Here is a 55,432-nt window from a genome sequence, read left to right on the forward strand (position 1 = left end):
CGCGCCACGTCACCGGCGAAAGGAGCGTGACCGTCTTGCCTTTCCCCTCACTATCCCGCGGCATGCCGAGCATGCGTTGGGCCGAGCGCATCTCCACAGTGCTGCTGGTCGGTACGATCCATGACGGTAGCGAGACGATCGCCTGCCCGGTGCTCAATCTGTCCGAATTCGGCTTGATGGTGCGGATCGACTTTGCCACCGAGGTGGGCGCGCGTGTCGCGGTGGAGATGCGCGGCATGCCGTTGGCCGCGGCGACGGTGCGTTGGGTGCGCGGCACCAGGGCGGGCATCGAATTCGATCATCCGCAGAATCTCAATGCGGTATTCTGCCTGATGGGCGACGACAGTTTCCTCGCGCGGGCGCCACGCTACCCGGTGGCGCTCAGAGCCGTGCTGCTGATCGACGGTCGCGCCGTGGCGGTGGATATTGGCAATATCTCCGCCCGCGGTGTGCGTCTCGCCGCCGATATCGCGCTCGAACTCGGCCAAACCGGGCAGATCATCGTGCCTGGACGCGAAATTGCTTTGTCCGGTGCGATTCGCTGGGTCGAAAAGGGCGAATACGGCTTCCATTTCGCCCGCCCCCTGCCGCTCGGCTTGTTGCAGGCGGCGCCGGGCGCGGGGTGATCCGCGTCACGCCGTCGTTCAGCCTGGCGTGACGATATGCTGGCGGCTTTCCATCAGTGGCTGGATGCGCGTGCCGAACGCCTCCACGCCGGCGACGAAATCGTCGAACGTCAGCAGAACGCCGCCGGTATTGGGCACGGCGGCCATCTCGTCGAGCATCCGCGCGACGCTCGCATAGCTGCCGACCAGCGTGCCCATGTTGATGTTCACCGCGCCCTCGGGGGCGGCGAGCTGGCGGACATTGGTGTCCTTATTGTGCTTGTCCGCCGCGCCCTGATCGGCGAGCCAGGCGATCGCCTCGAGATCGACGCCGTCATTGTAGGATCGCCATTTGGCCATCGCTTCCGCGTCGGTTTCGGCGGCGATGATCATCACCAATACGAAGATCGAAACGTCGCGGCCGGTCTTGGCGGTGGCCAGCGCCAGCTTGTCATTATTGGGTGAAAAGGCGGTTGGCGTGTTCACGCCCTTGCCCAGGCAAAAGGCATAGTCCGCCCATTTGGCGGAGAAAGCGAGGCCCTCCTCGGACGAACCGGCGCAGATGATCTTCATGTCGCCCGCGGGTTGTGGACGCACGCGGCAATCGTCCATCTGGTAATAGTCGCCCTTGAAGTCGCTTGCGCCCGTGGCCCACACGTCGCGCAGGATATGGGCATATTCGTCGAGCATCTTGTAGCGGTTGCGGAAATGCTCGTCGCCGGGCCACAAACCCATCTGGCTATATTCCGGGCGCTGCCAGCCGGTGATCAGGTTCAAGCCGAACCTGCCATGGCTGATCGAATCGATCGTGTTGCACATCCGTGCGGCGAACGCCGGCGGGATGATCAGCGTGGGGCAGGTGGCGTAGATCTTGATCCGCTCGGTCACCGCGGCGAGGCCGGCCATCAGCGTGAAGCTCTCCAGGCCATATTCCCAGAACTCGGTCTTGCCGCCAAAGCCGCGCAGCTTGACCATCGACAGCAGAAAATCGAGCCCGTGCTTTTCTGCCGAGAGCGCGATCTGCTTGTTCAGGTCGAAGCTCGGCAGATATTGCGGTGCGGTCTCGCTGATCAGCCAGCCATTGTTGTTGATGGGAACGAAGACGCCGACCTGCATGATTAGCTCCTGAGGAAATCGAGGACGAGGCGGTTGAAGGTGTCGGGATCGGTGACGTTGCAGGCGTGGCCGCCCCAGTCGAGCGTCACCGCCGTGGCTGCCGCCGTGGCCACGTTCAACGCGCTCTGCACCGGCACGAGCATGTCGTCGCGCGTGGCGATGACCAGCCAGGATGCGGTGTCGGCAAGATCGAGCGCCGCGGGGCGATAGGCGCGCACGGCGGCGATCCGCTTCTCGATCGTCGCAACACCGGGAAAGTCGGCGCGCTGATGCGCGGCCTCGGCGACCAGCTCGGCATCGTGCGTCGCGATCCAGTCGGGCGGGAACAGGAACAGCGGCTGCGCGCGCAGATAGGCCGTCGGGCCGCTGTCGCGCAGCAGATCGAGCCGGACATCGAAGCAGCGCCGCGTATGCGGGCTGAGCGTGCGCCAGCCATTGACCACCACCAGCCGATCGATCCTCGCCGTGGTCAGCGCGGTTTCGATGCCGATCATGCCGCCCAGCGCATGACCGACAAGGCTCATGGTCTCGATGCCCAGCGCATCCATCAGCGTCAGAAGATCGGCGGCCATATCCTCGACGGAGGTCATCGCCGGCAGCGCGCGGTCGCTGCGCCCGGTACCGCGATGGTCATAGGCGATGACGCGGAAATGCTCGGCCAGCGCCGGAATGTTGGGCTGCCAATAGTTCGCCGAGCCGCCGAGCCCGGAGGACAGGATCAGCGGCGGGCCGCTGCCATGCTCCTCATAATATAGCCCGGCGGCCTCAGCCAAGATGGGCGACCGAGGCGATCTCGACCAGGCAATCGGGCTTCACCAGATCGGCCCGGATACAATAGCGCGCCGGCTTCGCGCCGGGGAAATATTCGGCATAGACCCCGTTGAACGCGGCATAATCGCCGAGATCCTTGAGGAAGATATGGTTCATCGCCACGTCGGCGAGGGTGGCGCCGGCCGCTTCCAACGTGATCTTGATGACGTCGAGCACATGGCGCGTCTGCGCCGCGGCATCACCGACATGGAGCACCGCGCCGCCCTCGCCGAGCGCAAGGACGCCCGAGACGTACACAGTGTTGCCGGCCTTGGCGCCGGCTGAATATGGCGCGATCGGGGTGGGGAATTGCGGCGGGTTGATCGGCGTGAAGGGCATGTTCGTTCCTTAGGTCCTTGTCGTCACCCCAGGGTGTATTCGGCGTTTAGCCCGTGGGACTGGTAATCATTCGAGTTCGCCTGCTTTCGCAGGAGCACGGCGGCTCATTCCCTCGGCCCGAACGCGGCGCGGAAATCGGCCACGGTCGAGACCCAGCCGAAGAACTTCTCGATATTGTAGACCGTCGCTTGCTGCATCGCCGGCGGCCCGAGATGATGCGTCGCATCCTCCAGCATCACGCCGAAATATTCGAGGTGGAAGCCATCGCGCAGCGTGCTTTCGACGCAGACGTTGCTGGCAATGCCGACGAACACCAGGTTGCGGATGCCGCGTGCGCGCAACACGCTGTCAAGCTGCGAATTGAAGAAAGCGGAGTAGCGCGTCTTGTGCACGCGCAGATCGCCCGGCTGCGGGGCGAGCGCCGTGACGATGTCGTAATCCCAGCCGCCGCGGGCGAGCAACTGGCCGTGCAGTTCGGCCCGCGCGCGCATTGTCTTCAGTGCGTTGGACTTGTGCCAATTGGGCGAGCCGGGCCCGCCGGCCTCATGATAGTCAGGATCCCAGCCGTTCTGCAGATACACGATTGGCATCCCGGCGCTGCGGGCGGTGTCCAGCACCATGCCGATGCGCGCGATCGCCGCGGCCGCGCCGGCGATGTCGAACCCCGCAAGATCGACATAGCCGCCGGGGCTAGCATAGGCATTCTGCATGTCGATGACGATTATCGCGGTATGTTCTGGTGCCAGGCGCAATGCTTCGGGGCGCGCGGGTAGCGTCACGGCGGATCGGCTGGCGTCGGCGCCCGGCGTGGTTACGGTCGGCATGCTGGACATGGGGGGAGTGTGCGAGGGATAGGGCATTGCCGCAAGCGCGAAAGCGTCAGCTCTGGAACGCCCAGCGCAGCGTCTTGGCCAGGCCGAACGTGCCCGCCGCGACCAAAGGCCGCCCCAGGCCCGACGCCGGCAGCCCATGCATCTCGCGCGCCCAGCGGGGCAGCAGGTCGACGGCCGCCTGAAAGGCCACCGCCTGGATCGGTTGCGCCGCCAGCTTCGGCGCGCGTTGCGATAGCACGATCTGCGCGACCTCGCGGCTGCGCGCATCGGCGACTAGTTCGGGGCGCATCGCCTGGATCAGCGCCAGCGCCTCGGTCTTGCTGCGCGGCACGGGGTCGGCGCCGAGTTTCTCGCCGATCAACGCCACTTCGGCAAAATAGCGATCCTGATCGGCCAGCGACATCGCCGGATTGCCATAGGCCAACCAAGCATCGAGGAAGCTGGTCATCTCCGTCACATGCACCCAGGCGAGCAAGCGGGGATCGTCCGCCGTATAGGCCGTACCATCGGGCAGCGTGCCGAGCACATGATGGTGGATTTTGCGGATGCGCGCGATCAGCGCCTCGGCATCATCGCGCGACCCATAAGTGGTGACGGCGATGAACCGCGCCGTGCGCCGCAGGCGGCCGAGCATGTCGTTCCTGAAATCGCTATGATCCCACACGCCGGCCAGCACGGCGGGGTGGAGCATCTGCAGGAGCAGCGACGCGACCCCGCCGACCATCATGGTGGTGACGTCGCCATGCACCGCCCAGGCCGCGGAACCGGGCCCGAACAGGCCGTCGGTGCGGCGTTGCACCGGCTGCTGCCCCCGTTTCTGATCGTTGAACACTGCGCGTACCTGGCCGACGATGCGGCGCTTGACGTGCGCGACGGGGGACAGATCGGCGATCGCCATCAGCGCACGCCCGTGCGGCGTTCGAGTCCGACCTTCTTCTCGAGCCAGCGCGCCGCCTGTTCTGGCGTGGCCTTGTCGTCATCGCGATCGACCATGTAATTCGCCTCCCGCATCGCCGCGACGGGGATGCGGGCGATCAAAGGCCTCAACGCATCGCGGAGCTTTTGGTCGCGTGATGCGCGGCGCGAGACGAGCACTATCGCATCGTAGCTCGGAATCGCGCGGCGCGGATCGCTCAGCACGGTGAGCTTTTGCGCGGCGATGCGCCCATCGGACGAAAAAGCCGAGATCACGTCGCCCTGTTTGCTGTCTAGCGCGCGGTACATGAAGGTCGGGGCATAAGCGTGCGCCGATTTAAATTTTAACGGATAGGCGCGTTTGACGGCCGCCCATTCCGGGCGCTCGAGGAATTCGAGATCGGCGGCGAAGTCCAGCGCGGGCGCTGCGGCGACGAGATCGTCGAGCGAGACGATGCCGCGCCTGGCCGCATCGTCGCCGCGCATAGCAAAGGCATAGGCGTTTTCGAAGCCTAAGGAGCCAAGCAGGGTGACGCCGAACTTTTGCTGCGACCACGCGCCGATCTGCCGCAGCATGGCTGCGCGATCGGGCACGTCGCTGCGGCGCATCTCATTGGCCCAGACGGTGCCGGAATAATCGACATAGACGTCGATATCATTGCTCTTCAGCGCGCCGAACACGACGGCCGAGCCTAGCCCCTCGCGGTAGCGCACGCGATAGCCCGCGCGCTCCAATTTGTGGCCGATTAGCCGTGCGAGGATGAACTGTTCGGAGAAACCCTTGGCGCCGATCGTGAGCACCTTGTCGTCGCCGGCGCGTGGCCAGAGCGGCGCGAGCGCGACGCCGACGCCGAGCGCCAGCACCGCCGCGGCGATCCAGATCTGCGCCCGGCGGCGGTGGCGGATGCCGTGTTCGATCACGCCGAGCAGCGCATCGACTGCCAATGCCAGCCCGGCAGCGCTCAGGCAGCCGGCCAGCACCAATGCCCAGTTCTGCGTCTGCAGCCCGGCAAAGATCATGTCGCCCAAGCTCGGCTGGCCAACCGTCGTGGAGAGCGTTGCCGCGCCGATCGTCCACACGGCGGCGGTGCGGATGCCGGCCATCAGCACCGGCGCAACGAGCGGCGCCTCGACCAGACGAAGCTTCTGCCCGGGCGTCATGCCGACGCCGTCGGCGGCCTCGATCACGGCGGGGTCGAGCCCGTTCAGGCCGGTAATGCCGTTGCGCAGGATCGGCAGCAGCGCGTAGAGCGTCAGCGCGAGCAAGGATGGCAGGAAGCCGAGCGCGGGAATGCCGCCGCCGAGCAGCGCCGACAGCGACAGCAGCAACGGATAGAATAAGGCCAGCAACGCCAGGCTCGGAATGGTCTGGACCAGGCTGGCGAACCCCAGGCTGACGCGGGCGACGCTCGGGTGCCGCGCCGACCACACGGCGAGCGGCAGGCTGATCACCAGCCCGAGCAGCAGCGCCGAAGCCGCGACGAGCAGGTGCGCGGCCAGCAGATCGGGCACGCGGCCCATCGCCTCGATGAACGCGCTCACGCTTCGCGCTCCAGCGCCTGCAGGCGGCGCGCCTGTTCGCGCGGCACCGCAACCAGCGCATCCGCCGCGGCACCGCCCGCGCCGGCCAGCAGCGCGCGCGGCGTGGCGTCGGCAACGATGCGGCCGCGCTCCATCACCAGCACGCGATCGGCGAGCAGCAACGCCTCGGCCATGTCGTGCGTCACCATGATCGTGGTCAGCCCGAGCCGATCGTGCAGCTCCCGCACGCGCGCGCCCAATTGGTCGCGCGTCACCGGATCGAGCGCGCCGAACGGTTCGTCCATCAGCATCAGCCCCGGCGCCGTGGCGAGCGCGCGCGCCACGCCGACTCGCTGGCGTTGCCCACCGGACAAGGCGTCGGGCCGGCGGGCGGCAAAATCGGTCGGGAGATCGACCAGCTCGAGCAGTTCGGCGACCCGCCCGTCCACGCGCAGGCCGGCGATACGCAGCCCGATGGCGATATTCTCCGCCACCGTCATATGCGCAAACAGGCCGATATTCTGGAACACGTAACCGATCCGGCGGCGCAGGGCGTACGGCTCGGCCGCTGTCACGTCCTCGCCGCCGATGGCGATGCGGCCCGCGCTGGGCTCGACCAGCCGGTTGACCATCTTGAGCAAGGTCGATTTGCCCGATCCCGACGCGCCGACCAAGGCAACGAAGCTGCCGCCGGCGACCTCGACCGACACGGTATCGACGGCGGTGGCCGGGCCGTAGTGTTTGGCCACACTGGCAAAGGTGATCGGCGGGCCGGGCGATTGGCGTTGCATGGCGCCGGTTGTGCGGGAGCGGGTGAAGAGGGTCAAACGGAAGTCGCCACGATTCCTTCAGCGCTTCCCCGGCGAAGGCCGGGGCCCAGTTGCGGAACACGGATTTAGTGCGGTGCACTACGTTACATCTGCCATCGCGACTGGGCCCCGGCCTCCGCCGGGGAAGCGGAGTGGGGGGCGGCGGAAGCGCTACTGACTTGTTCCGCGGGCCGACGTGCCGCAAAGCAAGGACGAGAGACTGTGCTTCGCTGTGGATACCGGAACAAGTCCCGCATGACGGAGAGTAGAATGGCGACCACCTTTCCCAAAGCGATCTTCATCACCGGCGGCGGCTCCGGTATCGGCCGCGCTACGGCGCAACTATTCGCCGCGCGCGGCTGGCGGGTCGGCTTGGCCGACGTCAACGCCGCCGGCCTGGCCGAGACCGCGGCCTTGTTGCCCGCCGATCTGGTCAGCACATATGTGATGGACGTGCGTGACCGCGACGCCTGGGGGACGACGCTGGACGCGTTTACGGCCACCAGCGGCGGGCGCCTGGACGTGCTGTTCAACAATGCCGGGATCGGTACTGGCGGGCCGCTGGCCGAAAGCGATTTCGCCGAGCTCGATCGGGTCGTGGCGATCAACCTGATGGGCGCGCTGAACGGCGCGCGGATCGGCTACGCCTATCTCGCCCGCACGCCGGGATCGTGCCTGCTCAATACCGCCTCGGCATCGGCCATCTATGGCTCGGCCGGGCTGGTGCCATATTCGATGACCAAGTTCGCGGTGCGCGCGATGAGCGAGGGGCTGGACGGCGAATGGTCGCGCGCGGGCGTCGATCGCGGCGGCATCAAGGTGCGCGCCATCGTGCCGAGCTTTATCGATACGCCGCTGCTGGCCAGCGCGGTCGGCGGATCGAACCGCTCGATCCGCGACGCGGTGACCGGCGCGGGGCTGGAACTGACTGCGGTTGAAGCAGTGGCGGAAGCGGCCTGGGCGGCGGTGCATGGCGATCGACTGCACACCTTTGTCGGCAAGACCGCCAAGCGCATGGCGTTCGCCGCCCGCTGGATGCCGGGCAAGCTGCGCAAGACGATGCGCAGCGGGCTGCGCTAGGCGTCGAGCAGCGCGTCGATCGCTTGGGCCATATCGACGTCGCGGTGCGACAGGCCGCCGGCGTCATGCGTGGTGAGCAGGATGTCGACGCGGTTCCACACGTTCGACCATTCGGGATGATGATCGGCCTTTTCCGCGAGCAAGGCGACGCGCGTCATGAAGGCGAAGGCCTGGCTGAAATCGGCCAAGGTCAGCGTGCGGGTGATCGCGTCGCGCGCCTCGTCATAATCCCATTCGTCGAGCGCATCCAAGGCTTCGGCGCGCTCGGCGTCGCTCAGTTGCTCGATCGCCACGTCTCTCTCCCGCTGGCGCAACTTGCGCCCAATGCGTAAGGCTTAGCCGATGGCCGCTTTGGATCAACCCGTCCGCGATGTTCCGCCCGACACGGCGGCGATCGAGGAGATTGCGCTGGCGACGCTGGAAGGCCTCCCGGCCGAATTTCGCGCGCATCTCGGCGACGTCGTGTTGATCGTCGAGGATCTGGCCGATGACGAGACGCTGGCGGCGCTCGACATCGATCATCCGCTCGATCTGACCGGCCTGTATCATGGCCGCCCGCTGGGCGATAAATCCTCCAGCGATTCCGGCGCGCCGCCCGACCGCATCCATCTTTATCGCCGCGCCATCCTCGACGAATGGATCGAGACCGGGGTCGGGCTGCGGGCGCTCGTCTCGCATGTCATGATCCACGAGATCGGACATCATTTCGGCCTGTCGGACGACGACATGCACACGCTGGAGGCGGCGGTCGCTTGAGCGCGGCGCTGGCGTTGGAGGGCGTGACCTGCGCGCGCGGCGGACGGATCTTGTTCGCCGGCTTGTCCCTGGCGCTGGCGGCGGGGGAGGCGGCGTTGGTGGTCGGCCCGAACGGTGTGGGCAAGTCGAGCTTGGTGCGCGTTGCCGCCGGCTTGTTGCGGCCGGCCGCGGGCACGGTAGCGGTGGCAGGCGCGCGTGCGTTCCTGACCGAGGCGAGCGCGATGGACGCGGAATTGCCGCTGGTTGACGCGCTGGGCTTCTGGGCGCGCATCGACCGCCGGCGCGATGCCGTGACGGCGGCGCTCGCCGCGTTCGAACTGACCGCCCTGGCCGGCGTGCCGGTGCGGCTGCTGTCTACCGGGCAACGGAAACGCGCCGGCCTCGCCCGCGTGGTGGCCAGCGGGGCAGAGGTGTGGCTGCTCGACGAACCGACCAACGGGCTTGATGCGGCGGCGGTAACCATGCTCGAAGCGGCGATCGCGCAGCACCGCAGTGGCGGGGGTATCGCGCTCGTTGCTACACATCTGCCGCTGGCGCTGCCCGGCGCGCAGCGTATCGACCTGGCCGGCACGGCATGAGCGTGATCACTGCCCTGATCGTACGCGATGTGCGCCGCGCCTGGGCCGGCGGCGGCGTGACGTTGGTCGTCGCTTTCTTCCTGCTCGTCGCGATCCTGTTCCCGTTCGCCATCGGGCCCGATGCGCGGCTGCTGGCGCGGGTCGGCGGCGGGGTGATCTGGGCCGCGGCCTTGCTTGCGGCCCTGCTGCCGGTCGAGCGGCTGGTCGCGCCCGATCTGGAGGCGGGAATGCTCGACCAACTGGCCGTGCGCGGGGTGAACATGGCGACGGTGGCGGCGGCCAAGATCGTCGCGCACTGGCTGAGCTTCGGCCCGCCGCTGATGCTGGCCGCGATCGCCGCCGCGGGATTGCTGGATCTGTCTGCCGACACGTTGCTCGCGGTGGAACTCGGCCTGCTCATCGGCACGCCCGGCCTGGCCGCGCTGACGGTGACGACATCGGCGCTGGTCGCCGGGCTGCGCGGCGCTGGCGCGGTCGCCGGGCTGGTCATGCTGCCGCTCGCCATACCGTTGCTGATCTTCGGCGCGGGCTCGATCGACGGCGGCAGCGGCGCAGTCAAGCTGCTCGGCGCGGTCAGTCTGTTGCTGCTGGCGGGCGCGCCGTTCGTGGCGGGCGCGGCAATGCGCGCCGGCCTGGACTGAAGGGGAGCGGAAATTCTTGGTCGGGGCGACAGGATTCGAACCTGCGACCCCCACACCCCCAGTGTGATGCGCTACCAGGCTGCGCTACGCCCCGACCGAGGGCGGGCGTGTATGCCCGCTGGCCACAGGATGCAAGCGCCGCGATTGCGGCACGGCTTGTCCGTCATCCGTTTGTTGCACCCCTGCCACGTTGATGATAGCGCGCGGCGCTTATAGCGTGGGCCATCCCCGCGCGCCTCCATTCAGGTAGCCGCATGTTGATTCCCCAAGCCTTCGCCCAGACCACCGGCGCCGCGGCGAGCTCCAGCCCGCTCGGCATGTTCGCCAGCATCGCGCCGTTGCTGCTCGTGTTCGTGGTGTTTTACTTCCTGATGATCCGCCCGCAGCAGCGCCGCATGAAGGCCATGCAGGCGGCGGTCAATGCGGTGAAGAAGGGTGATTCGGTGGTTACCGCCGGCGGCATCCTGGGCAAGGTGACCAAGGTCGAGGACACCATCGTGGAAATCGAGATCGCCGCCAACACGCGCGTCCGCGTGGTCAAGGCGACGCTGACCGACGTGACCGGCGTCGGCACGGCCAAGCCCGCGAACGACTGACCCCGCAATGCTCGATTTCCCGCGCTGGAAAGTGCTTTCGATCCTCGGTTTCCTGGCGGCGTTGATGCTGCTGGCGGTGCCGAGCTTCCTGCCCGAATCCACCACCGCCAAATGGGGCAGATTCCCCCATCCACGCATCAACCTCGGCCTCGATCTCGCCGGCGGCTCGTATCTGCTGCTCGAGGCCGACACCAAGGACGTCGCCCAGACGCGGCTCGATGCAATGCGCGACCGCGTCGTCACTGAGTTGCGCCGCGGTTCGCCGCGGATCGAGACCGGTGACGTGTCCGAGCGCGACGGCAAGCTGAGCTTCATGCTGCGCGATTCGAGCCAGGTCGATGCGGCGCGCGAGAAACTGCTCGAGATCGCCGGCAGCGGCGTCGGCATGACCGGGCAGCGCGAATGGGACATCCAGGTCGTCGACGGCTCGCGCTTCGTCATGACGCCGAGCGAGGCCGGCCTAAAGGCGGCGATCAAGACCGCGGTCGACGATGCCACCGAAGTCGTCCGCACGCGTATCGATCAGCTTGGCACGCGCGAGCCGACCATCGTCCGCCAGGGCGATACGCGGATCGTCGTGCAGGTGCCCGGCTTGCAGAATCCGCAGGCGCTGAAGGATCTGCTCGGCAAGACCGCCAAGCTCGAATTCAAGCTCGTCGACATCGCCGCCGATCCCGTTGCGGTGGCCAAGGGCCAGGCCCCGATCGGTAGCCAGATCCTGCAATATCAGGAGGGCGGCGCGCCGATCGCGGTCAAGCGTTCGGCAATCATTTCGGGCGATCAGCTGACCGATGCGCGCCAGGGTTTCTCGCCGGACGGCAACGAGCCGCAGGTGGTGATCACCTTCAACAGCGAAGGCGGCCGCCGCTTCGCCCGCGTGACGCAGGAAAATGTCGGCAAGCCGTTCGCCATCATCCTCGACAACAAGGTGATTTCCGCGCCGAATATCAACGAGGCGATCCTCGGCGGCACGGCGAGCATTTCCGGCAGCTTCACGGTCGATACGGCCAACCAGCTGGCCATCGCCTTGCGCTCGGGCAAATTGCCCGTGCCGCTCAAGGTGATCGAGGAATCGACCGTCGGGCCGGATCTCGGCGCGGATTCGATCCGCGCGGGCATTCTTGCCTCGGTCATCGCGGTGACCGCGGTGATCATCTTCATGTTCCTCACCTATGGCCGCTTCGGTTTCTACGCGAACCTTGCCGTGGTCATCAACGTGATCGTCATCGTCGGCGTGCTGGCCTTGCTCAACGGCACGTTGACGCTACCCGGCATCGCCGGCTTCGTGTTGACCATCGGCACCGCGGTCGACGCCAACGTGCTGATCAACGAGCGTATTCGCGAGGAACGCCGGCGCGGTCGCAACGTGGTCCAAGCGGTCGAGCTGGGGTACAAGGAAGCCAGCCGGACGATCTTCGAGGCCAATGTGACGCACGCCATTTCCGGCGTGATCATGCTCGTATTGGGTTCCGGCCCGGTCAAGGGCTTCGCGGTCGTGCTGCTGATCGGCATCGCCACCTCGGTGTTCACCGCCGTGGTGTTCACCCGCATGATGATCGCGTTGTGGCTGCGCAAGAACCGGCCGACGGATATCAACATATGATCCCTCCCCCGTCATCCCAGCGAAAGCTGGGATCTCTGCGTGGCGCGTGCCGCGCCCGCCCCATCAAGATGCCAGCCTTGGCTGGCATGACGAGGTCGTAAGATGCGCCTGCTGAAAATCGTCCCCGACAATACCAACCTGCCGTTCGTCAGCTTACGCAAATGGGCGTTCGCGCTGACCATGGCGTTGAGTCTTGCCTCGGTCGGGCTGGTCTGGGCCAAAGGTCTCAATTTCGGCGTCGATTTCGTCGGCGGCCTGATGATCGAGGAAAAGTTCGTCACCGCGCCCAATGTCGATCAATTGCGCCAGACGATCGATCGCCTCGGCGTCGGCGACGCTCAGCTGCAGCCGTTCGGTGACGGCAAGACCATGACGATCCGCCTGCCGGTGGTCGAAAGCGCCGACGAAGGCGCGACCAATGCCGTCGTGCGCAAGGTCGAGGCCGCCGTCGGCCAAGCCTTTCCGGGCGCGACCTTCTCGCGTTACTCGACCGTCTCGGGCAAGGTTTCGGACGAGTTGATCCGCAACGGCATCCTGGCCGTCGTGCTCGCGGTGCTCGGCATCGGCCTGTTCGCCGTGGTGCGGTTCGAATGGCAGTTCGGCGTCTCCACCGTCGTCGCCATCGTCCACGATCTGCTCATGACGCTTGGCTTCTTCGCGCTGACGCAGTTCGAGTTCGACCTCAATATCGTGGCGGCCGTGCTCACCATCATCGGTTATTCGATCAACGACAAGATCGTCATCGATGATCGCATTCGCGAGAATATGCGGCGCTATCGCAAGATGGACATGGCCGGGATTGTCGACCTTTCGGTTAACGAGACGTTGCCGCGCACGGTGATGACCTCGCTGACCATCCTGCTCGCGCTGTTCGCGTTGCTGTTCCTCGGCGGCCATGTGCTGCGCGGCTTCACTGCGGCGATGATCCTCGGCATCTTCGTCGGCACCTATTCATCGATCTACGTGTCGTCCTCGCTGCTCATCACGCTCGGCCTGCGCGCCAATCCAGATGCGCCGGACAAGCCGGAACGCGGCACGAGCGGTGCGGAGCGGGTTGGGCCGAAGGGCTGATTCGCGCATGAAAATGGACAAGCCGAAGACCGATGGCCCGATCATCGCCGGCTTCTCCGCCGGCGGGTTCAAGGTCGATGACGGCGTCTATCGCGCGCTGCTGATCACCCCGCAGCGCGCCGACGGCTGGGTGCCGCCGCCGCTGGCTGACCTTGGCGAGACGGATCTCGCGCCCATACTCACGCTCGATCCGCCGCCCGAATTCGTGTTGCTTGGTACCGGCCCCTCGCTGGTACGCCCCGCGCCGAAGCTGATTCGCGCGATCGAGGCCTTGGGCTTCGGCGTCGAGGCGATGGACAGCCGCGCCGCGGCGCGCGCCTGGGCGGTGTTGCGCGGCGAAGGCCGCTGGATCGCCGCCGCGCTCTATCCGCTCGATTAACCGGCTCGACGCCGGCGATTTCCACGATACACTTTCCCCAAGACCATAAGAGTCGGGGGGAGAATTCATGAACATGCTCGTCACTGCGCTGGCCATGCTGGTCGCGGCGCCCGCCGCGGCGCAAACCGGTCCCGCGCCGACGCCGGATTATACGCAGGATGCGACCTGGCTGTGCCGCCCGGGCCGCAGCGATGCCTGTACCTCGAATCAGGACGTCACAGTGATCCGCGCCGACGGCAAGCGTAAGATCGAGAAACTGCGCGCGGACGCGCAGATCCCGTTCGACTGTTTCTACGTCTATCCCACCGTGTCGATGGATGCGACGCCGAACAGCGACATGGTCGCAGGCCCGCAGGAAATCGCCGTCGCCACATCGCAGGCGGCGCGCTTCCGCCAGCATTGCCGCGTGTTCGCCCCGCTCTATCGCCAGGTGACGCTCACCGCGTTGCGCAGCGCGATGACCGGCGCGCCGCTGCAGGCGGATCGCGAACTGGCCTATGCCGACGTCAAGGCCGCCTGGAATGCCTATCTGGCGCGCGACAATGGCGCCCGTGGCGTCGTGCTGATCGGGCATAGCCAGGGATCGGGCGTGCTCAAGCGGCTGATCGCCGAGGAGATCGAGGGTAAGCCGGTGCAGCGCCGGCTGATCTCGGCCATGTTGCTCGGCACCAATATCGCGGTGCCCGCGGGGCAAGATGTCGGCGGCGACTTCAAGCGCCTGCCCGTGTGCCGCAAGGAGGGACAATATGGCTGCATCGTCAGCTACGTCTCGTTCCGCGCCGATTCGCCGCCGCCCGCCAATAGCCGCTTCGGCAAGGTGCCGACTGCGGGTCAGGTCGCCGCTTGCACCAATCCCGCGGCACTGGCCGGCGGTAAGGCGGTCACCGATGCGATCCTCGGCGCGAACGGCGCTGGCACTGGCTCCGCTGCGATGGGCCCATGGAGTAAGGATGGCGCGCCGGTCAGCACGCCATTCGTGAAAGTGCCGGGATTGATCTCGGCGGAATGCGTGTCGCAGGGCGGGTTCGACTATCTCGCCATCACGGTGAATGCCGATCCGGCCGATCCGCGCACCGATACGATCGTCGGCGATGTCGCGATCGGGCCGGCGATCCTCAAGGATTGGGGACTGCACCTAATCGACATGCCGGTGGAGATGGGCAATCTCGTCGAACTGGCCGATCGCCAGGCGACCGAATGGCGCGGCGCTACGTGGCGGAAGAAGCGCTGACCAGACCGGACAAGTGATCGTATAAAGCGGCGGTGTTGGCCTCCCAGGTGAAGCCCATCGCCGCCTGCCGCGTCTCCGCCTGAGTCGGCGGATCGGCGAGCAGGCTGCCAATGGCGCTGGCGAACGACGCGGCATCGCGCGCGGCGAGGCGCCCTGCGGCGGGCGTCGTCACTACCTCGCGAGCGCCGCCGACATCGGTGATGACGATCGGCGTGCCGCAGGCCAGGGCCTCGATCCAGGCATTGGCCAGCCCTTCCGATGCCGAGGCGAGCGCCATCACGTCGGCCGCGGCGAGCAAGGCGGCGACCTCGGCATGGGGCAGCGCGCCGAGCAGGCGCACACGCTCGCTAATGCCAAGCGCCGCGGCCGCGCTGGCCAAGGCCGCGCGTTCCCGTCCCTCGCCGACGATCAGCAACGATGCGCCGGGCAGGGCCGCCACCGCGCGCAGCACGATATCATGACCCTTGAGCGGGATCAGCGCGCCGAGCGCGACGATCAGCGGTCCGTCGATGCCCAGCGCCGCCTTGCCCGCCGCGCGATCAACCACGGCGAAGCGGGCGAGATCGACGCCGGTGTGATGTACCCGGATACGCGCTTCCGGCAGGCCCAGCGCGATCATGTCCGCCCGCATCGCCGCGCTCACCGCGAGCATCCCGCCGGCCTGCCGGCCCGCCGCCAGGATCTGTGCGGCGGTGGCCGGCGCCTTGCCCCAGTGATGCACGTCGGAGCCGCGCGCCTTGATCGATACCGGCACGCCGAAATGCCGCCCGAGCGCGACCGCCGCCGGTCCATCGGGGAAGAAGAATTCCGCGTCGATCACGTCGAACGCGAAATCGCGGCGGAGCGCGGTCAGCAACGGTTTTAGGCGTCGCACCAGCGCGCCAGCGTGGAACCGGCCTTTAGTCCCGGGAAGGGTGGTGAAGCGCGGGCGCCAGGTCTGGACGCCGTGCCATGTCTCATGTTCGGGCAGGCCGGCGAGTGTCTGGTAGCGCGACACGCGCGATAGCGGCCAGGGCGGCATGCCGAGCGGGGCGACAACCTGCAGCGCGACATCCGGGTGCGCGGCAAGGCGCAGCGTCTGACGCTCGACGAAGCCGCCGAAATTGGGGCGGCTGGCGTCTGGGAAGAGCGTGGCGAGAGTGAGGACACGGAGCATTTGTGGGATGCTAGCGGTGGAAGGTTAAAGTGCTGTCGATGAGGCCCCCCTCCCTGGAAGGGAGGGGAGTGGGATCAGATCCGCACATTCCCCGGATAGGCGAACAGCAAATCGCTTCCCGTTGCCGCACTGACGTGCGTGGTGCCGGTAAACTGCAGACACTCGCCCGCTTTCCACGCGACGCCATCCGCCGCGCCCTCGCCGGTAACGGGCACGAACCAGCCCGGAACGCCGTCCGGCAGCGTCACCACGCGCTCGCCCGCGGGCCAGCGTTCGAGCACGAATTTTGGTCCCTCGACCAGGATGATGCGATCGTCCGCCACGCGGCCCGGCGCGGAGGGCGCGACGAACGGCACCGGATCGGCCACCGCGACGCCATCGTCGAGATGCAGTTCGCGGTCGCTGCCATAATCGTACAACCGGTAGGTGGTGTCCGAATTCTGCTGGATCTCGATCACCGTTATCCCCGCGCCGATCGCGTGGACCGTGCCGCTGGCGGAGTAAAAGAAATCGCCAGCCTTGACCGGCTTCCAGTCAAGCAGATGCTCGATCGAACCATCTTCCGATGCCGCGCGTAGCGCATCCTTGGTCATCGGCTCCAGCGTGCCGATCGCGATCGTCGCGCCCGGTTCGGCCGCCAGCACCACCCAGCACTCGTCCTTGCCGCGCGGTAGTCCCCGCGCGTGCGCCTGCTCGTCATTGGGATGGACCTGCACCGAGAGTTTTTCCGAGGTGAACAGATATTTGATCAGCAGATCGGGCTTGCCGGCATCCGGCGTCTGGAACCACACTTCGCCGATCTTCTCGGCCCCTGGTGCGGGATCGGCAAAACCGGGCCATAACGTATGCCGGCCCCACGGTTTTTCGACCCGGCGCGTGGTCAGCAGGCTAGCGGTCATTCGTTTCGCTCCTCGAGAGGTTCGTTGCGGCTGTGTAACGCACCATAACCGTCCAGGCTCCACCGCATCGTGTCGCCGCGTGCCCGCCACCGAAAAACATTGTGAGCGCGGGCCTTGCTGCGTTATGGCAGCTGCCATGCGTATAACCCTGTCCCGCCCGATCGCTCTTGCGACCATCGCCGCGCTCGCCGCGACCACCGCCGGTTGCGCGCGCAACACCGCGAAGAACGACGTTCCCTATATCGCGCGCGACGTGGGCACGCTGTATTCCGCGGCCAAGCGGCGGCTCGATCAGCACCGCTACAAGGAAGCGGCTGCCTTGTTCGACGAGGTCGAGCGCCAGCATCCCTATTCGATCTGGGCGCGTCGTTCGCAGTTGATGAGCGCCTTCGCCAATTATCTGGGCAAGGATTATACCAGCTCGATCCAGTCGGCGCAGCGCTTCCTCCAGGTCCATCCGGGTAACCGCGACGCGGCTTATGCTTATTATCTGATTGCGCTCGGCTATTACGAGCAGATCAGCGACGTGACGCGCGATCAGAAGATCACCCAGCAGTCGCTGGACGCGCTGGGCGAGCTGACCCGCCGTTATCCCAACACGCGCTACGCTGCCGATGCGCGGCTCAAGATCGATCTGGTGCGCGATCACCTCGCCGGCAAGGAGATGGAGATCGGCCGCTGGTACGAGACGCGCGGCCAGTGGCTCGCGGCGACGATGCGCTTCCGCAAGGTGGTCGACGATTATCAGACCACGACTCACGCACCCGAAGCGCTGATGCGGCTGACCGAGACCTATCTCGCGCTTGGCGTGCCGGAAGAAGCGAAGAAGGCGGCCGCGGTGCTGGGCGCCAATTATCCCGGCAGCGACTGGTATGAAAGGTCGTACAAACTTGTGAACGAACATCCGGGTACCGCCATGGCGATGATCCCCCCCGGCCAGCCGATCGTGCCGGTGACCGCGCCTGTGGCGGCCGACAAGAAGGCGCTGCCGGGCAGCGATGCGGTTGCACCTAAAGACGAGGGCCGCGCCGCGCCGACATCGAGCAGCCCCAACGGCGGCTGATCCGCTGCACCGCGCAAAGAACAATTCCGGAACGCGGGTTTATGCGCTAGGGGCGTGTCGATCATGCTGACCCAGCTTTCCATTCGGGACGTCGTCCTGATCGAGGCGCTCGACCTCGATTTCGGGACCGGGCTCGGTGTGCTGACCGGTGAGACCGGGGCGGGCAAGTCGATCCTGCTCGATGCGTTGGGCCTTACGCTCGGCGCGCGCGGCGATAGCGCGCTAGTCCGGCATGGCACCAGCCAGGCGGTGGTCACCGCAAGCTTCGATGCGCCGGTCGACGGTGGGGCGCTTGCCGGCCTGCTGGGCGACAACGGGCTCGACATGGAGCCGGGCGAGCCGCTGATCATCCGCCGCATCGTCAAGGCCGATGGCGGCAGCCGCGCCTTCGTCAACGATCAGCCGGCCTCGGCGGGCCTGCTGCGGGAGCTCGGCACGCATCTCGTCGAGATCCACGGCCAACACGATGATCGTGGGTTGCTCAACCCGCGCGGGCATCGCGCGCTGCTTGATAGTTTCGCGCGCATCGATCCTTCTCCCGCTGGCGCCGCCCATCGCGCCTGGCGCACGGCCGAGACGGCGTTGGCCGAAGCGCGGGAGGAACTCGACACGCAAGCGCGCGACCAGGAATGGCTCGAACACGCCGTAGCCGAATTGCGCGCGTTCGGGCCGGAGGAAGGCGAGGAGGAAACGCTCGCCACGCGCCGTGCGGGAATGCAGCGCGGCGAGAAGATCGCCGACGATCTGCAGGCGATCGCCGATTTGCTTGACGGATCGGACGGCGGGCTGGCCAAATTACGCCAGGCGGCGCGTATTCTCGAGCGCGTCGGGCAGGACCACGAAGCGTTGGGCGAAGCGCTGGAAGCGATCGACCGGGCGATCATCGAAGGCGCTGAAGCGCAGGAAAAGGTCGACGAAGCCGCCGCCGCCTTGGCGTTCGATCCCGCCCAGCTCGAATCGGACGAGACGCGATTGTTCGATCTCCGCGCGCTGGCGCGGAAACATCGCGTTCAGCCCGACGAACTTGCCGCGCTGGCGCAGGAACTATCCGACAAGCTGGAGCGGATCGAAAGCGGTGGGGCGGGGATTGCCGCACTCGAACGCACGCTGGCGGCGGCTGCCAAGGCGTACGAAACCGAGGCCGATCGATTGACCAAGCAGCGCAGCGCAGCGGCGGCGCGGCTCGACGCTGCGGTAAAGAGCGAACTCGCGCCGCTCAAGCTCGATGCCGCGCGCTTCCGCACCGCAATTGCCCCGCTGGCGCGCGACGCCTGGGGCCCGGCGGGCAAAGACCGCGTCGAATTCGAAATTTCGACCAATCCCGGCGCGCCGTTCGCGCCGCTGACCAAGATCGCCTCGGGTGGCGAACTCTCGCGCTTCATTCTCGCGCTAAAGGTGGCGCTGGCGGAGGAGGGCGGGGCGGCGACGATGATCTTCGACGAGATCGATCGCGGCGTCGGCGGCGCGGTGGCCAGCGCGATCGGCGAACGGCTCGCACGGCTGGCCAGCCGCACGCAGCTGTTGGTGGTCACGCACAGCCCGCAGGTCGCGGCGCGGGGCGGGCGGCATCTGTTGATCGCCAAAAGTCATGACGGCACCGTCACCCGCACCGGCGTCCGCGCATTGGACGAGGCGGAGCGGCGCGAGGAAATCGCTCGCATGCTGTCCGGCGCGACCGTGACGGACGAGGCCAGGGCGCAGGCGGAGCGGTTGCTGGAAACGGCGTGATGGCCCGGCCGCAAGGGCCCGATTCAAATGATGCGACATTCTCCAAAACATCTGTTATACGCCGGTCACCGCGCGACATTGCCCACAAGCGTCGTACGGCTGAGAGACTTCACGCGCTCCCGCTTGTCAAAGCCCCGGAGCCCTGTTGTCGGCCCCACGATATCCTGCTCGCAGGTAACGGATTACGAGCGATGCTCAGGCGGAAACGTCGTGCACCGTACGCAATCGGGTTGTTTTTCGTACCGTCGTCAGCCTCGGCTGACGATACGACCGCTATCCAAGGCGCCGGCCGAAGCCGGACGGTGCTTTCGGCTTTTCTTCCCGGCTTCATTCTACCCAAGGAAATACCTATGCCGATCGGCACCGTAAAATTTTTCAACGCGGACAAGGGCTATGGCTTCATCGCGCCTGAAGGCGGCGGGAACGACGCCTTTGTGCACATCAGCGCTGTTGAAGCAGCTGGCATGCGCACGCTCGATAAGGAGCAGCGCGTCTCCTACGAGCTGGAGCAGGACCGCCGCGGCAAGATGTCGGCTGTGAACCTCGCTTCTGCGTGATTGATGTCGGCGGGCACCGGAGCGATCCGGTGCCCGCCACTCTTTCAGGTTAGAACACGAGGAGATTTGTCACGAATACCACCGCAATGTTCTATCGCGATCGCGCACGTCAGGCCGAGGCCGACGCCGATTCCGCGACCCTCGACAACGTCCGCGATCGCTGGTCGCGTGCCGCCAAGGCCTGGGACGAGATGGCCACGCGCGCTGAAAAAACAGCCGATCGCCGCGCCGTCAACGAGGAAGCCAAGGCGATGATCGCCGAGGATGACGATTAGACCGTCACGATCGCTTCGGGCGGCTTGATCGCCGCCCTATCCCTCAGCTAGCCATCATCGCATGACCGCTAGCGCCAAACTGCCCGACACCGACGAAGCCGCCGCCACCGAGCTGGCTGCCCTCGCCGCCGAGATTGCGCGGCACAACGCCCTTTATCACACCGAGGACGCGCCGGAGATTTCCGACGCTGCCTATGACGCGCTGACCCGCCGCAATGCCGCGCTGGAAGCGGCCTTCCCGCATCTTGTCCGCGCCGATTCGCCGAGCAGCTCGGTCGGTGCCGCGCCCGCAGGACATCTAGCCAAGGCTACGCATGCGCGGCCGATGATGAGCCTCGACAATGCGTTCAGCGACGACGAGATCGTCGAGTTCGTCGCCCGCGTCCGCCGCTTCCTCCGGCTGACGGAGGACGAACCCGTCGCCCTCACGGCCGAACCCAAGATCGATGGTCTGTCCTGCTCGCTGCGCTATGAACGTAGTGCACTGGTCCAGGCACTGACCCGCGGCGATGGCCAGATCGGTGAGGATGTCACCGCCAATGTTCGCACGATTGCTGACATTCCGCAGACGCTGCCGGACACCGCGCCCGATATTTTCGAGATTCGCGGCGAGGTCTATATGGCCAAGGCCGACTTCGCCCAACTCAACGCTCGCTTGCTGTCTGACGCTGAAGGCACCGGCAAGGAGGCGCGCCAGTTCGCCAACCCGCGCAACGCCGCCGCCGGATCGCTACGCCAGAAGGATGCGGCGGTCACCGCCGCGCGTCCGTTGCGCTTCCTGATGCACGGCTGGGGCGAGGCCAGCACCGTACCGGGCGAAACGCAGGAACAGCTCGTCGCCACGGTGCGCGGCTGGGGCGTGCCCGTGGCCGACGCTTTCACGCGCGTCGAGACGGCCGAGCAGGCGTTGGCCGTCTATCGCGCGATCGAAGCGGGCCGCGCCGACATGCCGTTCGATATCGACGGCGTCGTCTACAAGGTCGATCGACTCGACTGGCAGGCGCGACTCGGCGCGGTCGCGCGCGCCCCGCGCTGGGCCATCGCGCATAAATTCCCCGCCCAACGTGCGCAGACCACGCTCCGCGCGATCGACATCCAGGTTGGCCGCACCGGCGCACTGACCCCGGTCGCTCGGCTCGAACCGGTGACCGTCGGCGGTGTCGTCGTGACAAACGCAACATTGCACAATGCCGACGAGATCGAGCGTCTCGGTGTCCGTCCTGGCGACCGCGTGCTTGTCCAGCGCGCCGGCGACGTCATCCCGCAAATCGTCGAGAATCTCACGCCGGCCGAACCGCGCGATGCCTGGGCCTTTCCGGATCTGTGCCCGGAGTGCCACTCCGCAGCCGAGCGCGAGGAAGGCGAAGTGGTCTATCGCTGCACCGGCGGGTTGATCTGCCCGGCGCAGCGGGTCGAACGGCTGATCCACTTCGTCTCGCGCCACGCCTTCGATATCGAGGGTCTGGGCGCAACGCTGATCGAGGCGTTCTTTACCGACGGGCTGATCGCGTCCCCCGCCGACATTTTCCGCCTGACCGAGGATCAACTCGCCGCGCGCAAGAAGGACGGACAAGTGTGGTCGTCCAACCTGATCAAGGCGATCGACAAGAAGCGCACGATTGCGCTCGATCGTTTCCTCTTTTCGCTGGGCATCCGCCATGTCGGCGAGATCACCGCGCGGGATCTGGCGCGCCGCTATCGTTCGGCCAAGGCGTTGGGCAGCGTGCTGCGTCGCGCCGTCTTCCTGCACAACAGCACGCTTCCCGCGATCGGCGAGCCCGAGCGCAAGTTCGTGCTGCGGCGTGACAAATTGCTCGTCGCGGCGATCGAGACTGCGGGCATCGGCCCGGAGGTCGCCGGCGCGCTGATCGCCTTCTGCGCCGAGCCGCACAACCGCACGGTGGTGTTCGATCTGCTGCGCGAAGTGGCGCCGTCGGACGTGATCCACGAGACTCGCGAATCGCCGGTCAGCGGCAAGACGATCGTGTTCACCGGCACGTTGGAATTGGTCAGCCGCGATGAGGCCAAGGCGCAGGCCGAATCGCTCGGCGCGCGCGTGTCGGGATCTGTCTCGGCCAAGACCGATTTGGTGGTGGCCGGGCCGGGCGCGGGCTCGAAGCTCAAAAAGGCTGCAGATCTTAACATCGAGGTGATCGACGAAGCTGCATGGGTCAGGATCGTCGCCGCCGCAGGCTAATCCTAATGAGCGCGTCACCAAGTTAAGTGATGCTTTTTTGCAACGCAGCAGCAATCGTTGCAACAAACTCTTCCAACGTGACTGTTGTGTCATGTAACCGAAATAATGGGAGCGCAGGGGCCCCTGCAACGGACAACGATCCGCAGGACCGAGCGCGCAGGCTCAAAAGGGAATGTCACCATGAAAACGAAGTATTTTGCGAGCGTGGCCTTCGCTGCGCTCATGTTGCCGGGCGCGGCCTATGCCCAGTCGACCGGTACTGTGGAAGCCGAAGGCGAAGAGATTGTCGTTACCGGCAGTCGCGGGCCGACCACGATCAGCGGCGTTCAAATCCCCGATTCGCCCAAGGCGCGTGCGGTGATCACGCAGGAACTGATTGAGCGTCGCGCACCTGGTCAGACCATTCTTGACACGATCAACCTGATCCCGGGCGTCAGCTTCACTAACAGCGACGCTTACGGTTCGTCGGGCGGCCAAATCCGTATCCGCGGTTTCGATGGTAACCGCATCGCGCTAACCTTCGACGGTATCCCGCTCAACGATTCGGGCAACTACGCAATCTATTCCAACCAGCAGCTCGATCCCGAGCTGATCGAGACCGTCAACGTCAACTTCGGCTCGGCAGATGTCGATTCGCCGACCGCAGCGGCCTCGGGCGGTACGATCAACTATCGCTCGCTGATGCCGACCGACAAATTGAGCGCAACAGCCGTCTATTCGCACGGTACCAACGACATGAACCGCGCCTTCGTGTTGCTTAACACCGGCACGTTCACTTCGTTCGGCACCAAGGCTTGGCTATCTGCCTCTTCGCAACGGTATAACCAGTTCCGGGGCCCGGGCGAGATCTACAAGCAGCAGTATAACGGTAAGATCTATCAGCCGATCGGCAGCAATGGCGACTTCATCTCGATCGCTGCACACTATAATCAGAACCGCAGCAACTTTTACAGCAACCCGAGCTATGCCAATATCCGGTCGCGCCTGACCGGTCTAGAGACACTCCCGGTCGCTGGTGCTGGATCGACGGCATCGAGCGCAAATCCCTACAAGCTCGACCTGAGCAACGAGCGCTACGATTTCGTCTTCGACGATCCTTCCGGCACGTATCGCTATGATGCAACCTGCAACCTGCCCTCGGCCAGCGTCGCGGCAGGCAACGGCACCCAGCAGGACGATCGCTCTTCCTGCGGTAACATCTTTGCAACTGCCTATAATCCATCGAATACGGGCAATATCCGTCTCAACTCGCGTTATGAGCTAAGCGATAAGCTGCTCTTTACGCTTGATGGCGCCTATTCGTATACCCGCGCAAACGGCGGCGGCTCGGCCGTGCTCGCCGAGAGCAATACCAACGCGCTGAACGCTGGCGGCACGGCGGCGAACACCAGTGTCTATCAGTATCAGCTGACGCGCATTGGTGCCGGCACTGCAGCTGCGGTCGACATCAACCGCGATGGAGATACGCAAGATTTCGTCCGGGTGTATTTCCCGTCAAACACGCGCACCAACCGCTACACGGCAATCGCCGGTCTGCGTTATCAGCTCGACGAGGACAACCTGATCCGCATCGCGTATACGTGGGACAGCGCGCGTCACCGCCAGACCGGTGAAGCAAGTCTGCTGGATGCCCATGGCATGCCGCAGGTGCCGTTCGCGGCAGATGGTGATACACGGTATGAGGTGGTTGATGCCGCTGGTAACGTGATCAACAAGCGCAACCGTAAGTCTTACGCGATTCTTCACCAGATTTCTGGCGAATATCGCGGTGAGTTTTTTGACAATAAGCTGAAGGTGGCACTCGGTGTGCGTGCACCGTTCTTTCGCCGTAACCTGAACAACTATTGTTATACGATCGCGGGCCAATCGAACGATGCGTATTGCACGTCGCAAACGCCGGCACAGGTAGCAGCAGTCGACGCCGCGGTGACGGGGGTGCAGCTTGGTGCGCCTTATGCGAAACGGATTAAGAAGTATGACGCGGTGCTGCCTAACGTTGGCGCAACGTTCGCTCTGACATCCGAAATTAGCGCATTTGGCAGCTTCTCCAAGGGCATTTCGGTACCACGGACAGACAACCTGTATGGCTTTGACGATGTGTCGATCACGCCGGTCCAGGCGGTTGAGCCGGAAAAGACCGACTCGTATGATCTTGGCCTGCGTTACTCTTCCAGTTTGATCCAAGCGCAGGTCGCCGCGTGGAAGATCGATTATCAGAATCGTATTATCTCGACGACGACCTTGCTGGAGGGCGGCCAGACCCTGAGCGTTGATCGCAACGTCGGCGACGTACGCAGCAAGGGCATCGACGCCAGCTTGGGTATCCGTCCCAATCGTCATTTCTCGCTGTACAGCTTCGTGTCGTACACCGATGCCAAGCTGCAGGCTGATGCGGTGAACCCGGCTACTGGTGCAGTGATCCTGCCTACCGCTGGCAAGTTCGTCGTGGAAACGCCGGAATGGCAGTATGGCGGCCGGGCGCAGATCGACTTCTCGCCGGTATCGGTCGGCATCCAGGCCAAGCGCACTGGATCGCGTTGGGTAACGGACGTCAACGACCTCAAGGCGGCAGGCTACACCCTGGTCGACCTGGACGCTCGCTTCGATCTTGGCTTTGCCGGGCTTGATCGCACATTCTTCCAGTTGAATGTGTCCAACCTGTTGAAGGAGCGCTATTTCAGCAACTTGTCCACCGCAGGTAATGCCTTCCCGATCGGCACATCGACCAGCACGGGTGCACCGCGCTTCACCTTCGGCGCACCGCGCACGTTCATCGGTTCGGTTCACTTCGAATTCTGATCAACACAAAATGCAAAAAGGGCCGCCGTCCCAATCGGGATGACGGCCCTTTTTACGTTTGTAACTCCGGGCTTAGTGCGGTCCGCCAAGCGGGTGTGGGCAGCGCTCCCCGGGGCCGAGCCCTTAGTAAGCCTAGCGCATCAGCACCAATTCCTCCGCCATCGACGGATGCAGCGCCACCGTCTGGTCGAACGCGTCCTTCGTGAGGCCCGCCTTCACCGCGATCGCCGCCGCCTGCAGAATTTCCGGCGCGTCCGGACCGATCATGTGCAGGCCGAGCACCTTCCCTGTCTCGCTGTCGCAAACCATCTTGTAGAGTGCACGCTCGTTGCGCCCGGCCAGCACGTTCTTCATCGGGCGGAAGTCCGAGGTATAGACCTTGCACGAGCCGAGCTTGTTCTTGGCCTGGCTCTCGGTCAGCCCGACGCCGGCCATCGGCGGATGGCTGAACACGGCGGCCGGGATATTCTCGTAATCGACCCGCGTCGGCTTGCCGCCGAACACGGTGTCGGCGAACGCCTGGCCTTCGCGGATCGCCACCGGGGTCAGTTGCACGCGGTTGGTCACGTCGCCAACCGCATAGATGCTGTCGCAGGTCGAGCGATTGTCCGCGTCGACCACGATCGCGCCCTTGTCGTCGAGCGCGACGGCGGCGCTGGCCAGCCCAAGATTGTCGGTGTTCGGCTCGCGCCCCGTGGCGAACATCACGCAATCCACAGTGATCGGGTCGTGGCCGGACATGCTGACCTGGAGGCAGCCATTGTCGAGTTTTTCGATGCCTTGGAAATCGGCGTGGAAGCGGAATTCGATGCCCTTCATCATCGAGATTTGCAGCAGGCGATCGCGGATCGATTCGTCATAGCCGCGCAGGATCACATCGCTGCGGTTGATCAGCGTGACGTGCGCGCCGAGCTGGTGGAAGATGCCGGCAAATTCATTGGCGATATAGCCGGCGCCCGCGATCAGGATGCGCTTGGGCACGGCGTCGAGATGGAACGCCTCGTTCGACGTGATGCCGAGCTCGGCGCCGGGGCAGTCAGGCACCGATGGCTTGGCACCAGTGGCGATCAGGATGATTTTCGCGCTGACTTCGCGCCCGCCGGCGAGCTTTACGCTATGCGGGCCGGTGACCTCGGCATGTTCGGGGATGATCTCCACATCATGGTTGGTCAGCGTGTTGGTATAGGCGCCGTTGATCCGGTCGACCTCCTCCATCACATTGTCGCGCAGCACCTTCCAGTCGAAGTCATAGGTGTCCGGCACGTTCCAGCCGAAACGCTTGGCGTCCTTCAGATCCTCGGCGAAATGCGCGCCGTAGATCAGTAGTTTCTTGGGTACGCAGCCGCGGATCACGCAGGTCCCGCCGACGCGATATTCCTCCGCCACCGCCACCTTGGCGCCATGCGCGGCGGATACGCGCGCGGCGCGCACGCCACCGGAGCCAGCGCCGATGACGAACAGGTCGTAGTCGTAATCACTCATGATACAGTCTTTCACGCCGAATAAAGAATGCTTCCCCGGCGCAGGCCGGGGCCCAGTCGCGGGCCGGCGGGTAACGGCCGCTGCGCGTCATTACCTCGACCGTCGCAACTGGGCCCCGGCCTCCGCCGGGGAAGCGTAAAGGATGTCAGCCGAACGCCCGCTTGATCAGGTCGTCGGTCGAGGCATCGAAACTCTGCCCACCCTCGACCGCGGCCTTGGCCATTTCCTTGCCCAGCTCGACGCCGAACTGGTCGAACGAATTGATCCCCAGCAGCACGCCGTTGACGAACACCCGGTGCTCGTAAAACGCGATCAACGCGCCCAGTGACCGCGCGTCGAGGTCCTCGAGCAGGATCGTCGAGCTTGGTCGATCGCCCGAATAGCTGCGTGCGGGATCGTCGGTCTGCTTGCCCGCCATCAGCGCGGCACCTTGGGCGAATGCGTTCATCAGCAATTGCCGATGATGCTCGTCACCAAGCGTATCGCCCGGCTCGATGCACGCGACGAACTCGACCGGCACGAGATGCGTGCCCTGGTGCAGCAATTGGAACACGGCATGCTGCGCCTCGGTGCCGACCCCGCCCCAGGTAATCGCCGCGCTCGCCCGCCCGAGCGGCTCGCCATCGATCGTCACGGCCTTGCCGTTCGACTCCATCTCAAGCTGCTGCAGATAGGGCGGCAGCAGCTTGAGCCGCTGATCATAAGCGAAGGTCGCGCGCGTCTCGGCATGGCGCACCTGCGTGTAGTAAAGATCGGCAAAAGCCGCGAGCGCGGGGGCGTTTTCGTGCAGCGCGGTCAGGCGGAAATGGCGGTCCATCTCGGCCGCGCCTTCGAGCAATTCGGCGAAGCAATCCCAGCCCAAGGCTAATGCCGCGGGAAAGCCGATCGACGACCACAAGGAATAGCGTCCACCGACGCTCTCGCTAAACGGCAGGATGCGCGTCTCGTCCACGCCCCATTCCAGCGCCTTGTCGGGGTCGGCGGTCAGCGCGACAACTTTGCCGTACACGTCCGATACGCCATGCTCGGACATCCATTGCAGCACGCTTTGTGCATTGGTCATCGTCTCGGTGGTGGTGAAGGTCTTGGACGCGATCACCAGCAGGGTCGCGTCGGGATCGAAGCGTTTGAACGCATCCTCCAACGCCACGCCATCGATATTGGCGACGATCGCCACGTCATAGCGGTCGGCATCGCGGCCTAGCGCATCGATCAGCAGGTCCGGGCCCAGCGCCGATCCGCCGATCCCGACGTGCAGGATATGCCGCACCGGCCCCAAAGCATCGGCCTCGATCGCATCGATCAACGCGCGCATGCGCGATTGCAGCGCGCGCGCCTTGGCCACTGCCTCTTCCGATCCCTCGCCACGCTCGGCGGTATGCTCGACCGCGCGGCCCTCCGTCACGTTGACCACCTCGCCGGCGAACAGCGCTTCTCGCTTTGCCGCCAACCCTTGCGCTTTGGCCAAGGCGGCAAACGCGGTCACCGCCTCTGCCGTCAGATGCGTCTTGGACCAATCGAAATGCAGCCCCGCCACATCGAGCGAGAAGGTCGCCAGCCGCTCGCTATCGCCCGCGAACAGATCGGTGAGCTTGGGGCTTGGCAGCGCTTCGATCGCGCTCCAGTCGGCAGTCGGCATCGGTCACCTCGGGGTCAAGTTTGTGGCTGTTAGATCGGCGTAGCTGCCACGCGTTACAACCGCCAGCTTGACGCTTGGGTCCCGTCGCCGCAAACCGCGCCAATGTCCGACACCGATACCTTGCTCAGCGAGTCCGCGCCCGCCACGCCGGCGCCCGCAAAGCCGAAATCCGAGACGCGCGAGACGCTGACATTCCTGCTGAAACTGGCCATTGTCGTGCTGATCTTCCGCAGCTTTATCTTCTCGCCCTTCAGCATTCCCAGCGAATCGATGCTACCGCGGCTGCTGATCGGCGACTATCTGTTCATCTCGAAATGGAATTACGGCTATTCCAAGCATTCGCTGCCGTTCAGCGTGCCGTTGATCCCTGGGCGGATTTTCGCCCAGCTCCCGACGCGCGGCGATGTCGCGGTGTTCAAGGCACCGCCGGGCAACCAGGTCGATTATATCAAGCGCGTGATCGGCTTGCCCGGCGACACGATCCAGATGCGTGACGGCCACTTGATCCTCAACGGCGTCGCCGTGCCGAAGGAGCGGGTTGCCGATTTCACCATCCCGTTGACGCCGAATTTCGGACCGCAGGAATGCGGTGCGGCCTATCAGGATACCGACGATAAGGGCCAACCGATCTGCCGCTACCAGCGCTTCCGCGAGACATTGCCCGGCGGGCGCAGCTATGATGTGCTCGATCGCGGCACGACGATTGCCGACGATACCGGCGTATTCGCGGTGCCCGAGGGGCACGTCTTCATGATGGGCGATAACCGTGACGACAGCGCGGACAGCCGCTTCCCGCAAGTCGAGGGCCAGGGCATCGGCATGGTGCCGCTGGAGAATCTCGAGGGCAAGGCTGTGATCGGCTTCTTTTCGACCGATGGCAGCGCCTCCTGGCTGCTGCCCTGGACCTGGTTCACCGCGGCGCGCTGGAGCCGCATCGGGGAAGGCTTTTGAGTCTCAGCCCTGTCGGGACTCTGGGCGACTGGTTGGAGACGATCCTCGGCCATCGCCCGGCCGATCTTGCCCCGTTCGAACGCGCGCTGACGCATGGCAGCCAGGCCAAGGCCAATTACGAGCGGCTCGAATTCCTGGGGGATCGCGTGCTCGGGCTGGTCATGGCCGAATGGTTGTTCACCTTGTTCCCGGGTGAGCCCGAAGGCGCGCTGTCCAAGCGGCTCAACGCGGTGGTCACCGGCGCGGTATGCGCCGATGTCGCGCGTGGCCTGGGTGTGGCGCAGCATCTCAAGCTCGGCAAGCAAGCGCGCGACGACGGCGCGACCGATAGCGACAATGTGCTCGGCGATGTGATGGAGGCGCTGATCGGCGCACTGTATCTTGATGCCGGGCTCGACGCCGCGCGCCACGCCATCCGCACCGCCTGGGGCGACCGCGTGAAGGCGCAGAGCGTGGCGCCGCAACACCCCAAATCGGCGTTGCAGGAATGGGCCGCCGCGCACAACCGCCGCACGCCCGCGTACGACATCGTCCACCGTTCCGGCCCGCATCATGCGCCCCGCTTCACGGTGAAAGCGAGCATCGGCACGCTCGCCGAAGCGAGCGCCGAGGGCAGTTCGAAACAAGAAGCGGAAACCGCCGCCGCCGCCGCCTTGCTGGCGACGCTGACCAACGGAAGCAAGAAATGACCGACGCAACGCAGAACTCAGGGGGCCAACATTGCGGCCTGATCGCCATTCTGGGCGCGCCCAATGCCGGCAAGTCGACGCTGGTCAATGCGCTGGTCGGGCAGAAGGTGGCGATCGTCAGCCCCAAGGCGCAAACGACCCGCGTGCGCCTGATGGGCGTGGCGATCGAGGGCGACACGCAATTGCTGCTGGTCGATACGCCCGGCATCTTCGAGCCCAAGCGGCGGCTCGATCGCGCGATGGTGTCCGCCGCCTGGGGCGGCGCGGAGGGCGCGGATATCCTGGCGCTGGTGGTCGATGCCAAGGGTGGGCTCGGTTCGAAAGTCACCGCCATCGTCGAGAGCATCGCCGGGCGCAGCGAACCGAAGTACCTCATCCTCAACAAGGTTGATCTCGCCGACAAGGCCAAGCTCCTCGTTCATGCCGAGAAATTGAACGCGCTGGTGCCGTTCCAGGAAACCTTTTTCGTCAGCGCGACGACCGGCGACGGCCTCGCCGATCTCAAGGCGCATCTGGCCAAGGCCATGCCTGAAAGCCCGTGGCATTATCCTGAGGACCAGGTGTCCGACGCGACCGAGCGTAGCCTGGCCAGCGAAGTCACTCGCGAACAGCTCTATCTCCAGCTCCACGCCGAACTGCCGCAATCGAGCGCGGTCGAAACCGAGCAATATAACGAGCGGCAGGATGGGTCGCTCGAAATCCACCAGCAGATCCTGGTCGAACGCCCGACTCAACGCGCGATCGTGCTCGGCAAGGGCGGGACCCGCATCAAGGAAATCGGCGCCCGCGCCCGCGCCGAGCTAAGCAGCATCATGGGCCGCCCGGTGCACCTCTATCTGCACGTCAAAGTGAAGCCAGGCTGGGACGAAGAACGCGACGTGTATCGCGACATGGGGTTGGACTGGGTCGACTGACCTTTCATTCCTCCCCGTTCTGGGGAGGAATTAGGCGAGCACCTCTTCCACCCATTCCGGCACCACAACGCCAGCCGCCCCCAGCCGCACCTCATCGAAAAATACGCTTCCGGCCGAAGGCTCCAAATTCAGCTCCAGCGTCCGCGCGCCATAATATCGCGCGGTCTGCACGAACCCTGCCGCGGGATATACCGCGCCCGACGTGCCGATTGACACGAACAGATCGCAGTCCTTCACCGCCGCCTCGATCCGCCCCATGTCGTACGGCAACTCCCCGAAGAACACGATATCCGGGCGCACCGCCGCCGTTCCGCAGGCGTCGCATACGGTCCCCGGCGGCATCGTTCCCTCAAAGGGGCGACGGTCGCCGCACGCCGCACACAGCGCCGATTTCAGCGCGCCATGCATATGCAGCAGGCGCCGGGCCCCGGCGCGTTCGTGGAGGTCATCGACATTTTGCGTCACGATCAACAGCTGGCCTGGCCAGGCCGCATCGAGCCGCGCCAGCGCGCTATGCGCGGCATTGGGCACGACGCCGGCCAGCGCGGCACGGCGGGTATCGTAGAAACGATGCACTAAGACGGGATCGTCATCCAGAGCCTCCGGCGTGCACACGTCCTCCACGCGGTGGCCCTCCCATAGCCCGCCCGGGCCGCGGAACGTGGCGATGCCGCTTTCGGCGGAGATGCCCGCGCCGGTGAGGATAACGATGTTTTCGATCTCGCGCATGGCGGCGATATAGGCCTGCGCCTGAGCGAGAACGAGCCTATTCGCCGATGCGGATCACGCGGTTCGCTTCCAGCCCGGCGCGGAAATCTTCCGCCAGCGAGGTCGCGCCGCCGCCGCCGCTCATCACGATCACCGCGTCGCACGTGGCGATACACTCGTCCTTCTGGAAGCCGGCGGCGAGGATCTGCCAGCTGCGCGTGCCGACCTGGCCGATGCCGGTGCTAATCTCGACATCGTCGGGGAAGAAGCTCTCGGCGAGATAGTTGAGGTTGATGTTGGCGACCAGCCAGCGGTGCCCATGCCACCCGGCCAGCCCCATTGCGCGGTTGAAGCGGACGCGTGCCGTTTCGAACAATCCCGCCATTGCGACATTGTTGATATGGCCAAGCGGATCGAGATCCTGGAAACGAGTCTGGATCGTCGTGCGGTGCGGATAGGTGGCGGGGTCGAGCCGCCATGCTTCGGGTCTGGCCATGATCTGTCCCTGTACCGTCATCCCAGCGAAGGCTGGGATCGTCGTGGGGCGGGCGGATCGCACGCCTCCCTCAGATTCCAGCCTGCGCTGGGGTGACGTGTTATATTACTGTGCGCGTTACAATCGCTCGATGATCGTCACATTAGCGAGCCCACCGCCTTCGCACATCGTCTGCAGCCCGTAGCGGCCGCCACGTTTATGCAGCGCATGGACCAATGTCGCCATCAGCTTGGTGCCGGACGCACCGAGCGGATGGCCGAGCGCGATCGCCCCGCCATTGACGTTGAGCTTGGCGTGATCGCCGCCGGTATGGCGCAGCCAGGCGAGCGGGACGGGGGCAAACGCCTCGTTGACCTCGTACAGGTCGATATCCTGGATGTTCAGCCCAGCGCGCTTGAGCGCCTTGTCGGTCGCGAATAACGGCTCTTCCAGCATGACGACCGGATCGCCGCCAGTGACGGTGAGGTTGTGGATCCGCGCCAGCGGCGTCAGGCCATGCTCCTTCAGCGCGCGTTCGCTCACCACCAGGACGGCGGAGGCGCCGTCGCAGATCTGGCTGGCATTGGCGGCGGAGATCACTCCGCCTTCCTGCAGCAATTTGACCGAGTGGATCCCTTCGAACGTCGCGTCGAAGCGGATGCCTTCGTCGGTCAGGTGGCGTGCCTCGCCCTCCGGCGTCTCGATCTCGAGCCCGACGATTTCGTCGCGAAAGTCGCCACGTTCGGTCGCCGCGGCCGCGCGGCGGTGCGATTCAAGCGCGTATTGATCGAGCTGGTCGCGCGTGAAGCCGTATTTGTCGGCGATCATCTGCGCGCCAGCGAACTGGCTGAACTGCACGCCGGGGTAGCGCGCTTCCTGCCGCACGGATTTGGACGAGCCGAGGCCGGCCTTGGCGAAGAGCATGCCGGTCGAGCCCATCGGCACGCGGGTCATCGATTCGACGCCGGCGGCGATCACCACGTCCTGCGTGCCGGACATCACCGCTTGTGCGGCGAATTGGATCGCCTGCTGGCTCGAGCCGCATTGCCGGTCGATCGACACGGCCGGCACGCTTTCAGGGAGCTTGGAGGCAAGCACCGCGCCGCGCCCGACCTGGAAGCCCTGTTCGCCGCCCTGGCTGACGCAGCCCATGATCACATCTTCGATACTGGCGGGATCGATCCCGGTGCGGTCGACGATCGCATCGAGCACCGCGCCGCCCATGTCGGCGGGGTGCCAGCCGGCGAGTTTCCCGCCGCGTTTGCCGCCGGCGGTGCGCACGGCTTGGACGATATAGGCTTCGGCCATTTCGACTCTCCCAATCAGTTCTTCTTTGCAACCTCTCTTGCCCAATCCCGCGCGCTGGGCAAGGGTTTGGTCACCATGTCAGGAGCGGATCGATGAATGTCACGCAAGCCGTAGCGGCACGACGGTCGGTTCGTGGATTTCTCGAGTCGCCGGTCGATCCGGCCGTGCTGCGCGAGATTGCGGTAAAGGCGGCGCGCGCGGCGACCGGGGGCAATCTGCAGCCCTGGCATATCGATCTCGTCTCGGGCGCGCCGTTGGCCGACTTGAAGATGCGGGTGATGGCCAAGCTGATGGCGGGAGAAACCGAGACGCCGGCGTACGACATTTATCCGCGCGAACTGACCGCCCCGTATCGCGACCGGCGTTTTGGCGTGGGCGAGGCGATGTATGCTGCGATCGGCATTCCCCGCGAGGACAAGCACGCCCGCCGCGCTTGGTTCGCACGCAACTTCCAGTTTTTCGGCGCGCCATCGGCCTTGTTCTGCACGGTCGATCGGTGGATGGGGCCGCCGCAATGGGCCGATCTCGGCATGTATCTGCAGACTGTCATGCTGCTGGCGGTCGAGGCAGGGCTGGCGACGTGCGCGCAGGAATGCTGGGCGGTATATCCCGAGACGGTGACGACGTTCCTGGGCACGCCGGCTGAGCGAATGCTCTTTTGCGGCATGGCGATCGGTTATGAGGATGTGGAGGAGCCGGCCAACCGGCTGCGCTCGGCGCGCGCGCCGGAGGCAGAGTGGCTGACCGAGCGGCTATAATTCCTCCCCGGGACGGGGAGGGGGGCCACGAAGTGGTGGAGGGGCAGCCAAGCGGCGTTACGTTTGGGGCTGCCCCTCCACCACCAGCCTGAAGAAGGCTGGCGGTCCCCCTGTCCCGTTGGGGGAGGAATTAGGTCACAGCACCACTGCCGGCATCTCCGCCTCGTGGATCGCGGCCAGGATCATGCGTTCCCACACCGCCAGATCGCCGGCGGCGGCCATCGCCTCGGAGGGTTCCCGCATCGTTCTCAGCACGCACAGCGCATCGGGCAAATGATCGCGCCATTGCCGATCGACCAGATCGCTGGCGGAGGCATTGTCGCCGTCGCCATTGGCGCTGACCAGCATGCCAGTGAGCACGCGCGCAATGCGCTCGACGGCGGGGGTGTGGGCGATGTCCATTGCGGGGCTCCTCCGGGGTTGTGGAGAAGAACATATCGGAGGTGGTCTGTATCCCCTAATTCCTCCCCCAGCGTGCTGAGGGAGGGGGACCACTCGGCTTCTTCAGCCGAGTGGTGGAGGGGTTCTGCTACCAGGGTTTACGCATCGGCGGCCTACCCCTCCGTCTCGCTTCGCGAGCCACCTCCCCGAGACAGCTCGGGGAGGAATTAAGGTCAGCCAGCCGGCGAGCGACGGCCACCGCCACCGCCGCCGCCATTCCCCGAACCCTGGCGACGCGGGCCGCCGGCCGGGCGACCGGCATTGCCGCCGGGACGGCCGGGGCCACCCGGACGCGCACCGCCAGCCGGACGGCCAGCGCCGCCAGCAGGACGTTCACCCGTCGGGCGCGCCGCATGCGTCGCGCGCGGCGGCGCACGGTGGCGACCGCTCTCGTCACGGCGACGATCGTCGTCGGCGCCGGCCGGGCGGGCCGCCTTGATCTTGGCGGCTTCGTTCTGGAAGCCTTCCGGCAGCGGTAGCGCGGTCGGCTTGACGCGGGTCAGCTTCTCGATGTCGCGCAGGTATGGACGCTCATCATCCGCCACGAAGCTGATCGCCACGCCCGATGCGCCGGCACGCGCGGTGCGGCCGATGCGGTGGACGTACTGCTCGGGCACGTTGGGCAGTTCGAAGTTGAACACATGGCTGACGCCCGACACGTCGATGCCGCGGGCGGCGATGTCGGTCGCGATCAGCACCTTGACCTTGCCCGATTTGAATTCGGCCAAAGCGCGTTCGCGCTGCGGCTGGCTCTTGTTGCCGTGGATCGCATTGGCCGGAATGTCGGCATGGCCGAGCAATTTCACGACACGGTCGGCGCCATGCTTGGTGCGGGTGAACACCAGGCAACGCTCGATTTCCGGGTTGCGCAGATGGATGGTCAGCAGCGCCTGCTTTTCCGATTGGTTGACGTGCGTGGCGAACTGATCGACGCGCTCTGCCGTGGTCGAGACCGGCGCGACCTTGACGGTCGCCGGATCCTTCAGGAACTGGTCGGCCAGTTCGCGGATCGAATTCGGCATCGTCGCCGAGAAGAACAACGTCTGGCGCTGCTTGGGCAGCATGCGGACGATTTTCCGAAGCGCATGGATGAAGCCCAGATCGAGCATCTGGTCGGCTTCGTCGAGGACGAGGATTTCCAGCATGGCAAGGCTGACGAAACGCTGCTCGATCAGATCGAGCAGGCGGCCTGGCGTGGCAACGAGGATGTCAACGCCGCGTGCCATGTCCTGGCGGTTCTTGTTGATGCTGGTGCCGCCGAACACGGTCGCGACCGACATCTTGCTGAACTTGCCATAGTCACGCGCGCTGTCGGCGATCTGGCTGGCCAGTTCGCGCGTCGGCGCGAGCACGAGCATACGGCAATGCGTCGGATGGACCTGCTTGGGCGCCTCGACCATGCGCTGGATCGACGGCAGCACGAAGGCCGCGGTCTTGCCGGTGCCGGTCTGCGCGATGCCGAGCAGGTCGCGGCCCTGCAGCAAGGTCGGGATCGACTGCTGCTGGATCGGGGTGGGGGTGGTATAGCCCTTGGCTTCGAGCGCGCGGACCAGGGGTTCGGCAAGGCCGAGTTGTGCGAAATTCATGGGGAGTAATAGCCTGATGGGCCATCGGCGCACGCCGCTGGAGCGGACGCACGAATGGCGGGGGAGTGTGACACCCCGCGTGAAATGGGAAGTCTGTTTGCAAACAACCGAAGCGGAGCCGGACACAAGTCCAATCACGCTGCATGACGCCTCGATAAGCGACATATGCATGCTGCGCTGCAAAATGTCAACCGCGTAACGATCCGCGTGTCGCCCGCTCTGGGGCAGCGCGCGGACCTGATGCACATTGTAAATGGCCCTTTAACGTACGTTAGGGCAAGAAAGGATGTTTGGTTTACGCCATGTCAATATTGCGGTCGGCACATTGACGCGGACTGGGAGCAACCTGTGTGCCATGTCCTGATCATTGAAGACGAAGCGCTGATCGCTCTCGATCTGCAGGATATTCTGATGGCAACCGGGGCCAGCACCTTCGCGTTCGCCGAGACCGAGCAGGAAGCGATCGACGCGGCGCGCCTGCAGCGTCCCGATGTCATCACCTCGGATGTGATGCTGCGCGAAGGATCCGGGCCCAAGGCAGTTGAGACGATACTCGGTGAAATGGGGCCGCTGCCGGTGATCTTCATCACCGCTACGCCGCATGCGTGCATCACCTGCCTGCCGCCTGTCTGCATCTTGTCCAAGCCGGTGTCCGATGCCGCGGTGCGGCGGGCTTTTCGAGCCGTGACCCCGCACTAACGGGCGGCACGCGCGAAAACGCTCGACTTGCGGTCGTCCGCTCGGGAAAGGAGCGCGATGCAGCGCCTTCATCTGTCCCCCGCGTCGTGGTTCGCCTTGCTGACACTGGCGTTCGTCGCGCTCGCGCTGGTCCGGCCGCTGGATCATGACGAGAGCCAATATGTCGCCGCGGCAGTGCTGGTCGCGCACGGCCACTTTCCTTACCGCGACTTCGCGTATCTGCAGACGCCGTTGCAGCCCTTGCTGTTCGCGCCGCTGGCCCTCGTGTCCGGCGTGTTCGCCTGGCCGGCATTGCGGATCGTCAACGCGCTGCTGGGCGCGCTGGCGGTCGCCGGCGTCTACCGCGCCGCGCGCGCCGGTGGCGCCGCCGCGCGCCCGGCGCTGCTCGCCAGCGGTCTGTTCGCGTGCTGCGATATCCTGCTGTTCAGCATCGGCACCGCGCGCAACGATGCGCTGCCGGTCGCCTTGCTGTGCGCCGCGCTGCCGCTGGTGGTGCAAGCGGGCAATGATCGCGGGACAAGATGGAGCGCGCTGCTGACCGGACTGTTGCTGGCCGGCGCTGCAGCCGCAAAAGTCTCTTATGCGCTGCCGGCGCTGGCGTACGGGCTCTATGCGCTGATCGACCGGAGTCACCGTCCTGCATGGCTGGCGCTCGGGGCCGTGCCGATGATCGCCTTGGTGCTCGGCTGCTACCTTCTTGCACCCGCCGGCTTCCTGTTCGGCACGCTCGATTTTCCGGCCCGCGCCCCGGATGAATATTACCGCGCGATCGGCAAGGCATGGAAACTCGGTTGGGGCGTGAAGGCGCTCGACACGCTCAAATTCCTCGCGCTCGGGCCGGCCCTGCTGTGCCTCGCGCTGGCCAGCCGGTTTCGCTGGCGTGCGCGGGGCGGGCGGGCGATCGACTGGATGCTGTGGGGCGGGATCCTTGCCGCCCTATTGCCCGCGCCGACCTGGCGGCAATATCTGCTGCCGATGCTGCCGATGATCTTCGTGCGGCTGGCGATCGGTTGGCAGGTCGCGCCGCCGGGTCGGCGCACGCGCATCGCGCTGGTGGTGGTGGCCTGCGCCGGGCTCGCGCCGTCGATCGAGGCCGTGATGCGTGCGCTACCGGGTGTGCCGATGGTCACCGCGATGCGCGAAAGCGGCAAGCTGCGCGCCGCGCTTGACCGTGCGGACGTGACCGGTCCGATCGCAACGGTGTCGCCACAATTTCTGCCCGCAACCGGGCGGCTGCCCGATCCGCGCTTTGCCACCGGCCCGTTCTACTTTCGCAGTCACGGTCTGCTCGACGCGGGGCAAGAGGTCACCACCCAAGTCATCGCGCGCGCTACGCTCGGCGGGCATTTCATCCGCCCGCCCGCGGCGATCGTCACGGGAGGCGAAGGGCCGTGGACCAGCGGCGACGCGGCGCTCGATCGCGTGCTTGAGGATTGGGCGCGGGGCCAGGGCTGGCGTCAGGTGCCGGTCGCTAGCGATCGCTTCCGGCTCTACGTCCCGTCGCGCTAGGCCGCCGCCGCCATGCCGCCGCGTTTCGCTGCGACCAGACCGGCATAATAACGCATCAGATCCTCGGTATGCTCGCGATCGCTGCGCACCCGCCCGGCCGCGACACGCGCGGCGCGGCGTAGCAGGATCTGGTCGCGCGCGAACAGACGCTGGATCGCCGCCGCGCAAGACGCGGGATCGCGCGCGGTATAGACTTCCGAACAATGCGGATCGACGATCTCCGCGCAACCGCCGGTGTCCGGGCTGATCAACGGCAAGCCGGCCGCCATCGCCTCCGACGCGACAAGGCCGAACGGCTCGGCTTCGCTGCCATGGACCAAAGCGTCGCAGCTGGCGAGGATGCGGGCGAGGCGTTCACGGTCGTACACGGGTTCGAACAGACGTATATGGGGAGATCCGGCGATGCGTTTTTCGATCCGTCGGCTGTCGACGCCGGTGCCGAGCAGGATCAGCCCGACCGGAAGACTGGTACCGGCCTGCGTTACCGCGTCGGCGACCAGATCCCAGCGTTTCTCGGGGTGATGCCGCCCCAGACCGAGCAAAAGGTGCCCCTCGGGCGGTAAATCGCATTGTGCGAGCAACGCGGCGCGCAAGGCTTCGTCGCGATAATCGGGTGAGAAATGGCCGCGCTCGATGCCCAGCGGCATGGCCACGTCGATGCGCACGCCGCGCGCGCGCAGCCGTTTTTCCAGCGCCGGGCCGTTCGTGACGACGGAATCGAAATTATCCAGAAAGCGGCTCATATATCGGCTGTACCAGGCAAACGCCCGCTCGATCCGATCCTGCGGTGCCAGCGTCTCGAACCAGCGCAGCGCATAGGCTGCGACATTGTCGTTGTGCATGAAGAACACCCGCGCCACGTCATGCCCCGGTTTTGGCTGCCATTGCCCGACGATCCAGGCCGGGCGCCACGGCGACGAGGTCTCGACGAGATCGGGGCGCAATTCGTCGAGCAGCCGAACGATCGGCGCGGCGTCCCAGAACAGGCCGTAATTCTGATCGAACGGCAGCCGCGACGCCTTGACGTAGATGATCCGCCCGCCGCCCGGTCGCTCCTCGACATGGTCCTCACGCCCCGCCGCGATGACGATCAATTCGTGGCCGAGATCGGCCATCAACCCCATCTTGCGATCGATATAGGTGCGGACCCCGCCGCCGGTCGGCGAATAGAATTCGTTGACGTCGACGATGCGCATCGCGGTCACCCGATCTTGAGCGGTGCGAAGCCGGCGAGGCCGCGCAGATATTGCAACCGGATCGCGGTCGTGGTCACGCCGCGTGGCACATCGATGATCGCCTGTTCAAGCTTCGGCCTGGTGCGACCGAGCTTGGCGTTGCTCGGAAAGCCCGCGCCATCGGTCCAAAAATTGAACTTATTCTTGCCGTCGCGGTCATGCGTGAGCAGCAAGGCATAGCGGCCTGGTTGCGGCACGCTGATGCACAAGGAGATCGGCCCGCCGGGCGGCGTGGCGACGCGGATACGGCGGAAGGTCTTGCCCTGCCGATGCAGATCGCGATCGTCCTTGAGGAAATCCGCCGTCGTCGCGGGATAGAGTTCGAGCTTCAGGCCGCCGGTGCGATCCTTCAGCCCGACGATATCGACACGGATCGCCGGGCCGCCGCTGCGACAGGCCCCGGCATCCTCGCCCAGCATGGCGCCCATTGCCGGCGTCGCGAGCGGCAGACCGGCCAGCGCCAGCGCAATCCCCCAGCGGCGCATCACGCCGCCTTCCTGACCAGGCCGTGCAGGCCGAATATCGCGATCAGGACGACGTGATACAGCAGCATAAGCGCGGCGGTGAAGGCGATCAGCTCCGACAATGCCTGATCCTGCCCGATCACCAGGATCGCGAACGTGGCAAATAGCAGATCCTTGTTGGGCACCAGCGGCAGTCGCGAGACAAGCAAGCGCGCCGCAGCGAGGAACAGCCACATGCCGATCGGCACGCTGGGCAGCGCGAAATGCCAGGCGATCGCGATCAGCGTCGATCCCGCGATCAAGCGCAGGCAATGCACCATGAACACCCACCACAAGCTGCCGCGCGGCAGCGAGAATACCCGGCGCGAGAAAACCAGGAACGGCAGCGACGTACCCAGCACGACCAGCACCGATCCGGCGATTTCCGGGACATAGCCGGAGGCGTGCAGCAAGTGGTAACCGAGCGGCAGCGCCACCGCGATCATCGCCAAGGTGATGGCGTTGCCGGCGATGGCCGAGAGGATGCTGACATCTTTAACGGCACCGAACGGCGCCGCCACCATATGCGATCGGGCACGCGCCCAAGCATAGAAATAGGCCTCGCCGGAATAGCCGACCACCACTTCGTTGGCGATGCGCTTCTTGAGCAAGGCGATCATGCCGCCGATCAGCGGAATGCCCCATAGCCGGCGGAAAATGATCCAGTCGCCGGTCGGCGGCGAGAAATAGAGCAAGGTGAAGGCGACGTAGAACCAGGGGCTGTCCGGCACGGCGCGGTGCAACCCGGCGAGCCCTGAGCCGAGCAGTTCGCGACCCAAGCCGATGACCATTGCGACGGTGACCAGCGCGCCGATGATCATTGGCCAGCGGCTGCGGATCGTCTGTAACGGCTTAAGGCCGGCAATATCCGATGCGCGGGGAATCGGGGTGTCCCTGATGATACTCGTCCCGCTACCAGACTGTGCTATTTCCACTGGGAAAGACCATTCGCTGTTAATGCCGATGTGCCCCCACACCGTGCGCGCCCGTGAATCCCCGGTTTAGCATCGCCGTTGCGTGAGACGATGTGTTCGGTCGCCAATGACGAAGAAATATGTCTCCCGGATGACATCGCGCGCTGCGGGCGACCGATCGGGGCAAAGTCGCGGGCGGCGGGGCTTCCCTTGATGGCGCGCGGCGTTAGGGCGGGGGGCATGTCCGCCGCCCGCCATATCCTGAGCTATGCCGAAACGTGGCGCGGCGGCGGCGTCGAGCGCGCGCAATTGCGCTTGGCGCGCGGCTGGATCGCGGCCGGGCGGCGCGTGACGCTGGTGATCGGCGATAGCAGCGGGCCGCTCGCCGCCGAGGCGCCCGACGGGCTGGAGATCGTGACGGCCGGCACCAGCGGGATGCGCCGGTTGACGGCGGCGCTGCCGGCGCTGGTGCGCGCACGGGCACCGGATGTGATCTTCTGCCCGGGCAATCATTACACTGGTGCGGCGGCATGGCTGCGGTTGCGGCTGGGCTGGGATTGCCCGCCGATCATCGCCAAAGTGTCGAACGCGCTGGTGCGGACGGATCAATCGGTCGCCGTGGCGGCTGGCTATCGCGCGTGGCTGCGACTGCACGGGCATTTCCTCACGCGGGTCGTGGCGATGACGCCGGCCATGGCGGATGAGGCGGCGGCGACCATGTGCCTGCCGCCAGCGCGGCTACGGGTGATCGCCAATCCGCCCGCCACGACGATGGCGGGTGCTGGGCTGCCGCCCTTGCCGCCGGGACGCTTCCTGCTCGGCGTGGGTCGGTTGGCGCCGCAAAAACGCTGGGACCGACTGATCGCCGCGCTGCCGCTGCTTGTTGATGAAGACGTCACGCTGGTGATCATCGGGGAGGGGGCGGAACGGCCCGCGCTGGAGGCGCAGGTCGCGGCGCTCGGGCTGGCGAATCGCGTCTTCCTGCCCGGCCACGCACCGGATCCTTTGCCGGTGATCGCGCGCGCCGCCGTTCTGGCGCTGGTATCCGACTTCGAAGGCGTGCCCGGCGTGCTGCGCGAGGCGCTGTCGCTCGGCACGCCGGTGGTGGCGAGCGACTCGAGCGTGGCGGTGCGCGAGATCGTGACATCGCCCGAGATGGGCGCGGTGGTGGCAGTCGGCGATGCGGCGGGGCTGGTGGCGGCGCTGGATCAGTGGCTGACGCCGGGACGCCCTCGGCCCGCACCGGTGCCGCAGCCGGGCGAGAATGCGGCGGTGGAGTATCTCGCGCTGTTCGACGAGCTTGTGCTCACGTCTGCTGCCCGGGCGACGGGGGCCTGGTCGAGAAAGTCTCTGTAACGGGGCGCGGCTGCCGCCAATTATTGTTCCGCCACTGGGCCCCCGCCTTCGCCGGGGAATGGTAGGAGGAAGACAGCAGGGGTCTAGTTCGGCTTCACGCGATCTGGATGCGCTGCGGCGAATGCCGCCAGCTCGACGCAGGCCGTATCCGCCGCCACCAGCTTCGGCCACGGCGTCAGATCGAGCCCGAACCGTCGCGCATTGTAGAGCTGCGGGACCAAGCACACATCGGCGAGGTCGGGCGCCGCGCCACCCAGGAACGGTCCGTCGCCGGCCATCGCCTCCAGCGCATCGAGGCCCAGCGTCATCCAGTGGCGCGACCAATCCTCCTTGGCCGCCTGGTCTGCGCCGAAGGCACTTTCCAGCTGCTTGCCGACGCGCAAATTTCCGATCGGGTGGACGTCCGCCGCGATGACCAGCGCCTGCGCCAGCACCCGAGCGCGGGCCAGCGCATCGCGCGGCACGATCGGCGGATCGGGATAGGTCGCGTCGAGCCAGTCAATGATCGCCAGGCTCTGCGTCAGCATGACCCCGTCCACCTCCAGCGTCGGCACCAGCCCTTGCGGGTTGCGCGCGATATTTTCGGGCGACGCTTGTTCTGCCGCGAGCAAATTTACCGCGACGCGCTCGTACGTGACATGCTTGAGCGCGAGCACGATGCGCACCCGGTAGGCAGCCGACGAGCGCCAATAATCGTACAGCCGGATCACGTTGGTCCGGTCGCCCCGTCGCCATCGGCGTCGGCGTCCTGCTCTTCCGTCCGTTCCGAGCTACGCTCAAGCGCGACCTTGATCATCGCCGTCATCGGATCGGCCAGCGCCAACCCCATCACGCCGAACAGGGCGCTGGCGAGGATCTGCGCGCCCAAGGTCAGCGCCGGCGGCAGATCGACGGTGCGCTTGGCGACCATCGGGATCAGCACATAGCCATCGAACGTCTGGACGATGAAATAGGTGGCGATCGCCCAGATACCGGTCTCGTAGCCGCCGGAAAAGCCCACCGCGACCATCAGCACGCCGGACACGAACGCGCCGATATTGGGGATGAAGGCCAGCACGCCGGTGATGATGCCGAGCAGCAGCGCCATCGGCACGCCGCCAATGGCCAGCGCGATCCAGGTCAGCACGCCTTCCGCCGCCATGCCCAGCAGGCGCCCGGCGAGCAGCCGGCGCATCGTCACGCCCATGCGCTGCAGCGTGATGGCGAATTCGCGGCGATTGTCGGTCGGCACCATCCATTGCACGCCGCGCTGATAGATATTGGGGTCCATCGCCAGGAACAGCCCGATGACCATGATCATGAACAGGCTGGTCAACGCGCCCGCTGCCGTCCCGACCCAGGAGGTCAGCCGCCCGACCGAGCCCATCGCCTGCTGAATGATCGAATTGAGATCCGACCGGCCGGGCATCACGCCCATGCGGGACAGCCATTCGGTGACGCGGTTGAACTGCGCCGTCAGCGTGGATTGCAGCTGGGTAACCTGTTCCACCACCTGCACGCCGGTGAGATAGAAGGTGCCGATCAGGAACACGAGCACGCCGACCACCACGATCAGCAACCGCCAGCCGCGCCCGATCTTAAGCACGCGCCCAAGCAGTCGCACGCCGCCATCGAGCATCGCCGCAAACACCAGGCCGGCGAAGATGATCAGCAACGGCTGGATCAGCAATACGACCAGCGCGACGGCGCAGATCAGACCGATCCACACGCTGGCCTTTTTCAGCTCACGCCGGACCAGCGGATCGCGCATCTCGTTGGGGCTTGGGCCTTGGACGACGTGCACCGGGGCGTCGCTGGTCGTGTCGGTCATTTCGCTGTTTCCTTGGGATGTAGCGAATCGCCCGCTCGCCCCCCGCGCAAGGACGCCCACCAGCTCAGTGGGTTCCATGTGGCGTCGCCATCAAGCGAGAAAGTAATGAACTCGGCGCGGCCGCCGACATATTCCCATGGCACCGTGCCGCCGAGACCGAGCTCGGGCGGCTCGAGCGAAAAGCGGCTGTCCGAGCTGCGATCGCGATTGTCACCCATCAGGAAGACGTGCGCCGCGGGAATGGTGATCGGGCCGTAATTGTCGCCCTGACTATAGCCCATCTCGACGGTCTCGTAGCTGCGGCCGCCGGGCAATGTCTCGGTGATCAGCGGCAGATGGCAGACCGCCTTGCCGTCGGCGCCTTGGATCAGCGCGCCGGGATAATCGTCGCAGGTCGCATTCGCGTCGACGGGGATATCCTTATAGTGAAGCGGCCCGCGCTGCACCGCGGCGCCGTTGAGGTACAGCACGCCGCCGCGAACCTGCAGCCGGTCACCGGGCAGGCCGATCAGCCGCTTGATGTAATCGGTGTTGCGCCCGGGCGGGGTGACGATCACGACATCGCCGCGTTCGGGCAGGCGGCCGAACAGGCGCCCATGCGTGAACGGCAATTGCACGCCCCAGCTTTCCTCCGGCTGACGCAAGACGAGGCCGCGGAAGATCGCCGCCGGATTGGGGATGGTCGGCGAGATGAACGACCAGCCATAGGGATATTTAGTCACCACCAGCCGATCGCCCTTCATCAGCACCGGCAGCATCGATTCGGAGGGGATATAGAAGGGCTTGGCGATGAAGCTGTGGAAGCCGAGCACTGCCATGATCAGCCAGAAGATGCCCTTCACTTCCTCCCACCAGCCCGATTTGGACTTGAGCGGGGTGCTGTGCGGCTCGGCGGGGAGCGCCGTGGTGTCGGCCGTCATGCGGTGAGATCCTGCGCTTTTATGGCCTCGATGATCACGAAGGCCTGCGCCCAGGGATGATCGTCGGTCATCGTCAAATGTACCTGGGCCACGTGGCCGTGCGGTATCAACGCGTCAAGCCGCGCCTTGGCCCCGCCGGTCAGCAGCAATGCCGGCGCGCCGGAGGGGGCGTTGACCACGCCGATATCCTTCATGAACACGCCGGCCTTGAAACCGGTGCCGACCGCCTTGCTGAAGGCTTCCTTGGCGGCGAAGCGCTTGGCCAGCGTGCCGGCCTTGGTGAACGGGCGGCGGGCGGCTTTGGCGCGCTCGACATCGGTGAACACGCGTTGCTCGAAACGCGCGCCGAACCGCTCGAGCGAGGCCTGGATGCGCTCGATATTGCACAGGTCAGAACCGAGCCCAATGATCATAAAACTTCTTCCCGGCACGGGGAGGTGGCATGCGCAGCATGACGGAGGGGGTGGGCCGGCAACGCCACGGTTGCGTGTGGGGAAATCCCCCTCCACCACTCGGCTGAAGAAGCCGAGCGGTCCCCCTCCCCGTTCCGGGGAGGATTTAGCAGCGCGCTCACCGCGCTTGATCCATCGCCGCGCGCATCAGCCGCACCGCCTCGCCCAACCCGACGAACATCGCCTCGCCGATCAGGAAATGCCCGATATTGAGCTCGCGCACCTGCGGGATCGCCGCGATCGCCGCGACATTGTCATAGGTCAGGCCGTGCCCGGCATGCACTTCGATGCCATTCTTCGCCGCCAGCGCTGCGGCGTCCGCCAGTCGGCGCAATTCGGCCGCCCGCGCCTCACCCTCCAGTTCGGCATAACGCCCGGTATGCAGCTCGACGACCGGCGCGCCGAGCCGGAGCGCGGCATCGATCTGCCGGGCGTCGGGCTCGATGAACAGCGACACGCGGATAGTGGCGTTGCGGAGTTCGGACACCAGCGGCGCGAGCCGATCAAACTGTCCCGCCGCGTCGAGGCCGCCTTCGGTGGTCAGTTCCTCGCGTTTCTCCGGCACGATGCACGCGGCATGCGGGCGGTGCCTGAGCGCGATGCCGAGCATTTCCTCGGTCGCGGCCATTTCCAGGTTGAGCGGGATGGCCAGCCGCTCGGACAGGCGCGCGATATCGTCGTCGGTGATGTGGCGGCGATCCTCGCGCAGATGCGCGGTGATGCCGTCCGCCCCCGCCGCGGCGGCGACCAACGCTGCGCGCACCGGATCGGGATAGCCCGCGCCGCGCGCATTGCGCACCGTGGCGACGTGATCGATGTTCACCCCAAGGCGCAAATCGCTCATGCCGCGGCCCGGCTGCCGGGCTTGATCGCCGGGATCGCCTGGAGCTCGGGCGGCAGCGCATGCGCCTCATAGGTCGGTACGTCGAGCCGGATAAGCGGGTAGAAGGGCACGCCGAGATCGGCCTTGCCCGACGAACGATCGACCAACGCCCCGGCCGCGACCGTCTCGCCGCCAGCGCGGGCAATGGCGGCAATCGCCTCGCGCGAGCTGAGTCCGGTGGTGACGACGTCCTCCATCATGAAGACGCGCGTGCCCGGCGCGAGGCGGAAGCCGCGGCGCAGTTCGAACACGCCTTCGGGTCGTTCGAGGAACATCGCTTCGACGCCAAGCGCGCGGCCCATTTCATGGCCGGCGATCACCCCGCCCATGGCCGGCGAGACCACGGCCCCAATCGACGCGCGGACCTCGGCGGGCAGCCGCGCGACCAATGCCTCGGCCAGGCGCGCGCCCCGCGCCGGATCCATCAACACGCGGGCGCATTGCAGGTAGCGCGCGCTGCGCAGGCCTGAGGAGAGAATGAAATGCCCCTCCAGCAGCGCTTCGGCAGCGCGGAATTCGGCCAGGACGTCGTCTTCGGTCATGTTCGGGGGCACCCTTTCGTTGCGCCAAATAGGCCGTCGCCACCCTGCAGTGCAACGGTTCTGCAAAAAACTCCCCGATGTGCTTGAGGGATCATGGGGTCCCGCGTATAGGCCGCGGTCAAACAGGCGCATTGCGCCGAGCGCTGGTTGTTCGAAAGCAGCGCGATGCCAGGGGTAATGATGACGATGCGCATGACCGGGTTGAAAACGATCGCCATCGCGGCCGGCCTGCTGATGGCCGGCGCCGGTTACGCGGCGGCACCGGTGGCGAGCCCGCCGGTGGCGCCTGCCGTCACCGCGCCCGCGCCGACCACGGTCGCGCCGATTGCGACGCCTGCCGTAGCGACCGACCCCGCGCTGCTGGCGCAGGACGGTGCGCCGGCCATGGCGCCGACCGCCGGCATCGGCATGCCGGTCGACGGGCGCATCGGCATCCAGCCGCAGGTTACCAAGAATGGCGAGCGGGGACGTGGTTTCCACGACAACATCCTGATCCCGGTGATCACCGCCGTATGTATCCTGGTGCTGCTGCTGCTGATCTGGGTGATGTTCCGCTTCAATCGCCGCAGCAACCCGGTCGCTTCCAAGACCAGCCACAATACGGCGATCGAAATCGTCTGGACGCTGGCGCCGGTGGTCATCCTGGTGCTGCTTGCCGTGCCGTCGATCGGGCTGCTCCAGGCGCAGTTCAAGCCCGCGCCGGAAAACGCCATCACGCTGAAGGCGATCGGCAACCAATGGTATTGGTCGTATCAATATCCCGACAATGGCGGGTTCGAGATCACCGCCAACATGCTCAAGGAGCAGGGCCAGACCGCCGCTGGCGAGCGCGCCCGTACCGCTGCCGACGGCCCCCGCCTGCTGGCCACCGACAATCGCGTGGTGCTGCCGGTCGGTGTGCCGATTCGCCTGATCACGACTTCGCAGGACGTCATCCATAGCTGGGCGGTCCCGGCGTTCTGGATGAAACTCGATGCGGTTCCGGGACGTCTGAACGAGACCAGCTTCACGATCGAGAAGCCCGGCGTGTATTTCGGGCAGTGCTCGGAATTGTGCGGCGCGCGGCATAATTACATGCCGATCGCGGTGGAAGCCGTGCCGCTGGCACAGTTCAACGCCTGGGTCGTCGCCAAGGGCGGCAGCGTGAAGGGGGCCAAGCCCTCGACCGCACCGGCGGCGCTGACCCCGACACCGGCCGCCGCGCCGGCCGAGAACACCACCGGCCCGGTCGACAACACGACCGCCGCCGCTCCCCAGACCTCTCAGGGCGCATCGGGTAACCCCGCCGGCGCCGGCACCGGACAGTAAGACATGACCGATACCGCCCTCAGCCCATCCCAGTTCCAAGCCCATGGTCATGACGACCATGCGCATGACGCGGATCACAAGCCGGCCTTCTTCGCGCGCTGGTTCATGTCCACCAACCACAAGGATATCGGCACGCTGTATCTGATCTTCGCGATTGTCGCGGGGATCATCGGCGGGGCCATTTCGGGCCTGATGCGCGCCGAACTGGCGCAGCCCGGTATCCAATATCTGCCGACCTGGCTGGCCATGCTGCACGGCCCCGGATCGATGGACGAGGCGTTGCACCTGTGGAACGTGCTGGTCACGGCACACGGCCTGATCATGGTGTTCTTCATGGTCATGCCGGCGATGATCGGCGCATTCGGCAACTGGTTCGTGCCGCTGATGATCGGCGCGCCGGACATGGCCTTCCCGCGCATGAACAACATTTCGTTCTGGCTGCTGGTCCCCGCCTTCACGCTGCTGCTCGCCTCGCCCTTCTTCGGCGGCGCCGGCACCGGCTGGACGGTCTATGCCCCGCTATCGACTTACGGCGAGCCCGGGCCGTCGGTGGATATGGCGATCCTCTCGCTGCATTTGGCGGGCGCTTCGTCGATCCTTGGCGCGATCAACTTCATCACCACCATCTTCAACATGCGTGCGCCGGGCATGACGCTGCACAAGATGCCGCTGTTCGTGTGGTCGGTGCTGGTCACCGCCTTCCTGCTGCTGCTGTCGCTCCCGGTGCTCGCCGCGGCGATCACCATGCTGCTGACGGATCGCAACTTCGGCACCGCCTTCTTCGATCCGGCGGGCGGCGGCGATCCGATCCTGTACCAGCATCTGTTCTGGTTCTTCGGTCACCCCGAAGTGTACATCATGATCCTGCCGGGCTTCGGCATCGTCAGCCAGATCATCTCGACCTTCTCCAAGAAGCCGGTGTTCGGCTATCTCGGCATGGCCTATGCGATGGTCGCGATCGGCGTGGTCGGCTTCGTGGTGTGGGCGCACCACATGTTCACCACCGGCCTTAGCGTGAACACCAAGATGTATTTCACCGCGGCGACGATGGTCATCGCGGTGCCCACGGGCATCAAGATTTTCTCGTGGATCGCGACGATGTGGGGCGGCTCGATCACCTTCAAGACCCCGATGGTATGGGCGATCGGCTTCATCTTCATGTTCACCGTCGGTGGCGTGACCGGCGTGGTGCTCGCCAATGGCGGCGTCGACGATTACATGCAGGACACCTATTATGTGGTGGCGCATTTCCACTACGTGCTGAGCCTGGGTGCGGTGTTCTCGCTATTCGCCGGCTTCTATTACTGGTTCCCGAAAATGACCGGTAAGATGTATAACGAGTTCCTCGGCCAGGCGCACTTCTGGGTGTTCTTCATCGGCGTGAACGTGATGTTCTTCCCGATGCACTTCCTCGGGCTGCAGAGCCAGCCGCGCCGCATGCCCGATTATACCGACGGGCTGGCATATTGGAACTGGGTCGCCAGCGTCGGCTACATGATCATGGCCGCCGGCATGCTGATCTTCTTCGTCAACCTGTTCTGGTCGCTGTTCGCGGGCAAGAAGGCGGGCGACAATCCCTGGGGCGATGGCGCCACGACGCTGGAATGGACGTTGTCGTCGCCGCCGCCCTATCACCAGTTCGAGACGCTGCCGAAGATCGACTGATCTGGCACTCTTAGGGTTACCAAAACGCCTCGGTGAAAGCCGGGGCGTTTTTGGTTGTAGTTCCACCGTATCGCCACGCCGGGGCCCAGGCGCGGAACAGAAGTTGGCAAGCGCTGTGCGTCGTTACAGCGACCTTCGCGACTGGGCTCCGGCGTTCGCCGGGGTGGTAATCACCTTGGAAAGCGCAAACCAACCGCTTGAAAGCCCTCGCCCTTTCCGTAGACTGCGGCAAAACGGGGATCGCCACATGAAGCACAAGACCAAGTTCCGCAGCCTGACGGCGGCCGCCAGCGCGCTCGCGCTTGCCGCCTGTGCCGGGCAATCCGCACCAGCCAAGACCGCCTCGTCCAAGCCCGCCCCGGGCGCGGGCCCCGGTGCCGGCAGGGGCTATGCGCACGATCCCTTCCCCAGCACCTATCGCGTCTATCCCGGCGCCCCGACTCTGGTGCGCAACGTCACCATCTATGACGGCGAAGGCGGGCGGATCGATAACGGCGCGGTACTGTTCGCCGACGGCAAGATCGTGCAGCTCGGCCAGGCGCTCGATGCCCCCGCCGGCGCGACGGTGATCGACGGCACCGGCAAATGGGTTACGCCAGGCGTGATCGACATCCATAGCCATCTGGGCGACTATCCCAGCCCCGGCGTGCAGGCCAATTCCGACGGCAACGAGGCGACCGCGCCGGTCACCGCCGATGTCTGGGCCGAGCATAGCGTGTGGCCGCAGGATCCCGGCTTCGGCCGTGCGCTGGCCAATGGCGGCGTCACCACGCTGCAGATCCTGCCCGGCTCGGCCAATCTGTTCGGCGGCCGCTCGGTCGTGCTCAAGAACGTCTATGCCCGCACCATGCAGGGCATGAAATTCCCCGGTGCGCCTTATGGCCTGAAAATGGCGTGCGGCGAGAATCCCAAGCGCGTCTATGGCAGCCGCAACACCAAGCCCTCGACCCGCATGGGCAATGTCGCGGTCGATCGCGCGACCTGGGCCAAGGCGGTGGCGTATCGCGCCAAGTGGGACAAATATGAGAAAGACGGCGGCGACGCGCCCGATCGCGACATCGCCATGGACACGCTGCGCGGCGTGCTGGCCGGCGAGATCCTGGTGCAGAACCATTGCTATCGCGCCGACGAAATGGCCATCGTCATGGATATGGCCAAGGAGTTCGGCTATCGCGTGACCGCCTTCCACCACGCGGTCGAGGCCTATAAAATCGCCGACATCCTGAAAGCGAATGGCACCTGCGCGGCCGTGTGGGCCGATTGGTACGGCTTCAAGATGGAAAGCTTCGACGGCATCGGCGAGAATCTCGCGCTGCTGCAAAAGGCCGGGGCGTGCGGCATGATCCATTCCGACGACGAGAACGGTATCCAGCGCTTGAACCAGGAAGTGGCCAAGGCGCAGGCATCCGGGCGGCGCGCCGGGATTGACATTCCCGATGCGCAGGCGTGGGAATGGCTCAGCATCAATCCGGCGCGCGCCTTGGGCATCGCCGATCGCACGGGCAGTCTGAAGCCCGGCAAGATGGCCGATGTGGTGCTGTGGAACGGCAATCCCTTGAGCGTCTATACCCGGCCGGAAAAGGTCTGGATCGACGGCGCCTTGCTCTACGATTCGACCAATCCAAGGATGCGACCGGTATCCGATTTCGAACTTGGCCAGCCGGGCTCGGGAGATGTGAAATGAAGGCCATCCTGCTCTCGCTGACCGCGCTTGGCGCCGTCTTTGCCGCCCCTGCTATGGCCCAAACCGTCGCCATCACCGGCGGCACCGTGGCGATCGGCGATGGTTCGCAGCCGATCGAGCGCGGCACCGTGGTGATGCGTGACGGTCGCATCGTCGCGGCGGGCGCGGGGGTCGCGGTGCCGGCCGGCGCGACGGTGATCGACGCGACCGGCAAATGGGTCGCCGCGGGCATGGTCGCCGGTTTCACCAATCTCGGGCTGGTCGATGCCGAGGGGGTGCGCGAAAGCAATGACGCCAGCGCGCGGACCTCGCCGTTCAACGCCTCGATCGATATCGCCCCGGCGATCAACCCGCAGGCGGTGCAGATCGGCAACGAACGCGCCGGCGGCATCACCCGGGCGCTGGTCTCCCCCTCCACGGGGCAATCGATCTTCGCCGGGCGCGGGGCAGTGATCGATCTCGGCGCGGACGCCGATCCCATCACCCGCGCGCGCGCTTTCCAATATGTCGAACTGGGCGAGGACGGGGCAAGCGACGCGGGCGGCAGCCGCCCGGCGGCCTATGCCATGCTGCACGATGCGCTGGCGCAGGCGCAGGATTATCGTCGCAATCCTGCCGGGTTCGGCGGGCGCGAACAGGCCTCGTTGGTCAAGCGTGTCGATGCGCAGGCGCTGCTGCCGGTGCTCGACGGGACGATGCCATTGCTCGTCCATGTCGAGCGCGCCAGCGACATCCGCTCGGTGCTGGCGCTCAAGAAGCAATATCCGGCGCTGAAACTGGTGCTGGTCGGCGTGCGCGAAGGCTGGATGGTGGCGCCCGACATCGCCGCCGCGCGCGTGCCCGTCATCGCCGCGGCACTGGCCGATCTGCCCGCCAGCTTCGAAGCGCTGGCCGCGACCGAATCGAATGTCGGCCGGATGACCGCGGCGGGCGTGGCGACGGCGATCTCGACCGTCGGCGCCAACACCGCGCCGGGGGAACATATCCTGGCGCAATATGCCGGCAATCTCGTGGCGATCGCGCGCGTGCCGGGCGCGACCGGGCTGAATTGGGGGCAGGCGTTCGCCACGATCTCGTCCAAGCCGGCCCAGGCGTTGGGCATGGACGGCGAGATCGGCTCGCTGCGCCCCGGCCGCCGCGCCGATGTGGTGATCTGGGACGGCGATCCGCTGGAGCTCTCCTCCGCGCCGCTTGCCGTCTATATCGATGGGGTCGCGCAGCCGATGCGCTCGCGCCAGATCGAATTGCGCGATCGCTACAGCCTTCCGCAGGAAGGGGCGTTGCCCAAGGCGTATAGCCGGTAAACCGTCCGATCCGTCATCCCAGCGAAAGCTGGGATCTCATGCGGCCAGCTTGGCCCAGGAGCCGCACGAGACCCCCGCTTTCGCTGGGGTGACGGCAGGCGGCGCGAAGGGTGGCGGAAGGATCAAACACCCGCCCTTTCCCCCGCCCCCGCAACACCCTATAGCGCCCCCAACCATGACCGCCGCGACTCTCCCGCTACCCGCTGAATGGCGCGATTTCCTCGCGCTGACCAAGCCGCGCGTGATGACGCTCGTCGTCTTCACCGGCCTATGCGGTATGCTCGTCGCGCCGGTGGCGATCGATCCCGTGCTCGGCTTCACCGCCATCCTGTGCATCGCTTTGGGTGCCGGCGCGGCGGGCGCGCTCAATCAATGGTATGAGGCCGATCTCGACGGCAAGATGAAGCGCACGCAAGGACGCCCGCTGCCCGCCGGGCGGATGGAGCGCGGCTCGGCGTTGCATTTCGGCGTCGGGCTCGGCGCCTTCTCGGTGATCCTGATGGGGCTGGCCAACAATCTTGTAGCGGCCGGCATCCTGGCCGTGTCGATCCTGTTCTACGTGCTGGTTTATACCGTGTGGCTCAAGCGCCGCACGCCGCAGAACATCGTTATCGGCGGGGCGGCCGGCGCGTTCCCACCGCTGATCGGCTGGGCCGCCGCGACCGGCGATGTTGCCACGTTGCCCGTCTTGCTGTTCGCCTTGGTGTTCCTGTGGACCCCGCCGCATTTCTGGGCCTTGGCATTGTTCATGAAGACCGATTATGCCGCGGCCGGCGTGCCGATGCTCCCGGTGGTCGCCGGCGAGCGCAGCACGCGCACGCAGATCGGGCTGTACACGATCCCGATGGCACTCGCCGCGATCGCGCCCTGGGCATTGGGCCTGTCGGGCGCCGTCTATGGCTGGGTCGCGGTCGCGACGACCACGGTGTTCGCTGCGATGGTCGTGCACGTCGCGACGCGTCGCACGCAGCCCGGCGATACGATGCGCCCCGAAAAGCGCTTGTTCGCTTATTCGATCCTGTACCTGTTCATCATCTTCGGCGCGCTCGTCGTCGATCGCTGGATCTGATCCCATGCAAGAGCCGACCCCCAATAACGACGATCTCGTTCGGTCCCGCCAGCGGTCGCGCGCCACGGTGATGGCCGTGCTGCTCGGTGCGTTCGTCATCCTGGTGTTCGCCATCAGCATCGCTAAGATCAAAGCGGGGATGCCGCATTGAGCGCTAGGCGCCTGACCGGGCCGGGGCGCACTGCGCTGCTCGCCGTGCTGGGCATCTGCTTTATGACCGGGCTCGCCTGGGCCAGCATCCCGCTATACCGCATGTTCTGCGAGGCGACCGGGCTCAACGGCACGACGCAGCGCGGGCTCGTCGCGCCGGGCGCGATCAGCAATAAGATCCGCATCGATTTCGACGCCAATGTCGACCCCAAGCTGCCGTGGAAGTTCGCGCCCGAACGCCCCTCCGAGACGATCGATATCGGCGGCCGCGACATGGCCTTCTTCACCGCCACCAACACCAGCGACCAGCCCGTCACGGGCATGGCGACGTACAATGTGACGCCGGCCCAGGCGGGCAAATATTTCACCAAGATCCAATGCTTCTGCTTCACCCAGCAGACGCTGCAGCCGGGCGAAACGGTGCGCATGCCGGTGATCTTCTTCGTCGATCCCAAGATCCTCGACGACGAGGATGCGCGCGATATCAAGACGATCACGCTCAGCTATACGTTTTACCAGCCCAAGACGGTGGATTCTGCGAAAGCAGCCAGCTAGAGCGATTCCAAAGATAGAAGAGGGACCGATCATGGCCGGCGCCAAGAACCACGATTATCATATTCTTAGCCCCGATCCGTGGCCGATCATCGGCTCGTTCTCGGCGCTCGCCATGGCGATCGGCGGGATCATGTGGATGCATGGCGGCCATGTCGACAAGCCCAATGGCGGCGGCGTGATCTTCTTCCTCGGGCTGCTCGGCGTGCTCATCACCATGTTCTGCTGGTGGGGCAACGTGATCAAGGAAGCGCATAATGGCGATCACACGCCGGTCGTGCAGCTCCACCTGCGCTACGGCATGATCTTGTTCATCGCCTCCGAAGTGATGTTCTTCGTCGGCTGGTTCTGGGCGTTCTTCGATTTCTC

The 55,432-nt window shown here is 65.8% G+C and carries 58 protein-coding genes and 1 tRNA gene (2 of these 59 running past the window's edge); 32 read left to right on the forward strand and 27 right to left on the reverse strand.

The genetic code is table 11. The features are described from left to right. Both U1739_RS16535 and U1739_RS16540 read left to right on the forward strand, forming a co-directional pair. Positions 1-30 carry the 3' portion of a hypothetical protein gene (locus tag U1739_RS16535; RefSeq protein WP_332709675.1) on the forward strand. It extends 210 nt beyond the left edge of the window, so 30 of the gene's 240 nt are visible here — the last part of the coding sequence; its start codon lies beyond the left edge, outside the window; the stop codon is at positions 28-30. 41 nt (positions 31-71) lie between these two features. Further along, positions 72-626: a PilZ domain-containing protein gene (locus U1739_RS16540; RefSeq protein WP_332709676.1), complete on the forward strand. Its 555-nt coding sequence runs from the start codon at positions 72-74 to the stop codon at positions 624-626. Positions 627-644: 18 nt separating this feature from the next. Here the strand turns inward: U1739_RS16540 and rutA are convergent, their stop codons facing one another. From rutA to U1739_RS16575, 7 genes are all read right to left on the reverse strand, one after another. Next, entirely contained in the window at positions 645-1,721 is a 1,077-nt protein-coding gene (gene rutA, locus U1739_RS16545; protein WP_332709677.1) for a pyrimidine utilization protein A, read from the reverse strand. A 2-nt stretch (positions 1,722-1,723) separates the two neighbouring features. Further along, positions 1,724-2,494 (reverse strand): pyrimidine utilization protein D, encoded by a 771-nt coding sequence (gene rutD, locus U1739_RS16550; RefSeq protein ID WP_332709678.1) that lies wholly within the window; start codon positions 2,492-2,494, stop codon positions 1,724-1,726. Next, positions 2,487-2,870 (reverse strand): pyrimidine utilization protein C, encoded by a 384-nt coding sequence (gene rutC / locus U1739_RS16555; RefSeq protein WP_332709679.1) that lies wholly within the window; start codon positions 2,868-2,870, stop codon positions 2,487-2,489. The genes rutD and rutC overlap by 8 nt, the downstream gene beginning before the upstream one ends. Before the next feature lie 104 nt (positions 2,871-2,974). Beyond that, the gene (gene rutB, locus U1739_RS16560; protein ID WP_332709680.1) at positions 2,975-3,694 is read right to left on the reverse strand and encodes a pyrimidine utilization protein B; all 720 of its coding nucleotides are present in this window, start codon (positions 3,692-3,694) and stop codon (positions 2,975-2,977) included. Positions 3,695-3,749: 55 nt separating this feature from the next. Continuing rightward, entirely contained in the window at positions 3,750-4,601 is an 852-nt protein-coding gene (locus U1739_RS16565) for an oxygenase MpaB family protein (RefSeq protein WP_332709681.1), read from the reverse strand. Then, complete coding sequence (locus U1739_RS16570) at positions 4,601-6,139, reverse strand: ABC transporter permease/substrate-binding protein (protein ID WP_443025589.1); 1,539 nt, start codon at positions 6,137-6,139, stop codon at positions 4,601-4,603. Before U1739_RS16570 ends, U1739_RS16565 begins: the two co-directional genes overlap by 1 nt. 17 nt (positions 6,140-6,156) lie before the next feature. After that, the gene (locus U1739_RS16575) at positions 6,157-6,930 is read right to left on the reverse strand and encodes an ATP-binding cassette domain-containing protein (RefSeq protein ID WP_332709683.1); all 774 of its coding nucleotides are present in this window, start codon (positions 6,928-6,930) and stop codon (positions 6,157-6,159) included. A 288-nt stretch (positions 6,931-7,218) separates the two neighbouring features. Between U1739_RS16575 and U1739_RS16580 the strand changes: the two genes are divergently transcribed. Continuing rightward, complete coding sequence (locus U1739_RS16580; protein WP_332709684.1) at positions 7,219-8,028, forward strand: SDR family oxidoreductase; 810 nt, start codon at positions 7,219-7,221, stop codon at positions 8,026-8,028. On the opposite strand, the gene U1739_RS16585 is transcribed toward U1739_RS16580, so the two are convergent. Further along, a complete protein-coding gene (locus tag U1739_RS16585) occupies positions 8,025-8,321 on the reverse strand; it encodes a 4a-hydroxytetrahydrobiopterin dehydratase (RefSeq protein ID WP_332709685.1) in 297 nt (98 codons plus the stop codon). The two genes, U1739_RS16580 and U1739_RS16585, sit on opposite strands and share 4 nt — an antisense overlap. Before the next feature lie 49 nt (positions 8,322-8,370). Between U1739_RS16585 and U1739_RS16590 the strand changes: the two genes are divergently transcribed. Genes U1739_RS16590 through U1739_RS16600 form a run of 3 tightly spaced genes read left to right on the forward strand, consistent with a single transcriptional unit; the run spans position 8,371 to position 10,003 of the window. Beyond that, positions 8,371-8,784, forward strand: a complete 414-nt coding sequence (locus U1739_RS16590; protein WP_332709686.1) for a metallopeptidase family protein — start codon at positions 8,371-8,373, stop codon at positions 8,782-8,784. Beyond that, positions 8,781-9,362, forward strand: coding sequence for a heme ABC exporter ATP-binding protein CcmA (gene ccmA, locus U1739_RS16595; protein WP_332709687.1), 582 nt, complete (start codon positions 8,781-8,783; stop codon positions 9,360-9,362). Before U1739_RS16590 ends, ccmA begins: the two co-directional genes overlap by 4 nt. Continuing rightward, positions 9,359-10,003, forward strand: coding sequence for a heme exporter protein CcmB (locus U1739_RS16600; RefSeq protein WP_332709688.1), 645 nt, complete (start codon positions 9,359-9,361; stop codon positions 10,001-10,003). Before ccmA ends, U1739_RS16600 begins: the two co-directional genes overlap by 4 nt. A gap of 17 nt (positions 10,004-10,020) precedes the next feature. Here the strand turns inward: U1739_RS16600 and U1739_RS16605 are convergent. Continuing rightward, positions 10,021-10,097 (reverse strand) — tRNA-Pro (locus tag U1739_RS16605). Between the two features lie 160 nt (positions 10,098-10,257). Between U1739_RS16605 and yajC the strand changes: the two genes are divergently transcribed. The 5 genes from yajC (at position 10,258) to U1739_RS16630 (ending at position 14,883) form a co-directional block, all read left to right on the forward strand. Continuing rightward, on the forward strand, positions 10,258-10,599 hold the full coding sequence (yajC, locus tag U1739_RS16610) for a preprotein translocase subunit YajC (RefSeq protein WP_332709689.1): 342 nt from the start codon (positions 10,258-10,260) through the stop codon (positions 10,597-10,599). 7 nt (positions 10,600-10,606) lie between these two features. Continuing rightward, a complete protein-coding gene (secD, locus tag U1739_RS16615) occupies positions 10,607-12,202 on the forward strand; it encodes a protein translocase subunit SecD (RefSeq protein ID WP_332709690.1) in 1,596 nt (531 codons plus the stop codon). A gap of 102 nt (positions 12,203-12,304) precedes the next feature. Continuing rightward, positions 12,305-13,273 carry a protein translocase subunit SecF gene (gene secF, locus U1739_RS16620; protein ID WP_332709691.1) on the forward strand — a complete coding sequence of 323 codons (969 nt, stop codon included), beginning with the start codon at positions 12,305-12,307 and terminating at the stop codon, positions 13,271-13,273. A 7-nt stretch (positions 13,274-13,280) separates the two neighbouring features. Further along, positions 13,281-13,652, forward strand: a complete 372-nt coding sequence (locus U1739_RS16625; RefSeq protein WP_332709692.1) for an Mth938-like domain-containing protein — start codon at positions 13,281-13,283, stop codon at positions 13,650-13,652. Between the two features lie 67 nt (positions 13,653-13,719). Beyond that, positions 13,720-14,883, forward strand: coding sequence for a DUF3089 domain-containing protein (locus U1739_RS16630; protein ID WP_332709693.1), 1,164 nt, complete (start codon positions 13,720-13,722; stop codon positions 14,881-14,883). Here U1739_RS16630 and U1739_RS16635 read toward each other — a convergent pair. Together U1739_RS16635 and U1739_RS16640 are read right to left on the reverse strand one after the other, a co-directional pair. Further along, positions 14,861-16,039 (reverse strand): glycosyltransferase, encoded by a 1,179-nt coding sequence (locus U1739_RS16635; RefSeq protein WP_332709694.1) that lies wholly within the window; start codon positions 16,037-16,039, stop codon positions 14,861-14,863. The genes U1739_RS16630 and U1739_RS16635 overlap by 23 nt on opposite strands. A gap of 74 nt (positions 16,040-16,113) precedes the next feature. Beyond that, positions 16,114-16,938, reverse strand: coding sequence for a class I mannose-6-phosphate isomerase (locus U1739_RS16640; RefSeq protein ID WP_332709695.1), 825 nt, complete (start codon positions 16,936-16,938; stop codon positions 16,114-16,116). A gap of 136 nt (positions 16,939-17,074) precedes the next feature. Here U1739_RS16640 and U1739_RS16645 point away from each other — a divergent pair, with 136 nt between their 5' ends. From U1739_RS16645 to U1739_RS16670, 6 genes are all read left to right on the forward strand, one after another. After that, positions 17,075-18,001: an outer membrane protein assembly factor BamD gene (locus U1739_RS16645; protein WP_332709696.1), complete on the forward strand. Its 927-nt coding sequence runs from the start codon at positions 17,075-17,077 to the stop codon at positions 17,999-18,001. A gap of 63 nt (positions 18,002-18,064) precedes the next feature. Next, positions 18,065-19,729, forward strand: a complete 1,665-nt coding sequence (gene recN, locus U1739_RS16650; protein ID WP_332709697.1) for a DNA repair protein RecN — start codon at positions 18,065-18,067, stop codon at positions 19,727-19,729. 350 nt (positions 19,730-20,079) lie between these two features. Next, entirely contained in the window at positions 20,080-20,286 is a 207-nt protein-coding gene (locus U1739_RS16655) for a cold-shock protein (RefSeq protein ID WP_034159288.1), read from the forward strand. An 86-nt stretch (positions 20,287-20,372) separates the two neighbouring features. After that, the gene (locus tag U1739_RS16660; RefSeq protein WP_332709698.1) at positions 20,373-20,561 is read left to right on the forward strand and encodes a hypothetical protein; all 189 of its coding nucleotides are present in this window, start codon (positions 20,373-20,375) and stop codon (positions 20,559-20,561) included. A gap of 61 nt (positions 20,562-20,622) precedes the next feature. Then, positions 20,623-22,758, forward strand: a complete 2,136-nt coding sequence (ligA, locus tag U1739_RS16665) for an NAD-dependent DNA ligase LigA (RefSeq protein ID WP_332709699.1) — start codon at positions 20,623-20,625, stop codon at positions 22,756-22,758. 180 nt (positions 22,759-22,938) lie between these two features. Then, a complete protein-coding gene (locus U1739_RS16670) occupies positions 22,939-25,557 on the forward strand; it encodes a TonB-dependent receptor (RefSeq protein WP_332709700.1) in 2,619 nt (872 codons plus the stop codon). Between the two features lie 132 nt (positions 25,558-25,689). Here U1739_RS16670 and gorA read toward each other — a convergent pair whose 3' ends face one another. Next, the gene (gorA, locus tag U1739_RS16675) at positions 25,690-27,039 is read right to left on the reverse strand and encodes a glutathione-disulfide reductase (RefSeq protein WP_332709701.1); all 1,350 of its coding nucleotides are present in this window, start codon (positions 27,037-27,039) and stop codon (positions 25,690-25,692) included. A 145-nt stretch (positions 27,040-27,184) separates the two neighbouring features. Continuing rightward, positions 27,185-28,678, reverse strand: a complete 1,494-nt coding sequence (gene pgi / locus U1739_RS16680) for a glucose-6-phosphate isomerase (RefSeq protein ID WP_332709702.1) — start codon at positions 28,676-28,678, stop codon at positions 27,185-27,187. A 102-nt stretch (positions 28,679-28,780) separates the two neighbouring features. Here pgi and lepB (U1739_RS16685) point away from each other — a divergent pair, with 102 nt between their 5' ends. Genes lepB (U1739_RS16685) through era form a run of 3 tightly spaced genes read left to right on the forward strand, consistent with a single transcriptional unit; the run spans position 28,781 to position 31,232 of the window. Next, complete coding sequence (gene lepB / locus U1739_RS16685) at positions 28,781-29,629, forward strand: signal peptidase I (RefSeq protein ID WP_332709703.1); 849 nt, start codon at positions 28,781-28,783, stop codon at positions 29,627-29,629. Continuing rightward, positions 29,626-30,318 carry a ribonuclease III gene (rnc, locus tag U1739_RS16690; RefSeq protein ID WP_332709704.1) on the forward strand — a complete coding sequence of 231 codons (693 nt, stop codon included), beginning with the start codon at positions 29,626-29,628 and terminating at the stop codon, positions 30,316-30,318. Before lepB (U1739_RS16685) ends, rnc begins: the two co-directional genes overlap by 4 nt. Next, on the forward strand, positions 30,315-31,232 hold the full coding sequence (era, locus tag U1739_RS16695; protein WP_332709705.1) for a GTPase Era: 918 nt from the start codon (positions 30,315-30,317) through the stop codon (positions 31,230-31,232). The genes rnc and era overlap by 4 nt, the downstream gene beginning before the upstream one ends. 30 nt (positions 31,233-31,262) lie before the next feature. Here the strand turns inward: era and U1739_RS16700 are convergent, their stop codons facing one another. The 3 genes from U1739_RS16700 to U1739_RS16710 form a co-directional block, all read right to left on the reverse strand. Next, entirely contained in the window at positions 31,263-31,961 is a 699-nt protein-coding gene (locus U1739_RS16700) for an NAD-dependent deacylase (RefSeq protein ID WP_332709706.1), read from the reverse strand. Between the two features lie 37 nt (positions 31,962-31,998). Continuing rightward, complete coding sequence (locus U1739_RS16705) at positions 31,999-32,436, reverse strand: acyl-CoA thioesterase (RefSeq protein ID WP_332709707.1); 438 nt, start codon at positions 32,434-32,436, stop codon at positions 31,999-32,001. A 117-nt stretch (positions 32,437-32,553) separates the two neighbouring features. Beyond that, positions 32,554-33,723 (reverse strand): acetyl-CoA C-acetyltransferase, encoded by a 1,170-nt coding sequence (locus U1739_RS16710; protein WP_332709708.1) that lies wholly within the window; start codon positions 33,721-33,723, stop codon positions 32,554-32,556. Positions 33,724-33,815: 92 nt separating this feature from the next. Here U1739_RS16710 and U1739_RS16715 point away from each other — a divergent pair, with 92 nt between their 5' ends. Then, positions 33,816-34,481, forward strand: a complete 666-nt coding sequence (locus tag U1739_RS16715; protein WP_332709709.1) for a nitroreductase — start codon at positions 33,816-33,818, stop codon at positions 34,479-34,481. Positions 34,482-34,616: 135 nt separating this feature from the next. On the opposite strand, the gene U1739_RS16720 is transcribed toward U1739_RS16715, so the two are convergent. Continuing rightward, the gene (locus U1739_RS16720) at positions 34,617-34,883 is read right to left on the reverse strand and encodes a hypothetical protein (protein ID WP_332709710.1); all 267 of its coding nucleotides are present in this window, start codon (positions 34,881-34,883) and stop codon (positions 34,617-34,619) included. Between the two features lie 212 nt (positions 34,884-35,095). Beyond that, a complete protein-coding gene (locus U1739_RS16725; protein ID WP_332709711.1) occupies positions 35,096-36,508 on the reverse strand; it encodes a DEAD/DEAH box helicase in 1,413 nt (470 codons plus the stop codon). A gap of 165 nt (positions 36,509-36,673) precedes the next feature. Between U1739_RS16725 and U1739_RS16730 the strand changes: the two genes are divergently transcribed. Both U1739_RS16730 and U1739_RS16735 read left to right on the forward strand, forming a co-directional pair. Beyond that, the gene (locus tag U1739_RS16730; RefSeq protein ID WP_332709712.1) at positions 36,674-37,207 is read left to right on the forward strand and encodes a response regulator; all 534 of its coding nucleotides are present in this window, start codon (positions 36,674-36,676) and stop codon (positions 37,205-37,207) included. Between the two features lie 57 nt (positions 37,208-37,264). Continuing rightward, positions 37,265-38,716 (forward strand): glycosyltransferase family protein, encoded by a 1,452-nt coding sequence (locus tag U1739_RS16735; RefSeq protein ID WP_332709713.1) that lies wholly within the window; start codon positions 37,265-37,267, stop codon positions 38,714-38,716. Here U1739_RS16735 and U1739_RS16740 read toward each other — a convergent pair. From U1739_RS16740 to U1739_RS16750, 3 genes are read right to left on the reverse strand one after another with little or no spacing between them, the layout of a single operon-like run. After that, the gene (locus U1739_RS16740) at positions 38,713-39,912 is read right to left on the reverse strand and encodes a glycosyltransferase (RefSeq protein WP_332709714.1); all 1,200 of its coding nucleotides are present in this window, start codon (positions 39,910-39,912) and stop codon (positions 38,713-38,715) included. The genes U1739_RS16735 and U1739_RS16740 overlap by 4 nt on opposite strands. Before the next feature lie 5 nt (positions 39,913-39,917). Beyond that, on the reverse strand, positions 39,918-40,436 hold the full coding sequence (locus U1739_RS16745) for a DUF2141 domain-containing protein (protein WP_332709791.1): 519 nt from the start codon (positions 40,434-40,436) through the stop codon (positions 39,918-39,920). Beyond that, positions 40,436-41,275, reverse strand: a complete 840-nt coding sequence (locus U1739_RS16750; protein WP_443025583.1) for a hypothetical protein — start codon at positions 41,273-41,275, stop codon at positions 40,436-40,438. The genes U1739_RS16745 and U1739_RS16750 overlap by 1 nt, the downstream gene beginning before the upstream one ends. Positions 41,276-41,608: 333 nt before the next feature. Between U1739_RS16750 and U1739_RS16755 the strand changes: the two genes are divergently transcribed. Then, positions 41,609-42,724: a glycosyltransferase gene (locus U1739_RS16755; protein ID WP_332709715.1), complete on the forward strand. Its 1,116-nt coding sequence runs from the start codon at positions 41,609-41,611 to the stop codon at positions 42,722-42,724. Between the two features lie 83 nt (positions 42,725-42,807). On the opposite strand, the gene maiA is transcribed toward U1739_RS16755, so the two are convergent. The 6 genes from maiA to pyrE all read right to left on the reverse strand — a co-directional run bounded on the left by maiA (position 42,808) and on the right by pyrE (position 47,331). Beyond that, on the reverse strand, positions 42,808-43,431 hold the full coding sequence (gene maiA, locus U1739_RS16760) for a maleylacetoacetate isomerase (protein WP_443025590.1): 624 nt from the start codon (positions 43,429-43,431) through the stop codon (positions 42,808-42,810). Further along, a complete protein-coding gene (locus tag U1739_RS16765) occupies positions 43,431-44,534 on the reverse strand; it encodes an AI-2E family transporter (RefSeq protein ID WP_332709717.1) in 1,104 nt (367 codons plus the stop codon). The genes maiA and U1739_RS16765 overlap by 1 nt, the downstream gene beginning before the upstream one ends. Beyond that, the gene (gene lepB / locus U1739_RS16770) at positions 44,531-45,454 is read right to left on the reverse strand and encodes a signal peptidase I (RefSeq protein ID WP_332709718.1); all 924 of its coding nucleotides are present in this window, start codon (positions 45,452-45,454) and stop codon (positions 44,531-44,533) included. The genes U1739_RS16765 and lepB (U1739_RS16770) overlap by 4 nt, the downstream gene beginning before the upstream one ends. Beyond that, a complete protein-coding gene (gene acpS, locus U1739_RS16775) occupies positions 45,451-45,867 on the reverse strand; it encodes a holo-ACP synthase (RefSeq protein WP_332709719.1) in 417 nt (138 codons plus the stop codon). Before acpS ends, lepB (U1739_RS16770) begins: the two co-directional genes overlap by 4 nt. A 157-nt stretch (positions 45,868-46,024) precedes the next feature. After that, the gene (locus tag U1739_RS16780; protein WP_332709720.1) at positions 46,025-46,750 is read right to left on the reverse strand and encodes a pyridoxine 5'-phosphate synthase; all 726 of its coding nucleotides are present in this window, start codon (positions 46,748-46,750) and stop codon (positions 46,025-46,027) included. Beyond that, a complete protein-coding gene (gene pyrE, locus U1739_RS16785; protein WP_332709721.1) occupies positions 46,747-47,331 on the reverse strand; it encodes an orotate phosphoribosyltransferase in 585 nt (194 codons plus the stop codon). The genes U1739_RS16780 and pyrE overlap by 4 nt, the downstream gene beginning before the upstream one ends. Before the next feature lie 186 nt (positions 47,332-47,517). Here pyrE and coxB point away from each other — a divergent pair, with 186 nt between their 5' ends. From coxB to U1739_RS16825, 8 genes are all read left to right on the forward strand, one after another. Then, a complete protein-coding gene (gene coxB / locus U1739_RS16790) occupies positions 47,518-48,639 on the forward strand; it encodes a cytochrome c oxidase subunit II (RefSeq protein WP_332709793.1) in 1,122 nt (373 codons plus the stop codon). Between the two features lie 3 nt (positions 48,640-48,642). Beyond that, positions 48,643-50,304, forward strand: coding sequence for a cytochrome c oxidase subunit I (ctaD, locus tag U1739_RS16795; protein WP_332709722.1), 1,662 nt, complete (start codon positions 48,643-48,645; stop codon positions 50,302-50,304). A gap of 247 nt (positions 50,305-50,551) precedes the next feature. Next, entirely contained in the window at positions 50,552-51,988 is a 1,437-nt protein-coding gene (locus tag U1739_RS16800; protein ID WP_332709723.1) for an amidohydrolase, read from the forward strand. Continuing rightward, a complete protein-coding gene (locus tag U1739_RS16805) occupies positions 51,985-53,292 on the forward strand; it encodes an amidohydrolase family protein (protein WP_332709724.1) in 1,308 nt (435 codons plus the stop codon). Before U1739_RS16800 ends, U1739_RS16805 begins: the two co-directional genes overlap by 4 nt. A gap of 175 nt (positions 53,293-53,467) precedes the next feature. Continuing rightward, entirely contained in the window at positions 53,468-54,361 is an 894-nt protein-coding gene (locus tag U1739_RS16810; RefSeq protein ID WP_332709725.1) for a heme o synthase, read from the forward strand. Between the two features lie 4 nt (positions 54,362-54,365). Then, on the forward strand, positions 54,366-54,512 hold the full coding sequence (locus tag U1739_RS16815) for a cytochrome c oxidase system small membrane protein (protein WP_332709726.1): 147 nt from the start codon (positions 54,366-54,368) through the stop codon (positions 54,510-54,512). After that, a complete protein-coding gene (locus tag U1739_RS16820) occupies positions 54,509-55,066 on the forward strand; it encodes a cytochrome c oxidase assembly protein (protein ID WP_332709727.1) in 558 nt (185 codons plus the stop codon). The genes U1739_RS16815 and U1739_RS16820 overlap by 4 nt, the downstream gene beginning before the upstream one ends. A gap of 31 nt (positions 55,067-55,097) precedes the next feature. Beyond that, positions 55,098-55,432 carry the start of a cytochrome c oxidase subunit 3 gene (locus U1739_RS16825; RefSeq protein WP_332709728.1) on the forward strand. It continues 589 nt past the right edge of the window, so the window shows 335 of its 924 coding nt (coding positions 1-335); the start codon lies at positions 55,098-55,100; the stop codon falls past the right edge of the window.

Origin of the sequence: Parasphingomonas puruogangriensis, from assembly GCF_036663635.1 — a bacterium.
Lineage (GTDB): Bacteria > Pseudomonadota > Alphaproteobacteria > Sphingomonadales > Sphingomonadaceae > Sphingomonas.

Excerpts from the sequence above, each read along its gene's own strand:
- U1739_RS16540 (WP_332709676.1), top strand. The coding sequence starts at position 72 with ATGCGTTGGGCCGAGCGCATCTCCACAGTGCTGCTGGTCGGTACGATC.
- rutA (WP_332709677.1), bottom strand. The coding sequence starts at position 1,721 with ATGCAGGTCGGCGTCTTCGTTCCCATCAACAACAATGGCTGGCTGATC.
- rutC (WP_332709679.1), bottom strand. The coding sequence starts at position 2,870 with ATGCCCTTCACGCCGATCAACCCGCCGCAATTCCCCACCCCGATCGCG.
- rutB (WP_332709680.1), bottom strand. The coding sequence starts at position 3,694 with ATGCCGACCGTAACCACGCCGGGCGCCGACGCCAGCCGATCCGCCGTG.
- U1739_RS16565 (WP_332709681.1), bottom strand. The coding sequence starts at position 4,601 with ATGGCGATCGCCGATCTGTCCCCCGTCGCGCACGTCAAGCGCCGCATC.
- U1739_RS16570 (WP_443025589.1), bottom strand. The coding sequence starts at position 6,139 with ATGGGCCGCGTGCCCGATCTGCTGGCCGCGCACCTGCTCGTCGCGGCT.
- U1739_RS16575 (WP_332709683.1), bottom strand. The coding sequence starts at position 6,930 with ATGCAACGCCAATCGCCCGGCCCGCCGATCACCTTTGCCAGTGTGGCC.
- U1739_RS16580 (WP_332709684.1), top strand. The coding sequence starts at position 7,219 with ATGGCGACCACCTTTCCCAAAGCGATCTTCATCACCGGCGGCGGCTCC.
- U1739_RS16590 (WP_332709686.1), top strand. The coding sequence starts at position 8,371 with ATGGCCGCTTTGGATCAACCCGTCCGCGATGTTCCGCCCGACACGGCG.
- U1739_RS16600 (WP_332709688.1), top strand. The coding sequence starts at position 9,359 with ATGAGCGTGATCACTGCCCTGATCGTACGCGATGTGCGCCGCGCCTGG.
- yajC (WP_332709689.1), top strand. The coding sequence starts at position 10,258 with ATGTTGATTCCCCAAGCCTTCGCCCAGACCACCGGCGCCGCGGCGAGC.
- secD (WP_332709690.1), top strand. The coding sequence starts at position 10,607 with ATGCTCGATTTCCCGCGCTGGAAAGTGCTTTCGATCCTCGGTTTCCTG.
- secF (WP_332709691.1), top strand. The coding sequence starts at position 12,305 with ATGCGCCTGCTGAAAATCGTCCCCGACAATACCAACCTGCCGTTCGTC.
- U1739_RS16625 (WP_332709692.1), top strand. The coding sequence starts at position 13,281 with ATGAAAATGGACAAGCCGAAGACCGATGGCCCGATCATCGCCGGCTTC.
- U1739_RS16630 (WP_332709693.1), top strand. The coding sequence starts at position 13,720 with ATGAACATGCTCGTCACTGCGCTGGCCATGCTGGTCGCGGCGCCCGCC.
- U1739_RS16635 (WP_332709694.1), bottom strand. The coding sequence starts at position 16,039 with ATGCTCCGTGTCCTCACTCTCGCCACGCTCTTCCCAGACGCCAGCCGC.
- U1739_RS16640 (WP_332709695.1), bottom strand. The coding sequence starts at position 16,938 with ATGACCGCTAGCCTGCTGACCACGCGCCGGGTCGAAAAACCGTGGGGC.
- U1739_RS16645 (WP_332709696.1), top strand. The coding sequence starts at position 17,075 with ATGCGTATAACCCTGTCCCGCCCGATCGCTCTTGCGACCATCGCCGCG.
- recN (WP_332709697.1), top strand. The coding sequence starts at position 18,065 with ATGCTGACCCAGCTTTCCATTCGGGACGTCGTCCTGATCGAGGCGCTC.
- U1739_RS16655 (WP_034159288.1), top strand. The coding sequence starts at position 20,080 with ATGCCGATCGGCACCGTAAAATTTTTCAACGCGGACAAGGGCTATGGC.
- U1739_RS16660 (WP_332709698.1), top strand. The coding sequence starts at position 20,373 with ATGTTCTATCGCGATCGCGCACGTCAGGCCGAGGCCGACGCCGATTCC.
- ligA (WP_332709699.1), top strand. The coding sequence starts at position 20,623 with ATGACCGCTAGCGCCAAACTGCCCGACACCGACGAAGCCGCCGCCACC.
- U1739_RS16670 (WP_332709700.1), top strand. The coding sequence starts at position 22,939 with ATGAAAACGAAGTATTTTGCGAGCGTGGCCTTCGCTGCGCTCATGTTG.
- gorA (WP_332709701.1), bottom strand. The coding sequence starts at position 27,039 with ATGAGTGATTACGACTACGACCTGTTCGTCATCGGCGCTGGCTCCGGT.
- pgi (WP_332709702.1), bottom strand. The coding sequence starts at position 28,678 with ATGCCGACTGCCGACTGGAGCGCGATCGAAGCGCTGCCAAGCCCCAAG.
- lepB (WP_332709703.1), top strand. The coding sequence starts at position 28,781 with ATGTCCGACACCGATACCTTGCTCAGCGAGTCCGCGCCCGCCACGCCG.
- era (WP_332709705.1), top strand. The coding sequence starts at position 30,315 with ATGACCGACGCAACGCAGAACTCAGGGGGCCAACATTGCGGCCTGATC.
- U1739_RS16700 (WP_332709706.1), bottom strand. The coding sequence starts at position 31,961 with ATGCGCGAGATCGAAAACATCGTTATCCTCACCGGCGCGGGCATCTCC.
- U1739_RS16705 (WP_332709707.1), bottom strand. The coding sequence starts at position 32,436 with ATGGCCAGACCCGAAGCATGGCGGCTCGACCCCGCCACCTATCCGCAC.
- U1739_RS16710 (WP_332709708.1), bottom strand. The coding sequence starts at position 33,723 with ATGGCCGAAGCCTATATCGTCCAAGCCGTGCGCACCGCCGGCGGCAAA.
- U1739_RS16715 (WP_332709709.1), top strand. The coding sequence starts at position 33,816 with ATGAATGTCACGCAAGCCGTAGCGGCACGACGGTCGGTTCGTGGATTT.
- U1739_RS16720 (WP_332709710.1), bottom strand. The coding sequence starts at position 34,883 with ATGGACATCGCCCACACCCCCGCCGTCGAGCGCATTGCGCGCGTGCTC.
- U1739_RS16725 (WP_332709711.1), bottom strand. The coding sequence starts at position 36,508 with ATGAATTTCGCACAACTCGGCCTTGCCGAACCCCTGGTCCGCGCGCTC.
- U1739_RS16730 (WP_332709712.1), top strand. The coding sequence starts at position 36,674 with ATGCATGCTGCGCTGCAAAATGTCAACCGCGTAACGATCCGCGTGTCG.
- U1739_RS16735 (WP_332709713.1), top strand. The coding sequence starts at position 37,265 with ATGCAGCGCCTTCATCTGTCCCCCGCGTCGTGGTTCGCCTTGCTGACA.
- U1739_RS16740 (WP_332709714.1), bottom strand. The coding sequence starts at position 39,912 with ATGCGCATCGTCGACGTCAACGAATTCTATTCGCCGACCGGCGGCGGG.
- U1739_RS16745 (WP_332709791.1), bottom strand. The coding sequence starts at position 40,436 with ATGCGCCGCTGGGGGATTGCGCTGGCGCTGGCCGGTCTGCCGCTCGCG.
- U1739_RS16750 (WP_443025583.1), bottom strand. The coding sequence starts at position 41,275 with ATGATCATCGGCGCGCTGGTCACCGTCGCAATGGTCATCGGCTTGGGT.
- U1739_RS16755 (WP_332709715.1), top strand. The coding sequence starts at position 41,609 with ATGTCCGCCGCCCGCCATATCCTGAGCTATGCCGAAACGTGGCGCGGC.
- U1739_RS16765 (WP_332709717.1), bottom strand. The coding sequence starts at position 44,534 with ATGACCGACACGACCAGCGACGCCCCGGTGCACGTCGTCCAAGGCCCA.
- lepB (WP_332709718.1), bottom strand. The coding sequence starts at position 45,454 with ATGACGGCCGACACCACGGCGCTCCCCGCCGAGCCGCACAGCACCCCG.
- acpS (WP_332709719.1), bottom strand. The coding sequence starts at position 45,867 with ATGATCATTGGGCTCGGTTCTGACCTGTGCAATATCGAGCGCATCCAG.
- U1739_RS16780 (WP_332709720.1), bottom strand. The coding sequence starts at position 46,750 with ATGAGCGATTTGCGCCTTGGGGTGAACATCGATCACGTCGCCACGGTG.
- pyrE (WP_332709721.1), bottom strand. The coding sequence starts at position 47,331 with ATGACCGAAGACGACGTCCTGGCCGAATTCCGCGCTGCCGAAGCGCTG.
- coxB (WP_332709793.1), top strand. The coding sequence starts at position 47,518 with ATGCGCATGACCGGGTTGAAAACGATCGCCATCGCGGCCGGCCTGCTG.
- ctaD (WP_332709722.1), top strand. The coding sequence starts at position 48,643 with ATGACCGATACCGCCCTCAGCCCATCCCAGTTCCAAGCCCATGGTCAT.
- U1739_RS16800 (WP_332709723.1), top strand. The coding sequence starts at position 50,552 with ATGAAGCACAAGACCAAGTTCCGCAGCCTGACGGCGGCCGCCAGCGCG.
- U1739_RS16805 (WP_332709724.1), top strand. The coding sequence starts at position 51,985 with ATGAAGGCCATCCTGCTCTCGCTGACCGCGCTTGGCGCCGTCTTTGCC.
- U1739_RS16810 (WP_332709725.1), top strand. The coding sequence starts at position 53,468 with ATGACCGCCGCGACTCTCCCGCTACCCGCTGAATGGCGCGATTTCCTC.
- U1739_RS16815 (WP_332709726.1), top strand. The coding sequence starts at position 54,366 with ATGCAAGAGCCGACCCCCAATAACGACGATCTCGTTCGGTCCCGCCAG.